The organism is Cytobacillus horneckiae (genome assembly GCF_002835735.1).
GTDB lineage: Bacteria > Bacillota > Bacilli > Bacillales > Cytobacillaceae > Cytobacillus > Cytobacillus horneckiae.
Map to the genome: position 1 here is coordinate 1 of NZ_PISD01000074.1, position 41153 is coordinate 41153.

At 39.6% G+C, this 41153-nt stretch carries 42 protein-coding genes; 37 read left to right on the forward strand and 5 right to left on the reverse strand.

Annotated elements, in window-relative coordinates; all coding sequences use genetic code 11:
- From CWS20_RS24805 to CWS20_RS24840, 8 genes are all read left to right on the forward strand, one after another.
- The coding region (locus CWS20_RS24805; protein WP_142385420.1) for an aldehyde dehydrogenase family protein at positions 1 to 214 on the forward strand (214 nt) is incomplete at its 5' end.
- A 296-nt stretch (positions 215 to 510) separates the two neighbouring features.
- Entirely contained in the window at positions 511 to 1140 is a 630-nt protein-coding gene (locus tag CWS20_RS24810) for a M15 family metallopeptidase (RefSeq protein WP_158237037.1), read from the forward strand.
- Positions 1141 to 1143: 3 nt separating this feature from the next.
- Positions 1144 to 2730: an ABC transporter substrate-binding protein gene (locus CWS20_RS24815; protein ID WP_066193479.1), complete on the forward strand. Its 1587-nt coding sequence runs from the start codon at positions 1144 to 1146 to the stop codon at positions 2728 to 2730.
- 15 nt (positions 2731 to 2745) lie between these two features.
- Positions 2746 to 3750, forward strand: coding sequence for an ABC transporter permease (locus CWS20_RS24820; protein ID WP_101226424.1), 1005 nt, complete (start codon positions 2746 to 2748; stop codon positions 3748 to 3750).
- A gap of 19 nt (positions 3751 to 3769) precedes the next feature.
- The gene (locus CWS20_RS24825) at positions 3770 to 4648 is read left to right on the forward strand and encodes an ABC transporter permease (protein WP_066193482.1); all 879 of its coding nucleotides are present in this window, start codon (positions 3770 to 3772) and stop codon (positions 4646 to 4648) included.
- 12 nt (positions 4649 to 4660) lie between these two features.
- Positions 4661 to 5617, forward strand: coding sequence for an ABC transporter ATP-binding protein (locus CWS20_RS24830; protein WP_066193484.1), 957 nt, complete (start codon positions 4661 to 4663; stop codon positions 5615 to 5617).
- Positions 5618 to 5621: 4 nt separating this feature from the next.
- The gene (locus CWS20_RS24835) at positions 5622 to 6554 is read left to right on the forward strand and encodes an ABC transporter ATP-binding protein (protein ID WP_066193486.1); all 933 of its coding nucleotides are present in this window, start codon (positions 5622 to 5624) and stop codon (positions 6552 to 6554) included.
- A gap of 15 nt (positions 6555 to 6569) precedes the next feature.
- Positions 6570 to 7103, forward strand: coding sequence for a helix-turn-helix domain-containing protein (locus CWS20_RS24840; RefSeq protein WP_066193488.1), 534 nt, complete (start codon positions 6570 to 6572; stop codon positions 7101 to 7103).
- A gap of 77 nt (positions 7104 to 7180) precedes the next feature.
- Here CWS20_RS24840 and CWS20_RS24845 read toward each other — a convergent pair whose 3' ends face one another.
- On the reverse strand, positions 7181 to 7558 hold the full coding sequence (locus CWS20_RS24845) for a helix-turn-helix domain-containing protein (protein WP_066193490.1): 378 nt from the start codon (positions 7556 to 7558) through the stop codon (positions 7181 to 7183).
- A 144-nt stretch (positions 7559 to 7702) separates the two neighbouring features.
- Here CWS20_RS24845 and CWS20_RS24850 point away from each other — a divergent pair, with 144 nt between their 5' ends.
- Positions 7703 to 7948 carry a helix-turn-helix transcriptional regulator gene (locus CWS20_RS24850; protein WP_326135472.1) on the forward strand — a complete coding sequence of 82 codons (246 nt, stop codon included), beginning with the start codon at positions 7703 to 7705 and terminating at the stop codon, positions 7946 to 7948.
- 76 nt (positions 7949 to 8024) lie between these two features.
- On the forward strand, positions 8025 to 8414 hold the full coding sequence (locus CWS20_RS24855) for a hypothetical protein (RefSeq protein ID WP_066193492.1): 390 nt from the start codon (positions 8025 to 8027) through the stop codon (positions 8412 to 8414).
- Between the two features lie 436 nt (positions 8415 to 8850).
- Here the strand turns inward: CWS20_RS24855 and CWS20_RS24860 are convergent, their stop codons facing one another.
- From CWS20_RS24860 to CWS20_RS24870, 3 genes are read right to left on the reverse strand one after another with little or no spacing between them, the layout of a single operon-like run.
- Entirely contained in the window at positions 8851 to 10197 is a 1347-nt protein-coding gene (locus CWS20_RS24860) for a GntP family permease (RefSeq protein WP_066193494.1), read from the reverse strand.
- 16 nt (positions 10198 to 10213) lie between these two features.
- The gene (gene gntK / locus CWS20_RS24865; protein WP_066193496.1) at positions 10214 to 11761 is read right to left on the reverse strand and encodes a gluconokinase; all 1548 of its coding nucleotides are present in this window, start codon (positions 11759 to 11761) and stop codon (positions 10214 to 10216) included.
- The gene (locus CWS20_RS24870; protein ID WP_066193498.1) at positions 11754 to 12485 is read right to left on the reverse strand and encodes a GntR family transcriptional regulator; all 732 of its coding nucleotides are present in this window, start codon (positions 12483 to 12485) and stop codon (positions 11754 to 11756) included. The genes gntK and CWS20_RS24870 overlap by 8 nt, the downstream gene beginning before the upstream one ends.
- Before the next feature lie 512 nt (positions 12486 to 12997).
- Between CWS20_RS24870 and CWS20_RS24875 the strand changes: the two genes are divergently transcribed.
- The 24 genes from CWS20_RS24875 (at position 12998) to CWS20_RS24990 (ending at position 36307) form a co-directional block, all read left to right on the forward strand.
- Positions 12998 to 14086, forward strand: coding sequence for an iron-containing alcohol dehydrogenase family protein (locus CWS20_RS24875; RefSeq protein ID WP_241504263.1), 1089 nt, complete (start codon positions 12998 to 13000; stop codon positions 14084 to 14086).
- Between the two features lie 25 nt (positions 14087 to 14111).
- Positions 14112 to 15101: an ABC transporter substrate-binding protein gene (locus CWS20_RS24880; RefSeq protein ID WP_066193502.1), complete on the forward strand. Its 990-nt coding sequence runs from the start codon at positions 14112 to 14114 to the stop codon at positions 15099 to 15101.
- A gap of 137 nt (positions 15102 to 15238) precedes the next feature.
- Positions 15239 to 16036: an ABC transporter permease gene (locus tag CWS20_RS24885; protein WP_066193504.1), complete on the forward strand. Its 798-nt coding sequence runs from the start codon at positions 15239 to 15241 to the stop codon at positions 16034 to 16036.
- A gap of 1 nt (position 16037) precedes the next feature.
- On the forward strand, positions 16038 to 16814 hold the full coding sequence (locus CWS20_RS24890; protein ID WP_066193505.1) for an ABC transporter ATP-binding protein: 777 nt from the start codon (positions 16038 to 16040) through the stop codon (positions 16812 to 16814).
- Between the two features lie 24 nt (positions 16815 to 16838).
- On the forward strand, positions 16839 to 18035 hold the full coding sequence (locus tag CWS20_RS24895) for an aminotransferase-like domain-containing protein (RefSeq protein ID WP_066193506.1): 1197 nt from the start codon (positions 16839 to 16841) through the stop codon (positions 18033 to 18035).
- A 246-nt stretch (positions 18036 to 18281) separates the two neighbouring features.
- A complete protein-coding gene (locus CWS20_RS24900; protein WP_066193507.1) occupies positions 18282 to 18506 on the forward strand; it encodes a hypothetical protein in 225 nt (74 codons plus the stop codon).
- A gap of 172 nt (positions 18507 to 18678) precedes the next feature.
- The gene (locus CWS20_RS24905; protein WP_066194295.1) at positions 18679 to 19761 is read left to right on the forward strand and encodes an ABC transporter ATP-binding protein; all 1083 of its coding nucleotides are present in this window, start codon (positions 18679 to 18681) and stop codon (positions 19759 to 19761) included.
- Between the two features lie 26 nt (positions 19762 to 19787).
- The gene (locus CWS20_RS24910; protein ID WP_066194299.1) at positions 19788 to 20693 is read left to right on the forward strand and encodes a carbohydrate ABC transporter permease; all 906 of its coding nucleotides are present in this window, start codon (positions 19788 to 19790) and stop codon (positions 20691 to 20693) included.
- Positions 20690 to 21502: a carbohydrate ABC transporter permease gene (locus CWS20_RS24915; RefSeq protein ID WP_066193509.1), complete on the forward strand. Its 813-nt coding sequence runs from the start codon at positions 20690 to 20692 to the stop codon at positions 21500 to 21502. The genes CWS20_RS24910 and CWS20_RS24915 overlap by 4 nt, the downstream gene beginning before the upstream one ends.
- Before the next feature lie 16 nt (positions 21503 to 21518).
- The gene (locus CWS20_RS24920) at positions 21519 to 22856 is read left to right on the forward strand and encodes an ABC transporter substrate-binding protein (RefSeq protein WP_066193511.1); all 1338 of its coding nucleotides are present in this window, start codon (positions 21519 to 21521) and stop codon (positions 22854 to 22856) included.
- A 31-nt stretch (positions 22857 to 22887) separates the two neighbouring features.
- Positions 22888 to 23610 (forward strand): glycerophosphodiester phosphodiesterase, encoded by a 723-nt coding sequence (locus tag CWS20_RS24925; protein ID WP_066193513.1) that lies wholly within the window; start codon positions 22888 to 22890, stop codon positions 23608 to 23610.
- 338 nt (positions 23611 to 23948) lie between these two features.
- Complete coding sequence (locus CWS20_RS24930) at positions 23949 to 24476, forward strand: TRAP transporter small permease (RefSeq protein WP_066193515.1); 528 nt, start codon at positions 23949 to 23951, stop codon at positions 24474 to 24476.
- A gap of 24 nt (positions 24477 to 24500) precedes the next feature.
- Positions 24501 to 25778, forward strand: a complete 1278-nt coding sequence (locus CWS20_RS24935; RefSeq protein WP_066193517.1) for a TRAP transporter large permease — start codon at positions 24501 to 24503, stop codon at positions 25776 to 25778.
- 16 nt (positions 25779 to 25794) lie between these two features.
- Positions 25795 to 26847 carry a TRAP transporter substrate-binding protein DctP gene (dctP, locus tag CWS20_RS24940; protein ID WP_066193518.1) on the forward strand — a complete coding sequence of 351 codons (1053 nt, stop codon included), beginning with the start codon at positions 25795 to 25797 and terminating at the stop codon, positions 26845 to 26847.
- Positions 26848 to 26925: 78 nt separating this feature from the next.
- Positions 26926 to 27876 carry a phosphotransferase gene (locus CWS20_RS24945; RefSeq protein ID WP_066193519.1) on the forward strand — a complete coding sequence of 317 codons (951 nt, stop codon included), beginning with the start codon at positions 26926 to 26928 and terminating at the stop codon, positions 27874 to 27876.
- Between the two features lie 191 nt (positions 27877 to 28067).
- Positions 28068 to 29333, forward strand: a complete 1266-nt coding sequence (locus tag CWS20_RS24950) for a dicarboxylate/amino acid:cation symporter (RefSeq protein ID WP_066193520.1) — start codon at positions 28068 to 28070, stop codon at positions 29331 to 29333.
- A gap of 148 nt (positions 29334 to 29481) precedes the next feature.
- The gene (locus CWS20_RS24955; protein WP_066193522.1) at positions 29482 to 30303 is read left to right on the forward strand and encodes an STAS domain-containing protein; all 822 of its coding nucleotides are present in this window, start codon (positions 29482 to 29484) and stop codon (positions 30301 to 30303) included.
- Positions 30304 to 30419: 116 nt separating this feature from the next.
- Positions 30420 to 30977 carry a class D sortase, LPxTATN-specific gene (locus CWS20_RS24960; protein ID WP_066193524.1) on the forward strand — a complete coding sequence of 186 codons (558 nt, stop codon included), beginning with the start codon at positions 30420 to 30422 and terminating at the stop codon, positions 30975 to 30977.
- A gap of 204 nt (positions 30978 to 31181) precedes the next feature.
- The gene (locus CWS20_RS24965; protein WP_066193526.1) at positions 31182 to 32105 is read left to right on the forward strand and encodes a ketopantoate reductase family protein; all 924 of its coding nucleotides are present in this window, start codon (positions 31182 to 31184) and stop codon (positions 32103 to 32105) included.
- A gap of 57 nt (positions 32106 to 32162) precedes the next feature.
- Positions 32163 to 33623 (forward strand): PAS domain S-box protein, encoded by a 1461-nt coding sequence (locus CWS20_RS24970; protein WP_066193528.1) that lies wholly within the window; start codon positions 32163 to 32165, stop codon positions 33621 to 33623.
- Positions 33624 to 34027: 404 nt separating this feature from the next.
- Positions 34028 to 34684, forward strand: coding sequence for a 5-bromo-4-chloroindolyl phosphate hydrolysis family protein (locus CWS20_RS24975; protein ID WP_066193530.1), 657 nt, complete (start codon positions 34028 to 34030; stop codon positions 34682 to 34684).
- Complete coding sequence (locus CWS20_RS24980) at positions 34681 to 35856, forward strand: toxic anion resistance protein (RefSeq protein ID WP_066193532.1); 1176 nt, start codon at positions 34681 to 34683, stop codon at positions 35854 to 35856. The genes CWS20_RS24975 and CWS20_RS24980 overlap by 4 nt, the downstream gene beginning before the upstream one ends.
- 38 nt (positions 35857 to 35894) lie before the next feature.
- Entirely contained in the window at positions 35895 to 36017 is a 123-nt protein-coding gene (locus CWS20_RS24985; RefSeq protein WP_241198669.1) for a replication domain protein, read from the forward strand.
- 86 nt (positions 36018 to 36103) lie between these two features.
- On the forward strand, positions 36104 to 36307 hold the full coding sequence (locus CWS20_RS24990; RefSeq protein WP_066193534.1) for a hypothetical protein: 204 nt from the start codon (positions 36104 to 36106) through the stop codon (positions 36305 to 36307).
- 219 nt (positions 36308 to 36526) lie between these two features.
- On the opposite strand, the gene CWS20_RS24995 is transcribed toward CWS20_RS24990, so the two are convergent.
- Positions 36527 to 38158 carry a PAS domain-containing sensor histidine kinase gene (locus CWS20_RS24995; protein WP_066193536.1) on the reverse strand — a complete coding sequence of 544 codons (1632 nt, stop codon included), beginning with the start codon at positions 38156 to 38158 and terminating at the stop codon, positions 36527 to 36529.
- A gap of 399 nt (positions 38159 to 38557) precedes the next feature.
- Between CWS20_RS24995 and CWS20_RS25000 the strand changes: the two genes are divergently transcribed.
- From CWS20_RS25000 to CWS20_RS25010, 3 genes are all read left to right on the forward strand, one after another.
- A complete protein-coding gene (locus tag CWS20_RS25000; protein WP_066193537.1) occupies positions 38558 to 38788 on the forward strand; it encodes an excisionase family DNA-binding protein in 231 nt (76 codons plus the stop codon).
- A gap of 71 nt (positions 38789 to 38859) precedes the next feature.
- The gene (locus tag CWS20_RS25005; protein ID WP_066193538.1) at positions 38860 to 39423 is read left to right on the forward strand and encodes an FAD-dependent oxidoreductase; all 564 of its coding nucleotides are present in this window, start codon (positions 38860 to 38862) and stop codon (positions 39421 to 39423) included.
- Positions 39424 to 39629: 206 nt separating this feature from the next.
- The gene (locus tag CWS20_RS25010; protein ID WP_066193540.1) at positions 39630 to 41027 is read left to right on the forward strand and encodes a M28 family peptidase; all 1398 of its coding nucleotides are present in this window, start codon (positions 39630 to 39632) and stop codon (positions 41025 to 41027) included.
- Positions 41028 to 41153 lie beyond the last annotated feature (126 nt).

Genomic DNA, 41153 nt, shown 5'->3' on the forward strand with positions numbered 1-41153 from the left:
TGGCGCTGTTATCACAAACAACCGTGAAAACATCCAAAAAGCACGTGAAGATTTCCATGTAGGAAACCTTTACTTCAACCGCGGATGTACGGGAGCAATCGTTGGCTACCAGCCATTCGGCGGCTTCAATATGTCAGGTACAGACTCAAAAGCAGGCGGTCCTGACTACATCATGCTTCATATGCAAGCAAAAACAACTTCTGAAATGTATTGAGAGAAGCCCCTGAAACTTTGTTTCGGGGGTTTATTTACATTGCCATCAAGCTAAGAAAATAAATGCCCCAAAAATGAAAATTTTAGTTACTAGCTAAACAAAGCTCAGATTTTCACTTTAGGAGATAAAAATTTTAACTTGATGGGCAAATGGTTTATTCACTAAAAAAAGATTCCCTCACAAACTTTTTCAATTTTTGTCGAATCGTGTCTAGTATAATATTTATAATATGATATAATATTTAAAAAATTAAAATTAATTTTAATATAATGAATATAGGAGGTGTACCTTTAGAAGTGCTCGTACCAATTTCTGGAGTAGTTAAGAAAATACAAATCTATCCTTACTATTATCACATGGGGCATCCAGGTGCTGATGATGAGTGTTATTTGCGGAAGGCTGTGCTGCAAAAGCTTGTAGATGCATCACGACTACTGCCGGATGACGTTTATTTTGTTGTACTTGATGGCTGGCGTTCTTATGAAACACAGTTATCGATTTATGAACAAACGAAGATTGCGTTACAGGAGGAGGGCTTCGAGGGAGAGGCTTTAACAGAAGAATTATTCAAATATGTAGCTACTCCTTCCGAGGATATTTCAAAGCCGTCCCCGCATTTGACTGGGGGAGCGATTGATTTGACATTGGCTCATGCAAATAGTTGGCTCCCAATGGGCAGCGATTTTGATGAATTTAATGCAAAGTCACAGCCGGATTGGTTTGAAAAGAAGACTGATTTAACAGAAGAAGAGACTGAATTTTTAAATAATAGAAACTTACTCAGAAAGGCCATGCTTGCTGTTGGCTTTATTCCGAACCCGGACGAATGGTGGCATTTTGAATATGGCACGAAGGATTGGGCAAAGCAAAACAGACTTCAAAATTATTATCAAGGAATTTTAAACCGAGAAAAAAGTGAGGGATAACTAATGAAAAAAATGCTCTTTTTAATCACAATGGTCTTTTTAGTTTTAGCAGGCTGTGTGCAAAATTCGAACGCGCCGGCAGAAGAGGGCGGAGAACCGCAATCTGGGGATGAAACCAGCGCGAGCGCTCAAACTTTGACTGTAGCAATGACGGCAGATCAAGGGACATTGGATCCTGCTGTAACAATGGATAATTCAGCTTGGAAAATTACATATCCTGCTTATGAGAGATTAGTAGAGTATGATGGAGCGTCTACTGAAGTGAAACCAGGTATTGCAAAGGATTGGAATGTCAGTGAAGACGGGAAAACGTGGACATTTACATTAAATGAAGATCATAAATTTGCTGATGGTTCAGCAGTGAATGCAGAGGCAGTCAAGTTTACCTTTGATCGCACATTGAAAATCGGCAATGGCCCAGCAGAGGTGTATAGTGTAATCTCTGAAATTAAAGTTGATTCAGATTATGTGGTGTCTTTTGAATTAGAAGAGAATTTTCCTCCATTTCTTTCAACATTAGCTGCGAACTATGGCGGCATAGTCAATCCGAAAGTGATGGATCACGAGAAAGATGGCGATTTAGGACAAAACTATTTAGCTGCGAATACAATGGGCAGCGGTTCATATGAGCTGGCTGAATGGAAGCAGGGCGAATATATTAAGCTTTCTGCTAATAAGGAAGCAAAAGTACAGCCGGGTATTTCTGAAGTCTACTTCCGAATTGTAGGCGATGGTGCGACTCAACGAATGCAATTGGAAAAAGGAGAGATTGATATTGCAGAAGGCATCCCGACTGAACAAATTGAGTCTGTCCAATCTATGGATAATGTAGAGCTATTGCAAAAGCCGAGTTTGCTTGTTGATTATGTTTATGTGAACTCCAGCAAAGGTAACGAAGCGCTTCAGGATTCAAAAGTTAGGCAGGCGCTAAGCTATGGCATCGACTATGAATCAATGATTGATGTGGTCCATCAAGGATATGCCACACCGATGAGAGGACCGGTGCCTGATGGCTTATGGGGGCATAATCCAGAGGCTTTCCAATATGAACTGAATGTGGAAAAAGCGAAGAAATTGCTTTCTGAAGCGGGAGCAGAAGATTTAACTCTTAAATTGTTGTACTCCGATAATAAGACTTGGTGGGAAACAGAAGCATTAACCATTCAGGCAAACTTAAAGGAAATTGGCGTGAATGTGGAATTAAACAAAGTGGCGTATGCAACTTCACGTGAAATGATGGAAAAAGGTGATTTTGATTTAGCCCTTGGTGTATGGAGTCCTGACTTTGGAGATCCGTATATGTTCATGAACTATTGGTATGACTCTGTTAACTTTGGATTAGCAGGAAATCGCGCATTCTATAAAAATGAAGAAGTCGATGGATTATTAAAGCAGGCAGCTACATCAAATGATCAGGCTGAAAGGGAAGCTTTGTATCATGACGTTCAGGACATTGTTATTGAAGAAGCGCCTTATATTCTCCTTTTCCAGAAGGATTTTGTATTACCAGTAAGCAAGTCAGTCGAAGGTTTTGTCTACAACCCGATGCTGGAAGGAATTTATAATTTAGCTGAAATGACAAAGCAATAAGACCGGGGGATTTATATGATTAAGACAATATTTAAAAGACTATTGCTGCTTGTCTTCGTTGTGTTTGGAGTGACTTTAATTACATTTATCCTATCAAATATTATTCCTGGAGACCCTGCCAGCATGATGGCAGGTCAGCGCGCAAATGAAGAGACGCTGGAACAAGTAAGGGAGCAATTGGGTCTGGACCAGCCGGTTTTGACCCAATATGCAAATTATATGCAAGGCTTGCTGACGGGTGATTTAGGCACCTCGATCCGTACGCAAAAGCCAGTGCTGGATGATCTGCTCATCTTTTTCCCAGCGACTTTGGAATTGGCGGTGCTGGCTTTTCTCATCGCCATCGTTATCGGGATACCGCTTGGTATATTAGCTGCTGTGAAAAAAAATACATTTCGGGATCATGCGAGCCGAATTTTTACAATTAGCGGGATATCCACACCGGTATTCTGGAGCGGCCTGCTTGTTATCTTTATTTTCTATGGAGTATTAGGGTGGTTTCCGTCGAATGGACGGATAGATATGGCGATTAATCCGCCAACTCATGTTACCGGTTTTTATTTGCTGGACAGCCTGTTAAGCGGCGATTTGGTGGCTTTCCAAAGCAGCCTTCGCCACATCATTTTGCCGGCAATTGTGCTATCGTTCGCCCAATTGGCTATTATTACCAGACAGGTCAGGGCGAGCATGCTCGAAGTGCTGGAAAAAGAGTATTTCAGAACAGCTATTGCCAACGGAATCCATGGTCCATATTTGCTAATCAAATATGGATTAAGAAATGCTTTAATTCCAACCATAACTGTGATCGGCGTTTCATTTGGGGCATTGCTTGGCGGTGCGGTCGTAACTGAAACGGTCTTTGGCTGGCCGGGGATGGGGAAATATGTTGTTGATTCCATTGCCTATTTAGATTTCCCGGCTATGATGGGCTTTACCGTATTTATTTCGATTGGCTATGTACTCATCAACTTAGTTGTCGATCTCTCTTATTACGTGCTTAATCCGCAAATCAAAGAATGATAGAGAGGAGGAAGAAGATATGGAACTCCAACCGCAAGCAGAGAGCGTACAGGCCCAGCCTGTGAAAAAAAGCGCTCTTCTCTATAAGCTGAAGAAAAATAAACTAACAATGGTAGGTGCCGTTATTTTAGGTGTGATTATTTTGGCAGCTGTTTTTGCACCTGTATTAACACCATATAATCCGAATATGATTGACGCAGCGAATAAATTTCAAGGGCCGTCATGGTCGCATTGGTTCGGCACGGATGAAGTGGGCAGAGATATTTTTACAAGAATATTATACGGAGCAAGATTATCTCTTGGATTAGGGATTGTGGCCATCCTTATTGCTGCAGGTATCGGCTTAGTTATTGGAACGATTTCCGGCTATTTTGGCGGGATGATTGATCAGGCGATTATGAGAACGATGGATATGGTGCTTGCCTTTCCTACATTAATTCTTGCTATGGCATTAGCTGCCGCCTTAGGACCGAGCATTCAAAACGCAATGATAGCCATTGCACTTGTTAAAATACCCGTCTATGTCCGATTGGCAAGGAGTGAAACATTAAGCTTGAGAGAGTCGCTGTTTGTTAAATCTGCACAAACCTTTGGTATTCGGCCATTTCGCATCATCCGCAAGCATATCATGCCGAATTCCGTTTCACCTGTCATTATTCAAGGAACGCTTGATGTGGGCGATGCGATTCTGTTAATTGCTACACTAGGCTTCCTAGGCCTTGGTGCTCAGCCTCCTGCACCTGAATGGGGAGCGATGATTAGTATCGGATGGAAGTATTTGCTCGATTTCTGGTGGTATCCGACATTCCCATGTTTATTCCTATTTTTATCAGCTGGCGCTTTAAATTTAATCGGAGACGGAGTAAGGGATGTATTAGATCCAAGATCGAGTAGATAGGAGTGTGATGACATGTTAGAAGTGAAGGATTTACATGTGAATTTTCAAACCTTTAGAGGGACAATTGAAGCATTAAAAAATATCAACTTTTCAATCGCAGAAAAAGAAGTAGTTGGCATTGTCGGCGAATCCGGGTCAGGAAAATCGATAACTGCCCTTACGATTCTCGGTTTATTAGAAAAGAACGCTGACATTGCCTCCGGAGAAATAACCTATCGCGGAGACAACCTCTTGGCACTGTCAAAAAAAGAAATTCAGACCATTCGAGGCAAAAAAATTGCCATGGTTTTTCAGGAGCCAATGACCGCTCTCCATCCAACGATGAAGGTTGGAGAGCAATTGTCTGAAGTTATTCGCCGTCATCGCAATGTTTCAAGGAAGGAAGCAAAACGCCTTATGCTGGTTGCATTAAACGATGTACATATTCATCAGCCTGAGTATGTTGCAAAACAATACCCTTTTGAATTAAGCGGGGGCATGCGTCAGCGTATTGTTATCGCTTTAGCCATGGCTGCACCGCCTGATTTATTAATTGCAGATGAACCAACGACAGCATTAGACGTTACTATCCAGCATGAAATTCTGCAGTTAATGAAGGAGTTGAATGAGAAAAAGGGAACCTCGATTCTATTTATTACCCATGACTTAGGTGTCGTCTCGCAAATATGCAACCGGACGATTGTCATGTATGCAGGGGAAGTGATTGAATCTGGGGAAACGAAGGATGTCCTCTATACACCGCAACACCCTTATACGAAAGCATTAATTGAAGCATTGCCGGACGGGAAAAATGCAAATGTCCCATTAAAAGCAATACAGGGAGAGGTACCGAACTTGATGGAGCGGCCTATTGGGTGTGCGTTTGCATCCCGCTGCAGTCATGTTATGGAAACGTGCAAGACGAATCCCCCGGCATTAGCACATTGGCAAAATCAGCATGATGTCGCATGCTGGCTGGAAAGGGGTTGATTTTATGACCGCTATTATTGAAATGGATCAAGTCCAAAAGCATTATACAAAAGGAAAATTAACAATTAAGGCGCTTGATGATACAACCATTTCTATTGCTGAAGGGGATGTACTAGGGCTTGTTGGAGAATCAGGATCTGGGAAAAGTACGTTCGGAAAGCTTCTGATTGGGTTGGAACCGCCAACAGGGGGAGAAATTCGCTATCAAGGGGCTCCTTTATGGAAGAAAAATAAATATGTACGCCGAAAACCGGGAGAGCTGCAAACAGTCTTCCAAGATCCGCAATCATCTCTCGATCCGAGAATGACCATTAAGGAGATTATTATCGAGCCGCTGTATGCACTAAGCAAAAATGAAAGAAAACAGAAAGAATCCTATGACAATCTTTTAAAGCTAATAAAAAGAGTTGGACTGAAGGAAGAGCATCTTGAGCGCTATCCTCATGAATTCAGCGGCGGGCAGCGACAGCGCATCGCAATTGCGCGTGCACTGATAACAGAGCCTTCCTTCATTATATTGGATGAGCCGACCTCTGCTCTTGATGTGTCCGTTCAGGCGCAAGTGCTGAATTTATTAAAAGAGTTAAAAGAAGAGCGGGGATTAACCTATCTATTTATCTCGCATAATATGTCGGTCATTAAATATATGTGCAGCAAAGTTGCGGTGCTCTATAAAGGTAATATTGTAGAAATTGGCAGTACTGAGCAGCTGTTTAACAATCCGCAGCACCCTTATACAGAAATACTGTTATCATCCTTGCCGAGCTTGTTTGAAAACAAAGAGAAAGCGATAGAAGGATTTGCCGAAACGGCGCAGCCAAAAGGGGAAAATAGCTGCATTTTCTATGAGAAGTGTCCAAGACGGACGGATCAATGCATGACAAGTCCCGCGCTGGAATCAAGAGGAAAAGACCATTTTGCGGTATGTCATTATTAAGGGGAGCTTGAATAGATGATCAGAGAAAACAAGATCCGTGAAATTCGCAAAAAACAAGGATTAACCCTCGCTGATTTATCAGGTAAAACAGGGCTTAGCCAAGGCTTGCTTTCACAAATTGAGCGCGGGCTTGTTGACCCGACTGTCAGCAATTTCTGGAAAATCTGCACCGCTCTAAACACACCGATGAATTACTTCTTCGAAGGGCAAAAAGAAGATAGAATTGTCATTCGCAAGGGAGAACACCGTTTACTCCAGCTATCCAACGACAAAGTACTCTATCATGAGCTCATCCCGAGCCATGTGGGAGATGACCAAATCCTCTTGGTTGAAATCCTCCCAGGAGAACAAAGCGAAATGGAACTGATAAGCCATCCGGGAGTGGAATTTGGCTTTGTTGTTCAAGGTGAAATGAAAATCGTATTGGGGCAGGAAGAAATCTTATTGGGAGAAGGCGACAGCGTCCACTTTCAAAGTACGACGCCGCATAGGTATATGAATGTTGGCGAGGAGAAGGCGGTTTCGATATGGGTGATGAAGGGGGAGTAATGAATAATAGCAGACAATCAATATGACCATTTTCACTAGGAGTACTCAGCGGAGAGGCTCCTTTTTTTAAGGAAATTTTAATAATCGTCATCTTCAAGTAAAAGCTTTTTCGCTTTTTCAAGGATAATGATTTCTTTTATCTTCTTCTCCGGATTTGCTTTTATATCATTAAACAACATCGGATACTTTTTAAATTCCTCAAATACTTTAATCTCTTCAGGTGAAAGGCTAATATTGGTGCTGTTATTATAATTCTCATTATCAGAAATTCCCAATAAATAATCGACAGATGTATTGAGAATCTGCGCCAAATCTACCAGCATTTCATTCGATGGTGTACTGTAACCTGTTTCATAGTTAGAGATGGTTGTTTTCTTCGTGTTTACTTTTTGTGCTAAAGCTTCCTGCGTTAGTCCGCGCTGCTTGCGAATTTCTTTCAATCTTTGTGATATCATCCAAAATCACTCTTTCTTTAATATGAAAGTACAAATATATTGTACATGAATTTGAGAATCATTGATATATTATCCAAAAAATTCATACAAAATCATTGACATACAAGAAAATTGGATTTAAAATAGGAATACAAGATACTTGGAGTGAAAGGGGGGATTACTATAAAAAATTATAATCTTATTAGGGCGAGGAAAAACAAAGGATATACTCAAGTGGAGCTCTCAAACATCCTTAAATGCAATAAGTCTACAATTAGTAACTGGGAGAATGGTGTGTCGAGTCCAACATTAAGAATGGCCTTTGCTTTATCAGCGATACTGGAGTCTGATATTAATGTTCTATTTCAAGATTATAAAGTCCAAGAATTTCAATCAATGAATACAGCATAGAGGCAAACGGTTTATGTCTTTCTATATCGGTAATAGCTTCAGCATGTTTATTGAAGCTATAGGGGAGTGATGAAATTTGAATAGAGAAGAAGTGGTGTCAAAGATAAGAAAAAATGTAGCGGACAAAGATAAAGAGTTAATTATTAAGTGCTTCGAAGATTTACGTTATAGTTCGATTTATTTTTATCATCTGGAATTAGATCTGAAAGCGAAATACGATGATCTTGAATTTAAAAACGAAATTTATCATTTTTTCTCTCTTAGACTGAAAGAAAATATATTAAGAGTCACTGTGGACCAAGAATTTAAAAGAATTTATGTAAATAAAGCAAGCAATAGCGGTGTTGAGCGAATAGATGAAATTGCTGTGATAAATGGGAAATTAATTTGCGATAAAGGAGAATTTTCTCTTAATCAAGTAAATGAATATTTATCGGACTGCTATGCAATGCTATTTACTTCATGATGTCTTTTTAAGGCATGAACATAGCTTATCAAAAAATAAAAAATACGAAGTCTTAAAAGAACGACGAGCGGTTGAGCATCGGAATTGTTGTTTCCAAACAAATCGTACAAAGCAGTGCCCGAAAAGAGGAGAAAGTGCGCCCGTAGGGAACAACTAATATATGGTGTACTATTTATAAAAATTATATTTTTAAACACCGTAACAGCGCAAAAAGGTTAATCTTTTCAAAACCAGAAATATTCGAAGCAGAAATAACGTCTAATTAGACTGTACAAATACCTCTATCATTCCTTCTGTGGAAGTAAACAACAGGCCCACCTAAGGAAAGAACGGCAGCTTATTTGCCACATGGGAGAGATCCTTGATAGCAGAAAAGATTCAGAACAAAAAAGTCTTCTCAAAGCGAGAAGACTTTCATTTCCCATAAAGGGTTTACTTATACGATTAAACTCAATAACAGCGTAAAGCCTAATCCAGCGACAGAAATAATCGTTTCAAGCAATGTCCAGGTTGCAAATGTTTCTTTCATGCTTAAACCGAAATATTCTTTAAACATCCAGAAGCCGGCATCGTTGACGTGGGAAGCGATTAAGCTTCCTGCACCTGTTGCAAGTACAACTAGTGCAAGGTTTACATCCGTTTGTCCAAGCAGTGGTATGACTAAGCCCGCAGTAGTCAAGGCTGCCACTGTGGCAGATCCTAAAGATATACGCAAGATTGCCGCAATCGTCCAAGCAAGTAAAATGGGTGATAAAGTTGTGCCTTGGAATAGCTCAGCTACATAGTCGCCGACACCGCCGTCGATTAATACTTGCTTGAAGGCACCGCCGCCACCGATGATTAAAAGCATCATCCCGATTTGAGTAATTGCAGTCGTACAGGATTGCATAACTGTTTTAATCGGAATGTTTCTGCCTAAGCCCATCGTATAAACAGCAACTAAGAGAGCTATCAGGATGGCAACTGATGCGTCGCCAATGAAACGGATAATTGCCAGTGCCTGATTATCGGCAAATCCCATCGTATCTTGGAGGAGGGTAATAATTGTAGCGATGGACATAAGAATGACTGGTAGCATCGCTGTAAATACACTGATTCCAAAGCCAGGTGTATCTTCAAGCTTAAACTGCTTTTGTTCGCCTAAAGAAGCAATATTTCCTGTTTTATTAAAAGAGTTTGGAACGATTTTTTTTGCAATCTTAGTAAAAACCGGTCCTGCTAGGATGACTGTTGGAATGGCAATAATAAATCCGTAAAGCAATACTTCGCCTATGTTTGCTCCATATTCTCCGGCAATAACAGTTGGACCCGGATGAGGCGGTAAAAATCCGTGAGTGACAGATAAAGCCGCTGCCATTGGGATCCCAAGATATAAAATAGAAACCTTTAATTCTCTAGATATAGCAAAGACAATTGGAATTAATAGGACTAAACCTACTTCGAAAAACAAGGCAATCCCAATAATAAAAGAAGAAACGACGACTGCCCATTGGATGTTTTTTTCTCCAAATTTGTTTACGAGCGTCATAGCAATTCGCTGCGCGCCGCCAGCATCGGCGATTAATTTGCCCAGCATAGCTCCAAGCCCAAAGATTAAGGCGATGTGGCCAAGTGTTCCGCCTAGTCCGCCTTCAATCGTTTTAACAATATCCGTCATTGGCATGCCTAATGCTAACGCAACACCAAATGATACGATAATTAATGAGATAAAAGTATTTAGCTTTAATCCCATGATTAGTAGCAGTAATGCTAAAATCCCAATTGCTACAATAACTAATGGCATTTTAATCCCCCCAGTTTTATTTATTCGTGTTTATTAAACCTCTTTGGTAATCTGCAATCCGTGAATACTCTTCCGTTAATACTCTGGATAAAGTAATAAAGGTCGGCAATAGTTGCCTATACTCCTTAGCTGCTTCTTCATTCGGCGTGTGCTTGTAAGTGCTGCCGATCATTTCAGAGGAAGCTGCTTCAAACGATTCAATCTTTCCAGTGGCATATAGTCCTAAAATACATGCACCAAGACAGGAGCTTTCGTAACTTTCTGGAACGACAACCTCAGAATCAAAAATGTCTGACATCATTTGCCGCCAAACTTCTGATCTTGCGAACCCACCTGTTGCCTGGATTCGTGTTACCGGGCCATCCATACATTCCATTAATGCTAAAAATACAGTGTATAAATTGTAAATAACTCCTTCAAGGGCAGCTCGAATCATATGCTCTTTCTTGTGTGAAAGCGTTAGCCCGAAGAATGAGCCGCGAACGTCTGGATTCCATACAGGTGCACGTTCGCCTGCTAAAAATGGATGGAACAATAAACCATCTGCTCCAGGCCTTACGCGTTCGGCAATTTTCGTTAATACTTCGTATGGGTCCATCCCAAGCCTTTTGGCGGTTTCCACTTCAGAGGAAGCAAATTCATCCCGAACCCAGCGAAGAACGATTCCGCCGTTATTTACAGGACCGCCAATGACCCAATGCTTTTCTGTTAAGGCATAGCAAAAAATGCGTCCTTTTTCGTCAGTTTGCGGTTCATCAATAATCGTACGGATGGCCCCGCTTGTTCCAATTGTAACCGCAATCTCACCTTTTCTAATGGCATTTACGCCTAGATTAGAGAGCACGCCGTCACTCGCCCCTATTACGAATGGAGTTTGTGAATCAATCCCCATTTTCTTCGCTAAATGAGGATGGCAATTGGTAAAAATCTTAGTAGTTGGCACGAGTTCTGATAGTTGATCCCGCGAAACGCCAGCTACTTTTAATGCGTCTTCATCCCAATCCAAGTTTTTAAGATTCATCATGCCCATTGCTGAGGCAAGTGAATAATCGACAACATATTGATCAAATAACTTCTTAAAGATGTATTCTTTAATTCCGATATATTTTTTCGCCTTATTGGCAGTTTCGGGACGATCATTCGTTATCCAGGCCATTTTGCTTAAAGGTGACATAGGATGAATCGGTGTTCCTGTCCGTTTGTATATTTCATGCCCATTTAATTCATTCTTTATTTTATGTGCCCAAGCTTCACTACGATTATCCGCCCAAGTAATACATGGCGTCAGCGGCTGGTTATTTTCATCCATCGCAATGAGGCTGTGCATCGCACTGCTGAATGAAATAAATGAAAGTGGTTTTTCGGAATGTTTTTCCATAATATTTGCAATTGATTTTATTACAGCTTGGAAAATTTCTTCAGGGTCTTGTTCAGCTGTCGACATATCTGGTGTGTAAAGAGGGTATCCAATGTTTTCCTGTTGGATCACTTGTCCTTTTTCACTAAATAAAACAGCTTTCGTACTTGTCGTACCAATATCTACACCTAACATATAGTTAGTCATTTTCTTGTTCGACTCCTTTTGAAAGCATTTGTTGCGATTTCCACATGTCTTCTACTTTGCCTTGCACATCATCGAAATTTTGATGCAAGGCTTTGATCATGAGGTTTCTGTCTTTTGTTTTTATCGCTTCAATATAAAGCTCATGATTAATCACGATTCTTGTAAAGTCATCGTAGTTTTCCTTGAACCGTTTCCGCATTGAAAGAAGGATTAGGCTTTCCATAACAGGCTTTAAATTATTCCAAATCATCAAAATATATGAATGGTCAATTGCACGAATAATGGTTTCGTGGAAAATGAGATCTTGATATGAAAACTCATCTGCATCTTGATATTTTATTGAGATTCTCATCATTTCAAGGATTTTACTAAGTTCCTTTATTAACTCATTAACGTTGATTCTAACAAGCCGTTCATAGACAAACGTTTCAATAAGTATGCGGACATCATAAATTTCTTCTATCTTTTTATCTGTTAAACCGATTACAACAGCGCCCATTCTCTCTGGTCGAATGATATTTTCAGATGCAAGTATTTTTAATGCTTCACGTACAGGTGAACGACTCACAGCAAAATCTGAAGCTAGTTTATTTTCAGAAATAATGGCACCGCTTTCAATCTTGCCAGAAATAATCTGCATTCTAAGCTCGCATGTTACTCGATCACCAGCAGAAGCTTTTAAGAGCCATTTTGCGGGATATAAAAGTTCTGTTGATTCGGTCATACATTCACCTTCTTATATTTAAGTATACTTGTATACAAGTATTATAACTTGTTTTTTTGATTATTCAAGCGCTTTTAATTTGTGAGTTTCAGCGATTAGCTTGTATTTATAAAAGAAAAATTGATAAAAAATGAAAGAATAAGGCTTTGAAATAGCTAGGTGAAGAAACGAATGACAGGTTTCAAAAAAGAAACAAAATTTGTTATATATAAATGAAATTAAAAAGTAAAAAAATATTTGTAATATCTGTTTGCTTACTATTTCCTAAATGGATATGAATCATTAGATATACTACCGTTTAATTTTACTAATATAACAATATCTTTAAGGTCAACTTAATTATTTCCAATTGAAAAAATATGTATAAATTTACCTGTCTCTTAAATAGAATATTTTATACTCTTAATCTAAAAAGATATATTGACATACAATTTTCAAACATTTATATTAATAAAATAGAACTAATAAATATACAAAGATATGCAGAAAAGAAAGGACGACCTGTTTTGAAAGTGACTGTAGGACCAGCTCAGTATGTACGGAAATCTGGATTATTATCTGAAATTGGTTTATATATAGAAAAATTCGGCAAAAAAGCTGTATTAATTGGCGGAAATATTAGCAGAGAAATAGTAGAAACAAAATTAAGAGAAGGTATGGCAAACATGGGGATAACGCTTGAACAATCGCTTTGGTACGGCGGTGAAGCGTCACGCACAAATGTTAACGACCTCGTAGAGAAGTTAAACAGGGTTGACTATGATGTCATTATCGCAGCTGGTGGAGGAAAAGCGCTTGACACGGTTAAAGCAGTAGCTCATCACGTCAACAAGCCGCTTGCAGCCATTCCGACGATTGCAGCTACTTGTGCAGCGACAACACCAATTTGGATTACATATAGCGACGAAGGAGAGTTTACGGATATTAGCCGCGATTCAAAAGTGCCGGATATTGTATTAGTAGATGCTGATGTGATTCTTCAATCACCGGTGCGCTATTTAATCGCTGGAATCGGAGACACGCTTGCCAAGTGGTTTGAAACAAAAACCTCTGTGAAAAAAGCGGCGCCAAATGCGCGCAACCAAACAGCGATTGCGATTGCTGGTCAGCTTTATGAAACGATGCTGAACATTGGCAAACAGTCGGTAGTTTCTATGGAAGAGAAAAGAATGACGAGTGAACTTGAAGATATGATTGATGCAGTCATTCTCATTAGCGGAAGCGTGAGCGGTTACGGAGGCGATGATTGCCGTACTGCTGGAGCGCATGCGATTTATTCTGGCTTGACGATTTTTCCAGAGGTTCATGAGACCTATCATGGGGAGATTGTAGCTTTCGGCATTTTGGCGATGCTTTGCATGGAAGGCGAGGAAGAGAAGGAAATCGAAGACTTGATTTCTTATTACCAAGAAGTCAATCTTCCATATACCTTGCAGCAAATGAATGTGACTAAACTTTCTGAAGCACAGTGGAAAGAGCTTGGAGAAGTGTCAGTAACGATAGAAGATATGGCAAACATGCCGTTTGATGTCACACCGGATATGGTTGTAGCAGCGGTGAAACAAGCAGATTCAATAGGGAAGAAAATGCTAGTTAAATAGAATAAAATCTTTGGGGGAAAATTCGATGAAAAAGTGGATTGTTATGCTTTGCACATTTGCATTAGTTATAACGCTGGCAGCTTGCGGTGGAGAGCAGTCATCCGGAAGCGGATCAGGTAAAAAGAAAGAACCATTAAAGGTCACTCTGCCAACATGGACAGGATATGGCCCGTTATTTTTAGCAAAGGAAAAAGGATTTTTTGAGGAAAATGGCATCGATGTAGAGCTATCAATCGTTGAAGGGTTAGGTGAGCGTAAACAAGCGCTGGCAAGCGGAAATATTGATGGCATGGCAACTGCGCTAGATGTGCAAGTATCACTTGCAGCTTCTGATATTCCGTTGAATGTTGTTTGGATTTTGGATGATTCTTACGGCGGAGACGGCATTCTTGTGAAGGAAGATATCGCAGGAGTAGAAGATTTAAAAGGAAAAACAATGGCGTTTGAAGTAGGGTCCACAAGCCATATGCTTGCGTTAACTGCATTGAACAATGGCGGTTTAACAGAGAAGGATGTAGAGGTTGTACCAATGTCTGCAGGCGATGCAGGTGCAGCATTTGCAGCAGGAAAAGTAGATGCAGCTGTTACTTGGGAGCCATGGTTATCAAATGGAACTGAAGGAGATGGCAAAGTGCTATTAACAACGAAAGATCTTCCAGGAATCATTGTTGATACTGTAAGCTTTAGAGAAGATGTGATTAAAGAGCGCCCGGATGATATTGAAGCATTTGTAAAAGCAATGGGTCAGGCAATGGATTTTTGGATGGAAAATGAAGATGAAGCAAATGAAATTATGGCAAAAGGCCTGAAAATTGATACAGAAGAATTTGTTGCAACAGCTGAAGGCTTAAAGTTCTTCACAAGTGATGAAAATAAAGAAGCCTTTGGAACAGAAGACAGCAAAGGCGCGATTTATCAATCTACCGAAGAGGCGATTAAGTTCTATTTAGAGCAGGAAATCATTGATAAAGAACCAAAAGCAGAGGATATTATCAACGCGAGCTTCTTAAAATAAAACTTAGCTTAAAAAGCCTATCCTATGAGATATTTCTGTTCTCATTCGTTAGGCTTTTTCTAGATTAAGAGAACATTTAAAACAGCAAGGATAGGCATCTGGATATGAAAAAAGAAAAATAGGATCGGGTGAATAAAATGGTAAGAAAAATATTTACACCTAAAAAAGATATATCAAAAAAGCTTTATACTTCGGTCGGAATTTTTACATTTATCACAGCTCTTGCGATTTGGTCAATTTTAACATATGGTGGATTGGTAAATCCGCTTTTCCTGCCAACGCCATCAGCAGTTGTGACAACAGGAATTGACTTATTTGCAAATGGCCATTTGCTTTCAGATATCGGCATTAGTTTTTCAAGAGTATTAGTTGGTTTTCTTGTGGCAGCAGCGATTGGTGTACCGCTTGGAATCTTAATGGGATCGTTGAAGATTATGCAGGGTGCCTTTGAGCCGATTATTGGGTTTATTCGCTATATGCCTGCTTCTGCTTTTATTCCGCTATTGATTCTTTGGATCGGACTTGGAGAAACACAAAAAATGAGTGTGATTTTTCTAGGAACATTCTTTCAATTGACACTGATGATTATGGATGTAACGAAGAATGTGCACAACGATTTAATTGATGTGTCCTATACGTTGGGCGCTTCAAAGATTCAGGTATTTACAAGAGTCATCCTGCCAGCGTCATTACCGGGAATTGTTGATACACTCCGCATTACATTTGGCTGGGCATGGACGTATTTGGTTGTTGCAGAAATCGTTGGTGCGTCCAGCGGAATTGGCTACATGATTATGCAAGCCTCAAGGTTCCTGCAGCCTGATAAAATTATCGTTGGTATTTTAATTATTGGTTTACTTGGCTTGTTGACAGATATGTTGTTTAAGATCATTTACCGCAGGTCATTTTCATGGATGAGAAAGGATGGTATGTAAAATGGCGACACCAAAGCTTGAGATACAGGATGTTGGCAAAATCTTTAAAACGAAGAGCGGTGAGACAACCGCTTTGGAAAGAACCTCCTTTACAATTGAAGATGGCGAGTTCGTCACAATCCTAGGACCATCCGGTTGCGGAAAATCAACGGTATTGCGCATTGTAGCAGGACTTGAAGAAGCAACTTCAGGAAAAGTGCTTCTGGATGGACAGCCGGTTGAAGGACCAGGTCCTGACCGCGGAATGGTATTCCAGTCATATACACTTTATCCATGGCTAACAGTAAAGGAAAATATTACGTTTGGGTTAAAATTAAAAGGAGCATCACAGAAGGAACGGAACGATTTGGCTCGCCACTATTTGCAGCTGATTGGTCTTGAAGGGTTTGAAAATCATTATCCGGTCCAGCTTTCAGGAGGAATGAAGCAGCGTGTGGCGATTGCGCGCGCGCTTGCAAATGATCCGAAAGTGCTGCTGATGGACGAGCCGTTCGGGGCATTAGATGCGCAGACGCGGAATATTATGCAGGAAGTGCTCTTAAAAGCATGGGAAGAGTCAAAGAAAACGATTCTCTTTATTACACATGATGTGGACGAATCTATTTTTCTAGCAGATTCAGTATACGTAATGACAGCGAGACCCGGCCGTTTAAAGAAAAAGGTGCCAATCGATTTGGCCCGTCCGCGAGATTTCAGTGTAAAAGGAACACCGGAATTTGCTACGTATAAAGAAGAGTTACTGGGATTAATCCGAGAAGAAAGTTTAAAATCGATTTAAATGAGAGAAAGGTGCATGGTCTAATTGAACATAGAATCCTTTTTTCCGAAAGACATAAGAAAAGCATTGAGCAAAGAACCACCCGGCTCATGGATGACCGCAGTGCCAAATGGATGCATTCGGCTGAACTCCGGTTATCCTGCGAAAGAGCTGGTTCCTTCAAAAGAGATAAAAGAAGCAGTAAGCAGACTGCTGTATGAGGAGCAGGACCTGCCGCTTCATTATTTAGGCAGCCCAAGAATGGATAACTTAAAGGGGCAAATTCAAGAAAGACTGGCAAGCCGCGGAATGAATATCTCCGAAGAAGAATTGCTCATTACAGCAGGCGCCTGCCAGGCAATCGATTTGATTGCTCGAATTTTGCTCGACGAAACAGCTGTAGTATTCGTTGAAGCACCAACATATATGGAAGCGCTAGAAGTATTTCAAAATTATACTAACCAAATTATAACTATTCCAATAGATAAAGATGGAATGCAAACAGCGGAGTTAGAAAAGATGTTAATGGAAAGAAAGAACGAAGGATTGCCAAATCCCCGTCTCCTATACACCATTCCGACTTTCCAAAACCCAACTGGTACAACGCTATCTCAGCAACGAAGAGAGCATATCATGCAGCTTGCGAAAGAATATGATTTTTTAATTCTTGAAGACGATGCATACGGCGAATTAGCATTCAGAGAGAGCCCACAGACATTAAAGTCGTTAGATACAGAAAGTCGAGTCCTTCACGTAGGCTCGCTATCTAAAGTTGTCGCTCCCGGCATGCGCATCGGTTGGGTTGCCGCAGCTTGCCAATTCATAACTTCACTTTACTGGTTCAAAAAGGATTTAGATCATCCATTCAGCCAGTCAATCATGTCTGCTTATTTGGAGCTTGTCAACTTTGACCAGCGCACAGCAGTCCTGGCAGAAAAGTACGAGAAAAAAGCGACTGCTTTATTAAATGCACTGACAAAGCACTTTCCGGATTCGGCAAGCTGGTATCATGCAGCTGGAGGCTACTTTGTGTGGGTGAAGGTTCCTGGTGTGAATACATCGGAAATGCTTAATCAAGCTTTAAAAGCTGGAGTAGCTTATGTGCCTGGCCAGTATTTTTTCTTAAATCAAGAGGATGGCACGGAATATTTGCGATTGTCGTTTAGTTATGCAGATGTTGGTGAAATTGAGCGCGGTGTGGAAATTTTAGGAGAAGTAATACAATCTTATTTACGAAAATAATAAAAGGGATTCCGTAAAATCAGCAGAGCTGAAATTTACGGAATCCCTTTTCGCTTATATAACAGCTGTTTTGACTTTCCTGCAGTATAACTATATCGGAACTAGAACTAAAGTAGTTAATAGCTTGTTAAAATAATTGATCCCCCTTTTATACCTCACCTCGTCTATACCATACCTCCAATTAATAAACTGAACTTAAACCTTGGAAACAATAGGTCTACACTGAAATAAAAGGTGCTTTTCTACATGAAGCACGGAAAAAAATTTACAGAGATAAGAGGGATATATCTCCGTCAAGCCCCTGAAAAAAGCTGCTTTCACAGAGATAAAAGCGTTTTATGTAAGAAAGCACTAATAAAAATTACTCTACATATAGAGAAATTCCCTTATTACCCACTTTATAGAAAATTAACCGAAGATTTACATGAAAATACCAAACGTTTATATTCCCTTCATATTCCAAAAGTATGATGAATATATAACAAGTGGATAGACTTGCTATTGATGAGAGGGGGCCATGTACACGACGAGTAAATGGAGTGATTTACATTCATCGGTATATGGCCCTATTTTGTAAGGCTAATGGCGAACCGTTATTGAAGCGAAGGGAATTTTGAAATAGGAAGTGAAAGGGGTGCAGCAATTGAAGGCTTTGCAGCTGAATCAAATTAGAAAGTCCTATCAGCAGGGAGCGGAAGTCCTCAAGGGGATTGATGTTGCGATTCAACCTGGAGAGTTCTTTGTTCTTGTTGGTCCGTCTGGCTGTGGTAAAAGCACGTTGCTTCGGCTTTTGGCAGGGCTTGAGGATGTATCTTCGGGTGAGATTTATATTGGAAATGAATTTGCGAATCGTTTAAAGCCGAGTGAGAGAGAGCTTTCGATGGTTTTCCAAAACTATGCATTGTTCCCGCATATGACTGTGGAACAGAATATTATGTTTGGTTTGCATGTGAAAAAAATCGCCAAGGAAGAACAGAGGAAAAGATGTGAGGAAGCGGCAGAAATGCTTGGCCTTATCCCGTATTTGAAAAGAAAGCCTAAGGAGCTTTCGGGCGGACAAAGACAAAGGGTAGCGCTTGCGCGCGCAATCGTGAGCCATGATCCTATTTGTTTGATGGATGAACCATTATCGAATTTAGATGCGAAGCTGAGAGCGAAGATGCGATCGGAAATTCGCCAGCTCCAGCGCAAGCTTGGAATCACGATGATTTATGTTACCCATGATCAAACTGAGGCGATGACGATGGCTGACAGGATGATGATATTAAATCAGGGAGTCATACAACAGATAGGCAAGCCGCTAGATATTTATAATCATCCACAAAATGCATTTGTTGCCTCATTCATTGGCGCTCCACCAATGAATATGATACCAGCGAATGTTGCCGATAGCGTACTACATATAACTGAAAACTGGAGCATGGATGTTGATATCGATTGGCAGGGTGATGTGATAGCGGGTGTTAGACCGGAGCATATTCAGCAGGCGAAGAGCGGAACCCCTTCCTTTACAGCAGAGGTTGTTAATGTTGAAATGCTTGGCACAGAAACGCTGATTAGCTTTGAGATTCAAAGCGGACTGCAGTGGACAGCCAAATGGCAAGGGCAGCACCAATTGAATCCCGGTGACATTGTTTCTCTGTTCATCGACCAAAATCAAATGGTGTTTTTTGATGAAAAGGAAAAGGTGAACATCGAATATCAAAGTTTGGGGGCAGTCCAATGAACATCCCCAACGTGGAAAAACAATCGATGAAACTACAGACGAAAGGACATAAAAGGCACAGAAGACGCTTCAGCTTTTTAGAAGGCTGGCTATATTTGCTGCCATCACTTTTTTTATTCACCGCCTTTTTATTTTATCCGATGGTCAGAACTGTTTATTTAAGTCTGTTCTACACGGATACACAAGGCAAGCCAATGGCATTTGCAGGAATGGAAAACTTCACGGCATTGCTCAGTTCTTCCTCTTTTTTATTGAGTGTCAAATCGACTTTTTTATTTGTTCTCTATACTGTGCCAGTTGGGGTGCTATTGGCCCTTGGTCTAGCCTTATTAGCAAATCAGAAGCTGGCAGGGATCGGCTTTTTTCGCACCATTTTTTCATCAACGATGGGAATGAGTGTGGCCGCTTCTTCAGTTATTTGGATGTTTATCTATAATCCGTCAATCGGGTTTGCTAATCGCCTGTTGACTTGGTTTGGTTTGCCTGAGATGCAATTTCTTTTAGATCCGAGCACAGCCTTAATTGCGGTAGCAGTGGCGACCATTTGGATGAATACAGGTTTTACATTCCTTATCCTTTTGGGCGGCTTGCAAAACATTGATTCACAGCTATATGAAAGTGCAAAAATTGCTGGTGTCAGCACGATTTATTCGTTAAGAAAAATAACGCTGCCGATGCTGTCGCCAACATTATTTTTTGTCATCACGGTTTCGATGATTAATTCATTTCAAACTTTTGGACAGATTGATATTTTAACAAAGGGCGGGCCGATTGATTCGACCAATGTCATTGTTTATTCGATTTATAAAGATGCATTTATTAACTATAATATCGGGTCGGCGAGTGCACAGGCTGTCATTCTTTTCTTATGTGTCTTCCTTGTAACTATCATTCAATTTAAGCTCGGCGAGAGGAAGGTACATTATCAATGAGCATAGGAAGAAAAATCATTCTTTATACGCTGCTGACTATCGCTGGAATAATCATGTTTTTCCCGGTTGTTTACGCTTTCATGATCAGCTTTATGCAAGGCGGGGAAGTACTCCAAGGGAAACTCTGGCCGGATAGCTTCTCTTTCGAAAATTATATAAATGCATTTGAAAAAGTGCCGCTTCTCAAATATTTGCTGAATAGCATCATCGTATCAACGGTGATTACTGCAGGGCAATTAATCCTGTGTAGCCTGGCTGCTTTTGCCTTTGTTTTTACACAATTTAAAGGAAAGAACCTGCTATTCATGCTGTTTATTTCAACCATGATGATTCCGTGGGAAGCGACAATGGTGCCAAATTTCCAAACAATTCAATCGCTAGGCTGGCTGAACAGCTTTTATGGATTGACGATTCCGTTTTTTGCAATGGCTTTTGGAACCTTTCTACTGAGACAGCAGTTCAAAACGATACCAATCGAGTTATATGAAGCTTCGCAAGTGTCTGGCATCAGTCGTTTTAAGTTTTTCTTAACCGTCGTTTTGCCTTTGTCAAAAACAAGCCTAATCACGCTTGGAATTTATTGTTTTTTAACAGCTTGGAATATGTATTTATGGCCGTTGCTTGTGACCAATGATGAAAAAGTAAGAACCGTTCAAATTGGATTGAAGCAAATGCAAACGCAAGAGATAGCATCGGAATGGGGGGTGGTGATGGCAGGGGTCATGCTAGTAATCCTGCCGACTTTATTATTAATTTTCCTCGGACAAAAACGTTTGCAGGAAGGTCTGACCAAGGGCGCAATCAAATAAAAAAGGGGAGAGTTGAATGAAGAAGAAAAGCTTGTTTGCCATTTTTTTAATGATGGTTATGCTGTTTGCTGTAGCATGCTCAAATAATGAAACGACTGGATCTGAGTCAGAAGGTAATCAAAGTGAAGGTCCTGTTGAAGTTGTTTTCTGGCATTCAATGAGCGGTGAGCTGGAAGGTGTAGTGAAAGAGGTTGTTGACGGCTTTAATGCTTCTCAAGATGAAATTAAAGTCACGCCAATTTTCCAAGGTACTTATGAGGAAGCCATTACAAAGTTTAATACAGTGGCAGGAACAAAGGATGCCCCAACAATTATGCAAACATTTGAAGTGGGTACGAAATATATGATTGATTCTGGGAAAATTCAGCCTGTGCAAAAATTCATAGATGAAGAAGGCTATGATATGTCACAGTGGGAAAAGAATATTACAAACTATTACTCTGTTGAAGATACGCAATATTCGATGCCGTTTAACTCGTCCACACCTGTTTTAATTTACAATAAGGATGCTTTTAAAGAAGCGGGGCTGGACCCAGAGAAGGCACCTGAAACGTATAGCGAGCTGAAGGATGCAGCGAAAAAACTGACTACAGGGGACCAAGTTGGATTTTCAATTTTGAATTATGGCTGGTTTTTTGAGGAGTTAGTAGCTGTGCAGGGCGGGCTTTTTGTGGACCAGGATAATGGGCGTACCGGTGACGCAGCAAAGGCTGTATTCAATGGCGAAGAGGGTCAAAATGTCTTTAATCTGATCAGCGAAATGTATAATGACGGCACATTTTATAATACCGGGCAAAACTGGGATGATATTCGCGCTGCCTTCCAATCTGGAAAAATTGCGATGTATCTTGATTCATCAGCGGGGATAAGAGCAACGGTCGATAATGCACCATTTGAGGTAGGCACAGGCTATTTGCCGATTCCTGATGGTGTGGAAAGACAAGGTGTGATTATTGGCGGTGCTTCTTTATGGATGGCTAGTGATATTGATGAAGAAAAGCAAAAGGCGGCATGGGAATTTATGAAATATGTAACGACACCTGAAGTACAGGGAGATTGGCATTTAAAGTCAGGCTATTTCTCTATTAATCCGGCAGCCTATGATTTGCCTGTCGTCCAAGAAGAATGGGAGAAATATCCGCAGTTGAAAGTGACGGTTGATCAGTTGAAGAATACGATTCCTTCCGAAGCTACACAAGGCGCACTGATCTCCGTTTTCCCAGAAGCAAGGCAAAAGGTAGTGAGTGCGATGGAAAGCTTATATCAAGGAGCGGACCCGAAGGAAGCCCTTGATCGTGCGGCTGAAGAAATAGATAGGTCACTGGAGGCGGCGAATAAAAAATCTGGGAGTTAATCTAGAGACAGGTGGAGAGGAGGAACAAGAAATGGTCAGTCATGCCTCTATTTTTGCCCATCGCGGATTAAGCGGTCATTATCCGGAAAATACGATGGCTGCCTTTCAGGCGGCAATGGATTCCGGTGCAGATGGAATTGAGCTTGATGTGCAAATGACGAAGGACGGTCAATTGGTGATTATACATGATGAGCGGATTGATCGGACAACGGATGGAAATGGGTATGTAAAGGATTTCACTTATGAAGAATTGAACGAGCTTGATGCGGGCGGCTGGTTTGCTTCCTCCTTTACAGGTGAAAGCCTGCCGACACTTGAGAACGTGTTCCAATGGCTTGTAAAAGAGAGCAATCGATTAACACTCAACATTGAATTGAAAAACGATATTATCCATTATGAAGGAATGGAAGAAAAGGTACTTAATCTCATTGATGACTATCAGCTGGAAGAGAGAATCATCCTTTCTTCGTTTAATGCCCAAAGCTTGAAAAAGGTAAGAGAACTCCATCCAACCATATCTATCGGATACTTAATAGCAGGAATCCGCACAGATGCCCTAGCTGTGGCAGAGGATATAGGGGCAGATGCGATACATTGTCAGGAGGACTTTGCGCTTTCTAATTACGGCAAGAAAGCGCTGGAAGCAGGGTTTCCGCTGCGGGTTTATACTGTGAATCGATATGAGGCAAAGGCTGATTTAGTGGCAGCAGGAGTAGAAGTGATCATGACGGATTATCCAGAACAATTTAAGTGAATTCAATTTCGAAAAGGGACCAAGTCATAGAAAAGACTGATTTGGCTCTTTTTTATATGTTAATTAAATATTTAAAATTATTAGATTTTTCATTGACGAAAATATTTTTTCTATGTAAAATCAAATAATAACCTCTGAGATATCAACTTTATGTCCCCAAAAATGTTTCCTCGTAAGATACAAAATTGAAAGCGCTTCATGAATAACATGGATCTTCCTGAGATTAATGTATTAGTCAATTAACGTATTAAACTAGTGCTTATTCTTAACTGAAATTCACTATGCTGCTGTTCCTAGTGGGGTAGTCAATAAACATTCTTAAAAGGGAGGGAGTCTATTTGAAAAAATTTAAAGCGGGATTTGAGTTTGTAGAAAAGATCATCTTTAATGCGGGAGCAGTTGTTCTTTGCATCATGATGATCTGGATTTTCCTTGATGTATTATTCAGGTTCACAATGAATAAGCCGATTCCGGGTACAGTTGAGCTAACTGGGGAATATTTAATGGTTTTAATTGTTTACTTAGGACTTAGTTATACGTTAAAGCATGATGGTCATGTCAAAGTTGTTTTCTTATATGACAAGTTTAATGATCAATGGAAAATGAGAACAACGTTCATTACTAATCTACTCGCGACCATTTCTTTACTCTTTATCGCGGCATTAAACTTTAATGAGTTTTTTGTTTATCTGCAATATGATTTAAGGTCTGTCGGAATATTAAGCTATCCGCTCGCACCTGCCTTGCTGATTATTTGCTTAGGTTCACTGTTACTTTCAGTTAGATTGATTATTAATATGATTGACATTGTTACAGAAAAAAAAGCACCGGTTCATTCCTCGATATCTGAAGGGGAATCGATGTAGGCATAAAAGAAAAGGGGGGAGAATATGACTACAGCATTTATCATTGTATTACTTCTCGTATTGTTGTTTATTGGCATGCCGATTGGCTTTGCTTTAATTTTTGTAGGCTCTCTAGGTATTTTACTTGTTGGCGGCATTGATGCCTTTTTTGGGATTCTATCATCCACAGCCTACCGCAGCGTCAATAGCTTCACATTAACAACGATACCTTTATTTATTTTAATGGCTAATTTCATTTCTAAAAGTAATATCGCCAAGGATTTATATGACTGTATTTTAAAGTGGATTGGTCATATTCCCGGCGGTGTAGGGGTTTCAACAGTATTCGCCAGCGCTGGCTTTGGTACATTATCCGGCTCAAGCATTGCAGCAACCTCGATTATGTCAAAAATCTGTATTCCGGAGATGGTAAGGTCTAATTATAAACCGAGCTTTTCAGCCGGTCTGGTTGCTTCATCAACAGGTACACTTGCAGTGCTCATTCCGCCAAGTGTTCCTTTAATACTATATGCTGTACAGACTGAAACATCGATAGGCCAGCTCTTAATTGCCGGAGTCATTCCAGGTGTTGTTCTTGCCATTCTTTTAGTCGTATTTATAGTTTTTAGCTCTTTAAATAAAAACACAGTGATTGAGAAGGCGACATGGGCAGAGCGCTTCCAATCATTAAAGTTCATTTGGCCGATGGTTGTTCTTGTGATCGTTGTTTTAGTCATCATCTATTTTGGGATTGCGACATCGACTGAAGCGGCCGCCTTTGGTGCTCTTGGCGCTTTAATTATTGGCATGCTATTAAAGAGATTGAATGTAGGGTCAGTTGTAGATGCTTTTAAGGACGCATTACAACAGACGGCAATGATATTTACGATTGTCATTGGCGGCTACATATTTGCTTATTTCTTTACTTTATCAGGTGTAGGCCAAAGTATGATTGCGGCTATTTCTGATAGCGGTCTTTCAAAATGGACCATACTGTTCTTAATTATATTATTCTATTTAATATTAGGTTTATTTATGGATTTAATCGGATCGATGATTTTAACATTGCCGCTCGTATTCCCGATTATTGTCAGCCTTGGCTTTGATCCGGTTTGGTTCGGGGTTTTGGTCGTTTTATTATTGGAAATCGGCCTTGTGACACCGCCAGTAGGAATCAATTTATTCATTACGAGCAAGTATTCTAAAATACCAGTTGAAAAAGTCTTTTATGGATCGGTTCCGTTTATTTTCATACTATTATTCTTAGTTTTATTAATCGTTGTTTTTCCAGATCTGGCGTTATATTTGCCAAATAATATGTAGGAAGAGGTGAAAGTCCATGAAAAGAAAAAAGCGTAAAGGATTATTCCTTTCATTATTTCTGACGTTCATCATCATAAGTGGATGCAGCTCTTCTTCCACTGTTATTAATGAAGAGGAAGTGAGAGTCCGATTTGCGACCTATGTTCCCGTGACTTCCCCCGTCTATAAACATTTGGCCGAGCCATGGATGGAAAGAGTCGTTGAGCTGACGGATGGGAAGGTAGAGTTCAATACTTATCCTGGAGAGCAATTAGGAAAAGCACATGATATGCTGAAGTTAACGAGGGATGGAGTGATTGACATCGGTCTTTTTCCGGCAAATTACTTTCCTGAATATATGCCAATTACGAGTGCGCTGACCGGATTTCCGAGCTTGAACACATCATCTTATCAAGGAACGGTAGCATATAATGAGCTGTTGAAAATAGATAATGAGATGATTCAGAGGGATTTTAATAATAATCGAATTGTTCCTATAATGGGGCATGTATCACCGACATATGATATTTGGACAATTGAAAAGGAAGTAAGAGTTCCAGCAGATTTGAAAGGGATAAAAATAAGGACAGCCGGGGGAATTACAAATGAATATTTCAGTCACTTTGCTGCTGTGCCGGTGACAATTTCCCACACAGAAACTTATGAAGCGTTGGAAAAAGGAATTATTGATGCAGCTAATTATTCAAGTGTGGGGGTGGACGCATCAGGTACGAAGGACTTATTAGGGCATGCCACCTTCCCGCACATTGGAACAGCCATTCATGCGCTTGTAGTAAACGAAAGAATCTGGAATCGCATCCCGGAAGATGTTCAAGAAGCGATGCTTCAGGCCGCTGACGAAATCATTGAAGACTCGGGCAGGATCTATGATGAGGAGACGGAGGTATTTAATCAGCTATTTGCTGATGAGGGCGGGAAAATTATTGAATTGTCAGAGGAAGAGGAGCAACAGTGGGATGAAGCGGCTGCAGAATTTATAAAAACATGGATCAGCAATAATGATGATAAGGGCATACCTTATCAAGAAGTATTGGACCAATATAGGCAGCTTTTAGAAAAAGTAGAATAAAGAATGAAATGACTCTGCTTTTATAGCGGGTCATTTTTTTGAAGAGGTTGAAGATAGAAGGCATAAGGGATACACTATATGACAGTTAAAAGTATCTGGAGAGGGGGGAGCAAGATAGCAAATTTATGGGATAGTGAATTTGAAATATCCGCTCAGCTTGCAAAGAAAGTCATTGAAGAGCAGTTTCCCTTCCTAAAACCAGCTGCAGTCCATCGAGTCGGCTCTGGGTGGGACAATACCATCTTTCTCGCCAATGACTGCTATATGTTCAGGTTTCCAAGGAGGAAAGCTGCAGTGCCGCTCATTGTTGCAGAAAACCATGTTCTGCCGCAAATCTCTGCATATATTGAAGGTGAGGTTGCCATCTCTTTACCGATTTACAAAGGCATGCCATCTGAAGTATTTCCTTATCCATTCTCTGGATATGTAGCAATTGTAGGACAAACAACGGCTGAACTGGCAATAACAGAGAAGCAGCGAATCGCGATTGCACAGCCGATGGCAACATTTTTAAAAAAACTGCATGAGATCCCTTTTGAACGATTGAATGGTGTAGGACCAGATACGATAGGCAGATTGGACTTAACAGTGCGAGCGCCTAAGCTAGAAAAAGAATTAGCAATCCTTGAGGACAAAAAGCTTATTGCTGAAAAAGCATCTTATATAAAAATCATTGAACAGGCCAAGAAGGCAGAAAAGACAAAGGAGGCCTTTGTCCATGGTGATCTGTACTTTCGGAATTTTTTAGTTGCTGAAAAAGGAAATGACCTTGCAGGTATTATTGACTGGGGAGACCTCCATATAGGAAATCCTGCTGTCGATCTGGCAGTAGCCTTTAGTTTTTTTCCTCTTGAAGGAAGAAAGCTGTTTTTTGAAACTTATGGAACCGTGGATGGAGATACATATTGCCTGGCTCGATTTAGAGGGTTATATGTAATGTCTTATTTAGTGTTTTACGGAATGGATATTCAAAATCAGCAGATAATAGATGAGGCTTTATTATCACTCAAGTATATTATTGATGAATAATAATTTGCCAGTAGATTCAATTCATAAAATAAGCTACAATACTTAAGGCGGCCAAGGACCATCTCGGCCGCTTTGTTAGCTTTAATGTACTATATTATTCCTTATAAGTGGTTTATAAGCAAAACTGTCGGATTCGACGCAATCCATCGTTTTACTTATGAAGACCTACAGAATTGGAAGGAGCTATGAATATGGGAAAAATATTCTCAACCTATAAATCGACGATTCTGTTATTAGGAGCGATTATTATCGGCGGTATTGCCGGCGTTATATTTGGTCCTAGTACAGCAGTTGTAAAGCCATTTGGCGATTTATTTTTAAATTTAATGTTTATGATTATTGTTCCTCTTGTGTTCTTTAGTATTGCATCAAGCATTGCAAATATTAGCGGAATGAACAGATTAGGAAAGATTATGGGCAGTACCTTTCTAGTCTTTTTCTTAACTGCTGTCGTTTCAGCCGTGCTTGGATTTGTAGGTACAACAGCCGTTGATCCGTTGAAAAATACAGATACAACAACGATTACGAATATGATGGCAAATGCAGAGGTTGAGACGAAAACAGAAGAGATTTCTTTATTGGCAAAGCTTGTAGAGACTGTAACGGTTACGGATTTCTCAATGTTATTTTCAAAAAGTAATATGCTACAATTAATTGTTTTTGCAATATTATTTGGCTTGGCAACTGCGTTAGTCGGAGAAAAAGGCAAACCGATGGCGAATTTCCTGCTTTCAGGAACTGAGGTCATGATGAAGATTGTTAAAATTGTAATGTATTATGCACCTATTGGCCTTGGTTGTTATTTTGCAACGATTATAGGAGAACTTGGTCCACAAATTTTAGGCGGATATGTTCGTGTGTTTTTGTTATATTTGGGAATTACACTTGTGTATTACTTTGGTTTCTTTACGTTGTACGCGTATATTGCTGGCGGCAAGCAGGGAATTAAAGTGTTTTGGAAAAATGCAGTTCCGCCATCTGTCACAGCAATTGCTACTTGTTCAAGTGCTGCAAGCATTCCAGTTAATTTGGATGCAACAAGAAAGATGGGTGTGCCAAAAGATATCGCTGAAACGGTAATCCCGCTAGGTGCGAATACACATAAAGACGGTTCTGTATTCGGCGGAGTCATTAAAATTGTCTTTTTATTTAGTTTGTTTGGCCATGAAATGATGAGCTTTACGACGATTTTAAGCATTATTGCCGTATCATTTCTCGTTGGCGCTGTTATGGGTGCAATCCCAAGCGGCGGTTTAATCGGAGAAATGCTCATTTTAAGTGTCTTTGGTTTTCCTCCAGAAGTATTGCCGATTATTGCAGTCATTAGCACGATTATTGATGCGCCAGCTACTTTGCTTAATTCAACTGGAAATACAGTTTGTGCAATGCTAGTCAGCAGGCTAGTGGAAGGGAAAAACTGGCTGAAAAATGCATTTCAAACCCGTCCAGCTCAGTAAAAAAATTTTCATAAAAGGTTTACTATCGATATAAAAAGGGTATTAAAGATTTGGATGTTTTTCGTGTATGATTAATACTAAATGTTGCAATGTTTATAAATTTATAGAATGATATAAATAGACTATTATCGATTAGGAGAAAACAAGGATGAAGACTTTTTATGAGTTTTTTAAAGAGAAAACCTGGGACTTGACGGAGCAATGGTATGCATCATTAGACAAAAGCCTTGACGGAGTTTACGGTTCTACTGACCAGGTGCAAATTGAAAATCTTAAAAAACAAAATTACTACTTTCATGAGATTTTTTGCGAGCTGTTTAATGAACAAGCAGAAGCTGTTGATGAAAAGTTTGATCAGTGGCTAGATGCTACGGCAAAGGATCCAGCCCATTTAAATACTCCACTGGACCAAATAATCGGCGAATTTCTAAGTGTACAAGAGAAATATTATGAACTTGTACAGGACTACATTGCTTACCTTGGTGATAAATTAAGCCATAAAGAAGTAAACACAATAAATCGTCAAATTAGTACATCATTTAACAAGTTGATTCGTGAATTCAGCAGAAGAAATATTGAAGAATCAGACAGAATGCTTAAAGCACAGCAGGAAATGATTACTGAATTAAGTTCGCCTGTAATTAAGATTAAGCATGATGTAGCTATTCTACCATTAGTAGGAGATATTGATACGCATCGTGCACAAGTGATTTTTGATAAAACGCTTCAGCAATGCAATGACATTCAAATTGAAGAGCTAGTAATAGACTTATCAGGTGTAGCCATTATAGATACGATGGTCGCTGCTCAGATTTTCCAAGTGATTGATGGGCTGAAGTTAATTGGTACTGTGGCAAGTTTATCTGGAATCCGTCCGGAAATTGCTCAAACGGCCGTCCAGCTTGGCATTAATTTCCGAGAGGTGAAGATTTATACTTCACTTGGACAAGCATTACAGCACACAAAGTAAAAAGCAGAGGGGATTGTCTCCTTTGCTTTTTTTATACTGTAGCATGCATTAATCGCAGACATAATCTCCTGAATATGGTAAATTAACATATATGTCGTTTATTATGTGAGGGAAAAATGAAAAAGATTGCATTGTTATTAATGGTAGTAGGTTTCTCTGTAATTGGCTATGGTTTATGGTCAATTATAGGCAGCAACTTGAAAGAAAAGGATTCACTTCAAACTGCAAAAGCGATTGTTAATGAAGAAACGAGCAAGGAAGGGCTATTTCAACCAGAGATAGGAGAGGTTGTCGGCGTACTTGCCATTCCTAAACTAGAGGCAGAGTTGCCAATTATTGAGGGAGCAGACCCTGATGAATTAGAGAAGGGTGTCGGCCACTATAGAGGCAGCTTTTATCCTGATGAAAATGGACAAATTGTTTTATCAGGACATCGTGATACTGTTTTTCGAGGGGTTGGCGAATTAGCTATTGGAGATATTCTTGAGGTTCAAGTACCCTATGGAACGTATCAATACAAGATTACGCATACAAAAATAGTTGATAAAGATGATACGAGTATTATCACTTTACAAGATTCAGAAGAGGAATTGATCGTGACAACCTGCTATCCATTCAGCTTTATAGGCGATGCGCCCGAGCGCTACATTATGTATGGAGAACGTGTAGAATGAACCTTGATATTGCTTCGAAAGCCTGTTGATTGCCAGTAATAGGCTTTTATTTTTGTCTGTTGATGCTCGTTATTGATCATTCAGCTTGCTACAGGGTGATGATAAAAAATAAACTTCTTTCCGCAATCCCCCACCTTTGCCTCTAAAACTTTTTGGAATTTTGTGATAAAATCTTGTTTAACAAGTAAGAAAGGACTTAGGTGAATGGGTATTCAGTCAGTTTCAATTATTGGTCTTGGTGCATTAGGAGTGTTGTTCGGAAATCAATTATCAAAAACGATGCCAGTCAGTTCATTACGTATTATTGCAGATAGATTAAGGATTACTAAATATGAAAGAGAGGGGGTATATTCAAATGGAGAGCGATGCCATTTCTCTTACTTTGCACCTGAAGAGAAGGTGGTGCCGGCAGATTTATTAATTTTTGCCGTTAAATATGATGGTCTAGCCGAAGCAATGGTGGCTGCTAGGAATCATGTTGGTGAAAATACGATAATTATGTCTTTATTAAATGGTATTTCGAGTGAAGAAATGATTGGAAGAGCATTTGGTCAGGAGAAAGTGCTTTATACTGTGGCGCAAGGAATGGATGCAGTGAAAGTAGGAAACCAATTAACGTATCATCATAGAGGAAAGCTCTGTTTTGGCGATGGTGAGCAAGGAATGATCTCATCAAAAGTAAGGGCAGTTGCGGAATTATTTGAAAAAACGGGTGTTCCTTTTGAAATTGATACCGATATGAAAAAGAGACAGTGGGGAAAATTTATGCTTAATGTTGGTGTCAATCAGACAGTAGCAGTTTATAAGGGAAGCTACGGGTGCATTCAACAGGAAGGTGAAGCGAGAGATACGATGATCTCGGCAATGAGAGAGGTTATTGAGCTTTCCAAGCATGAAGGTGTCACGTTAACTGAAGAAGATTTAGCTTATTGGCTTAATGTATTGGCTGGATTAAGTCCGCTTGGCAAACCATCCATGGCTCAGGATATAGAGGCGGGGAGACGGAGTGAAGTGGAGATGTTTTCCGGAACAGTCATTAGGTTGTGTGAAAAGCACAAATGCCCAATTCCACCGACAAATACATGGTTGTATGAAAACATAAAAGAAATAGAAACTCAATTTGTCTAAAGTTTTTTTAAGGGTATGCAAGAAAAAATTAAAAAGCTGAGATGTTTGGAGGTTTCTATGTCAAAGAATTACCCGATTTTTTATGACCATAGTGAATCAAAAAATTTATATCCAGATGTATTGATGAATATATTTGTGAACAGCACAACAAATGGTTTTGCTATATTAGATATGAATGACTGCTACACGAAAGTGAATAAAAAGTATACAGAATTATTTGGTTATTACATTGAAGAAATAATAGGACAAAAATGCACGATTTTTGTGGAAGGAGATTGTCTAAAGGAACATATAGATAAATCTAAATCAGGCTATACAATTTCTAATGTAATCAGCAAAGGATGTCATAAAGATGGGAAAGTATTGGATCTCGAAGTTTCCTGTTTGCCCATACGCAATCCTATTGAAGAAGTTGTTGGTGTAATACTTATATTAAAAGATATTTCAGAAAGGAAGGAAATGGAAAGGGAATTGAAGAGAACCCGTGAATTATATCAGTTAATCACAGAAAACACCTCAGATATGATTTTAGTGTATGATAAAAATAAGCGTATTATTTACGCTTCCCCTGCCCATGAAGCAATTTTTGGCAAGTCAGTAGAAAGCTTAATAGGGCAAAGTTTATTCCACGATATGAATAAGGAAGAAAGAGAATATTGCGAGTTAGTTTTTAAGAAAATAGAGGACACAGGTGAGCCGCAAATCGTTCAATCACGCATGAAAAATAAAGAAGGAGAAACGGTCTATATTGAATCAAATATCTCTCCTATATTTAATGAATACAATGAGATAGATTCATATGTCTCTGTTGGTAGAAATGTGACTGACCGTGTGAAAAATGATGATGCGCTGCGAAACCTGGACCGCTTATCTATTATAGGGCAGCTGGCAGCAAGCGTTGCTCATGAAATTAGAAATCCGCTTACTTCTCTGAAAGGCTTTTCAAAACTTCTTAACCATATTGATGAAAAGGATAAGCAAAAAGAATATTTATCGATTATTTCTCATGAATTAGAAAGAATTGACGGAATTGTTAATGAGTTTATGTCCTTGGCTAAACCGCAGGCAGTTGATTATGATTATTATAATTTAAACTCGATTTTGGAAAGCACAATCAATTTTCTTCACCCGCAAGCTGTGATGAGCAATGTGCAAATCTTATTAACAAAGCCGATTGAGCCGATTGAGCTGTTATGCAATTTAAATCAATTAAAGCAAGTATTTGTCAACTTCCTTCAAAACTCTATTGAGTCAATGCCTAACGGAGGAAGGGTCCAAATTGTAGTGGAAACTTTGGAAAATAAAAGGGTTCTTATCCAGTTTAAAGATGAAGGGACTGGAATCAGCTCAGAAGTGCTTCATTATCTCGGAACTCCGTTCTATACAACCAAGGATAAGGGAATCGGTCTAGGCTTAACTGTAAGCAATAAAATCATCCAGGAACATAACGGATCCATGAAAATCGACAGCAAATACGGCATCGGAACAAAAGTATCCGTAGAACTAGGCTACAACTAATGAAACTGCCAACCCGCCTAACAAAGAAAATACATAACACAAAATGCACCTGTTCCCCCAACAAGTGCATTTTTACTTGCCCACCACCCCATGTCGAATCTTGTGGGTGACAGGTACCGCTTTTGTCGAAATGTGTAGGTGACAGGTACCAACAAACGTATCGGTCTTAAGGCTGAGGGGGATTTACGATTGTGGTCCATGGAAATTTGGTGGGGATTTGGTGTATTCTTAGAGGGAAGGAAAGTGATTGAGTTTATTTTGAGTTCAGGGGCCAAATTGCAGAAGGAAAACGAAGGTGTTTGCTGAAAAATATTGGCAAGTGGCATAGTTTTTCTTATTAATGAAACTTTGACTGGCTTTCTTTCGTATATTGATAAAGGCGTTTATGTCAGGAGTCGATACCATTGAATCCGTTTTTTATGTTTTTTATACGTACGCTTATTGCCGTGCCATTGTCTGTTACAGTTTGGTTATTAAACTATTTTGCATTTGACATGAATTTTTGGATGTCAGGCTTAAATGGTACTTTAGCAGGTGTTCTTGCTTATTGGATAACAGGAGCTGTGATGCGGCATCGGTTTATCAAGAGCCATGGGTTGAAGCGTAAGGAATATCTTTATATAAAGAAAAATCTAGATGAAGCAAAAGGGAAGCTGAACCGCTTGCAGCGATCGTTAATGTCCATTCGCCATCTGCCATCGACAAGGCAGCGTAGGGATTTTATTAAAGTCGCGAAGCGAATCTACAAGCTGACTAAAAAAGAGCCGAGAAGATTCTACCAAGCGGAGCAGTTTTATTATTCTCATCTTGATTCAGCAGTAGAATTAGCTGAAAAATATGTTTTTCTCTCTTCACAGCCGAGAAAAACAAAAGAATTGGAAATTTCATTAAATGAGACAAGAAAAACATTGCATGAGCTAACAGTCAACGTTGAAAAAGATTTGCATGATGTTCTGGCCAATGATATTGATCAGCTGCATTTTGAAATGGATGTTGCAAAGCATTCTATTAAAAAAATCAAAGATTCAAGAATCAACGATGAAAGCAGGCGATTAAAATGACAGAAAAGGATCTTTCTATGTCTAAGCAGCCAACCGAAGCCAATCTGCTCGATGATTTACTCTCTGAACCATTTGGAGAAGCACAAACGATGAAAAAAGACGACATTTCATCAGATAAACCTGTCAAACTGATTGATGTGATCCCAGAAGAAAACCGCGCAAAGGCTTATCAATTAGCAGATCAAATTGACCCGAAAAATCACCAGGCGATGATTTCGTACGGTACGCCTGCACAATCAAAACTATTGAATTTTTCTCACTCCATGCTTGAACATGTACAGAAAAAAGATGTAGGTGAGATTGGCGGCATTCTTGGTGAACTCATGCATAAATTTAATGAAGTGAACCCGGATGATTTGAAGCCTGAAAAGCAAGGATTTTTCTCAAAAATATTCGGTCGGATTTCAGGCTCAGTTCAAGAAGTTTTATCTCAATATCAGAAGGTTGGCGCTCAAATCGACCGGATCAGCGTAAAGCTTGAACGCAGCAAAAACCTGCTGCTGACTGATATTGTGATGCTTGATAAGCTTTACGACAGCAATAAAGAATACTTTCATGCCCTTAATGTATATATTGCAGCGGGCGAGTTAAAGCTGGAGCAGCTGCAGGAGCAAACCATTCCTGAACTTAAAGCATCAGCTAAAGCGTCCAATGACCAAATGAAGTTTCAAGAAGTCAATGATATGATTCAATTTGCCGACCGCCTTGATAAACGGCTTTATGACTTAAAACTCAGTCGTGAAATTACGATTCAAAGTGCACCGCAAATTCGTCTCATTCAAAACACGAATCAGGCACTTGTGGAAAAAATTCAATCTTCCATTATGACGGCCATTCCTTTATGGAAAAACCAAGTAGCAATTGCTTTAACACTTATTAGACAGAGACATGCAGTCGAGGCTCAGAAGCAAGTATCGAAAACGACCAATGATTTGCTGTTGAAAAATGCGGAAATGCTGAAAATGAACACAATAGAAACTGCACGTGAAAATGAGCGCGGCCTAGTTGATATTGAAACATTAAAGAAAACTCAGGAAAACTTAATCTCTACTCTTGAGGAAACATTGCGCATTCAGGAAGAAGGAAGAAACAAGCGAAGACAAGCTGAAAATGAACTGGCCAATATGGAAAATGATTTGCGAATGAAGCTTCTGGAAGTAAAAGATAAGTAGGCTTGTACCGAAAACGGCTCATTTCTAATAGAGGTCTGTTGAATGAAATTCATAAGGAAGTGAATTTGGATAATGTCGAAGATGGGGATTTGGTGCATGTAAATGATGAGGAAAAAGAAGCTTCCGAAATCGCTTACAGCATCGTCGCCTATTGGAACTAGGAGCGTGAGAATTATTTTATCAAAGAGTAGTTCTACAAACGGGCCATTTAATTAAATGATTTTTCTTGAAAAAGGGGGAGAATGTGATGTCCAAAGGATTGAAAATCATTTTGTTTTGGTCACTTGTAATACCCGCTATTATTACCATTCTTCGTATTATTACAGATTCCTTTTTAGGTCGTGGCATTGAATTATTCTCATATTCAGCAGTTTTCCTAGGTATTGCTGCTGCAGGATTAATCTTTGCTGGGCCTCTCAATTACTTCATATCAAAATCCCAACAAGAATAACTTATCTTTAATAAACGGGCGCGATTAGGAAGAGTGGCGATCGCCACTCTTTTTCTTTTGGCTCTGCGGTCAGAGGGCGGTCATCCCGAGTAAGCCTAATGAGCGGAGCGGCATCGCCAAACCGACTGCACCAGAACCCAGAAAAATCATTTCAGAAAATAAAAAACCTCTTAATGAGCAAAAGTAAATGAGCCCATTAAGAGGTTTTAATCATTTAAGTTACTTTTCCTTCTTAATTGGCAGCTTTACCGTAACCACTGTTCCTTTCTCCACTTCACTTGAAAAATGAATCGTTCCGCCATGAGCCTGTACAATTTTATAACTTACCGTTAAACCGAGCCCAGTGCCTTTTTCCTTGGATGAATAAAATGGTTCACCAAGCCGTTCCAGCAATTCGTCAGATATTCCAGAACCATTGTCAGTTACTACAATGACAGCTTCTTCATTTTCTTTTGTCAAATTAACAGTAATGGCTCCATCTCCATCAGCTGAGGCTTCTATTGCATTTTTCACGAGATTAATAAACAGCTGTTTTAATTGATTAGGCTCACAAAGGATGGAAAGGTTCTTTGGAGAGGCAGTAAAGTCAATTGTAATATTATGCAACGAGGCCTCCGTTTTTAATAAGGAAATCACATTAAATAAAATATTATGCAAGTCTGATTCGATAAATTTAATTTCCTGTGGCTTTGCTAAAAGTAAAAGCTCGCTGACAATATGATTAATTCGGTCCAGCTCTTCCTCCATGATTTGATAATAAAACTGATGCTTCGAATCATCCGATTCCAGCACTTGTACAAACCCCTTAAGCGAGGTAAGCGGATTGCGAATTTCATGGGCGACACTTGCCGATAATTCACCGACTACAGAAAGCTTTTCCGCTCTCCTAAGCTGCTCCTCAGCAAGCCTTAGTTTTGTCACATCTTTTCCATAGCAAATAATGCCTGCGGGCTGATGATTAATGATCATAGGAACAGCAGTACATTCTACAATAAGCGTGTGACCGTCTTTATGGATCAATTCCATTTCACAATTTTTATGTGATTGATATTGACGAATTTCAGCTAAATCGCTCATGATTTCTTCCTTAAAATCTTCAGGAAAAATATCAGTAATGTTTTTATTTATTACTTCTTTTTCGTCATATCCAGTAACGGTCTTAAACTGTGGATTCACATTTGTAATACCGCCGTTTAAATCCATCATCAAAATCATATCCTGACTAAATAAAAAAAGAGATTTATATTGCTGTTGACTTTCCTTCAGCAGCCGGTCGACCTCCTTCTTCTCTGTAATGTCTCTGCCGATAATGACGAGGCCTTTGCGTTCGCCGTCTTCATAGAATAAAGGAACTTTGATCGTATCAAACGTTTTGACCGTCCCATCCTTTATTGGGATAAACTCCTCCACGCGAGAAATTTGGCCGCTTTTCCAGGTTTCTTCGTCAGAAGCCATGCAATATGCAAAAGCACTTTTATAAAACTCCCGATTCTCTCCAAGCTGAATATCTGTTTTTCCCCGAAAATTATCTCTATTAAGGTCAAATAATGACAGTGCAACATCATTGGCTTCTATCCATCTGCCTTTTCCATCTTTAAAGTTGATAAAATCAACCATAGAATTAATTAAAGTAGATAAACGCTCCTTATCCTCTTGAGAAGAATTAAGTATCTCTATTTTTCTTATAAAATAGTAGAAAATAAGAGTGGTTAAACCAATATAAATGATTTCTTTAAATCGCAGCAAGAGGGAAACGTAGGGGAATGTGATGAATTCCTCTATTAAATAATTGGTGCTATATATCCAAATGATACTACTGATAAAATAAAACAATAAAAATTTTGTCTTCATCCAGAAAACCCCTGTCCTATAAAGTGAAACTGCAACAGTGGAGGGGTTCCTTCATTCCCCTCTGTTGGTTTGTCCCGTTCTATTGTCGCTAAATATTTCGCCTACGCTTCGATCAATCGCCAGTACGAACCCAGATTGAGTTGGACTTACCTTTGAAAGAGCGCAAAGGTAAGTCTAATGTATATCTCACCAATCGGGCTTTTACGGTGCAATATAATCCCCCGAAAGTCTTGAAGCGGGGAGCTCACTACGTTAATGCGGGATAAATCAATCAATAATGATGTATAATGAAACCATTGATGGGTGTAAAATTATTACAACTATTATTTAATAGTAAATGATTCTGTCCAATCGCGCCATATTGCATTTGTAATAATTAATAAATAAGGATGATCAAATATGTATATGACATTAAAAGAAACCGCAGAGCTTTTATCTAGCTCAGAGCAGGCAGTTAAAAAACTAATCCAAGAAAGGCGCATACGTGCTTTGTTTGATGGTGAACAATATTTAATTAATAAAGAGCAATTTAATACTCATTTAAAGCAAATGGAAAAATATAAAGCACTAGTTGAAGAAATTTTGAACGAACCGATTCCAGAAGATCGCGATATTAAAGATGAGGACTAAAGTCTAATTATTTTACAATTAAAATAATTTTGGCTATTGTTATAGTGATGAAACAATGAGGAGGAGAAGCTATGTACGATATCGTTATTGTTGGGGCAGGGCCATCAGGTGCCAGTGCAGCTATTTTTGCGGCAAAAGCCGGAAAAAACGTATTAGTATTGGATAATGATAAAGGGGTAACAAAAAGAGCATGGGTTGAAAATCATTATGGCGTAACGGAAGTGGCCGGGCCAGATTTAGTAGCAACAGGCAAAAAGCAAGCAGCAAAATTTGGCGCTGAAATTGTAAATGCGACTGTAGAAGGATTAGAAAAAACAGATGTAGGCTTTAAAATTGTAGCGGACCAAGGCGAATATGAAGGTCAGCATATTATTCTGGCCACTGGCTTTATGACCGATTTAGCAGAAAAAATCGGTGTGAAAACTAAGCCTGGCACTGAACCTCGCGTGAAAACAATCATCGATGTTGATGCCAATGGAAAATCTAATGTTGAAGGCATTTGGGCAGCCGGCACAACAGCAGGTGTAAGCGTACATACAATCATTACCGCTGGAGATGGCGCTAAAGTGGCTATCAATGTGATTAGTGAAATGAACGGCGAGCGTTATGTTGACCACGATGTATTAAAATCATAGATTTATAGCAAAGATTCTAAAGCAGATAATTTTAATAGAGATTATCTGCTTTTTTTCGTTCTTTCGGCTAGTGATGTTTGGTCTATAAATGGATAAATGGTAGATAAATAGAAAATAGTCCCTATTAAATATAGTGAATAGTCCTCTTATGTATAATAACTAAATATTTTAAACTTTAAAAAAGTTATTGTTGTAGGGGGACGAATATGAAAAAAACAATTATTTCTGTTGCTTTAGCTGCATCACTGATCTTCGGTGCAATAGGCACACAAGCTGTATTCGCAAAGCCATCCGAAGGAGCACAAAACCAAATTACGCACAATTTTGATCACAAAGTGATTAAAAAGCTAAATGTAGAAAAAATGTATAATAACATTGACTATTTATCTCAAACACCGCGAGTGGCGGGAACGGAGTCAGAAGAAAATGCAGTGAAGTTTATCAAGCAGCAATTTAAATCTTATGGATATCAAGTAGAGGTTCAGCCATTTACTTTCTACGGATATACTGCACCACATACCATTGAGTTAGACGTGGAAGGCTATAATGGGACGTTCAAACCGGCTTCATTTACATATTCAGTAAGCGGCAATGTATCGGGTGAGCTTGTATACGGTGGATTAGGGACACCAGATGAATTGTCATCATTAGATTTGAATGGAAAAATTGCATTAATTAAACGCGGGGATATCAGCTTTGGTGAAAAAGTGTTAAATGCAGCTGCAGAAGGCGCGGCGGGCGTCATTATCTTTAATAATGCTCCAGGCGCAATGAATGGTACATTAGGTGAGGCGAGTGATGATTATGTGCCTGCTGTTGCCATTACGAAAGCAGAAGGCGATGCGCTGTTGGCAGCATTGGAAGCGGGAGCGCTAACAGCTTCTTTAAACATTGAAGGGGCAAGAACAGGAGAAAATGTATCTCACAATGTAATTGCTACGAAAAAGCCAACTAATAAAAAGAAAAACACAAAAGAAATCATCGTAGTGGGAGCGCATCATGATTCAGTAGCCGGAGCACCTGGAGCAAATGATGATGCATCAGGTACAGCGATGACTTTGGAGCTTGCACGAGTATTTAAAAACTTGCCAACGGATACAGAAATTCGATTTATTACGTTTGGCGCAGAGGAATTAGGTTTAATCGGTTCTACACACTATGTAGGCACGCTGACTGATGATGAGATTAGTAGAACAGTGGCAAACTTTAACCTTGACATGGTTGGCAGCAGAGATGCCGGTGATTTAGTCCTTACAACATTGGATGGTCAGCCAAATCTTGTAACAGACCTCGCCAGAGCAGCCAGTACAAGGCTGAATGGAGAACCGTCTCCTATTGCACAAGGAGGACGCAGTGACCACGTTCCATTTGCAGAAGTGGGAATTCCTGCTGCACTATTTATTCACAGTCCTACTGAGCCATGGTATCATACGCCGGAAGACACTATCGATAAAATCAGCAAGGAAAAGCTCCAAGATGTAGCTGAGATTGTTGGATCAGCTGTCTACGAGCGAGCTCAATTCGATAACAAGGGGCCAAAGCCTAAGAAAGTGGAAAATGTAAAAGCAGACAAACAGCAAAAACATGAACAAAATATTAAATAAAACTGCAGCCTTTACCAATTGATTTGGTAGAGGCTGTTTTTTAGTCTGCAAGCGTCTAATCGAGAGTTTTCATTGCTATTTTTTGCCTCAGCATTAGCGACATTTGCGTCACCATTTAAATATTTG

Bases quoted from the DNA above. Each gene is read 5' to 3' on its own strand.
- CWS20_RS24815 (WP_066193479.1), top strand. From the start codon at position 1,144: ATGAAAAAAATGCTCTTTTTAATCACAATGGTCTTTTTAGTTTTAGCA.
- CWS20_RS24820 (WP_101226424.1), top strand. From the start codon at position 2,746: ATGATTAAGACAATATTTAAAAGACTATTGCTGCTTGTCTTCGTTGTG.
- CWS20_RS24825 (WP_066193482.1), top strand. From the start codon at position 3,770: ATGGAACTCCAACCGCAAGCAGAGAGCGTACAGGCCCAGCCTGTGAAA.
- CWS20_RS24830 (WP_066193484.1), top strand. From the start codon at position 4,661: ATGTTAGAAGTGAAGGATTTACATGTGAATTTTCAAACCTTTAGAGGG.
- CWS20_RS24835 (WP_066193486.1), top strand. From the start codon at position 5,622: ATGACCGCTATTATTGAAATGGATCAAGTCCAAAAGCATTATACAAAA.
- CWS20_RS24840 (WP_066193488.1), top strand. From the start codon at position 6,570: ATGATCAGAGAAAACAAGATCCGTGAAATTCGCAAAAAACAAGGATTA.
- CWS20_RS24845 (WP_066193490.1), bottom strand. From the start codon at position 7,558: ATGATATCACAAAGATTGAAAGAAATTCGCAAGCAGCGCGGACTAACG.
- CWS20_RS24860 (WP_066193494.1), bottom strand. From the start codon at position 10,197: ATGCCATTAGTTATTGTAGCAATTGGGATTTTAGCATTACTGCTACTA.
- gntK (WP_066193496.1), bottom strand. From the start codon at position 11,761: ATGACTAACTATATGTTAGGTGTAGATATTGGTACGACAAGTACGAAA.
- CWS20_RS24870 (WP_066193498.1), bottom strand. From the start codon at position 12,485: ATGACCGAATCAACAGAACTTTTATATCCCGCAAAATGGCTCTTAAAA.
- CWS20_RS24880 (WP_066193502.1), top strand. From the start codon at position 14,112: ATGAAAAAGTGGATTGTTATGCTTTGCACATTTGCATTAGTTATAACG.
- CWS20_RS24885 (WP_066193504.1), top strand. From the start codon at position 15,239: ATGGTAAGAAAAATATTTACACCTAAAAAAGATATATCAAAAAAGCTT.
- CWS20_RS24890 (WP_066193505.1), top strand. From the start codon at position 16,038: ATGGCGACACCAAAGCTTGAGATACAGGATGTTGGCAAAATCTTTAAA.
- CWS20_RS24900 (WP_066193507.1), top strand. From the start codon at position 18,282: ATGAAGCACGGAAAAAAATTTACAGAGATAAGAGGGATATATCTCCGT.
- CWS20_RS24910 (WP_066194299.1), top strand. From the start codon at position 19,788: ATGAAACTACAGACGAAAGGACATAAAAGGCACAGAAGACGCTTCAGC.
- CWS20_RS24915 (WP_066193509.1), top strand. From the start codon at position 20,690: ATGAGCATAGGAAGAAAAATCATTCTTTATACGCTGCTGACTATCGCT.
- CWS20_RS24920 (WP_066193511.1), top strand. From the start codon at position 21,519: ATGAAGAAGAAAAGCTTGTTTGCCATTTTTTTAATGATGGTTATGCTG.
- CWS20_RS24925 (WP_066193513.1), top strand. From the start codon at position 22,888: ATGGTCAGTCATGCCTCTATTTTTGCCCATCGCGGATTAAGCGGTCAT.
- CWS20_RS24935 (WP_066193517.1), top strand. From the start codon at position 24,501: ATGACTACAGCATTTATCATTGTATTACTTCTCGTATTGTTGTTTATT.
- dctP (WP_066193518.1), top strand. From the start codon at position 25,795: ATGAAAAGAAAAAAGCGTAAAGGATTATTCCTTTCATTATTTCTGACG.
- CWS20_RS24945 (WP_066193519.1), top strand. From the start codon at position 26,926: ATGACAGTTAAAAGTATCTGGAGAGGGGGGAGCAAGATAGCAAATTTA.
- CWS20_RS24950 (WP_066193520.1), top strand. From the start codon at position 28,068: ATGGGAAAAATATTCTCAACCTATAAATCGACGATTCTGTTATTAGGA.
- CWS20_RS24955 (WP_066193522.1), top strand. From the start codon at position 29,482: ATGAAGACTTTTTATGAGTTTTTTAAAGAGAAAACCTGGGACTTGACG.
- CWS20_RS24960 (WP_066193524.1), top strand. From the start codon at position 30,420: ATGAAAAAGATTGCATTGTTATTAATGGTAGTAGGTTTCTCTGTAATT.
- CWS20_RS24965 (WP_066193526.1), top strand. From the start codon at position 31,182: ATGGGTATTCAGTCAGTTTCAATTATTGGTCTTGGTGCATTAGGAGTG.
- CWS20_RS24970 (WP_066193528.1), top strand. From the start codon at position 32,163: ATGTCAAAGAATTACCCGATTTTTTATGACCATAGTGAATCAAAAAAT.
- CWS20_RS24980 (WP_066193532.1), top strand. From the start codon at position 34,681: ATGACAGAAAAGGATCTTTCTATGTCTAAGCAGCCAACCGAAGCCAAT.
- CWS20_RS24990 (WP_066193534.1), top strand. From the start codon at position 36,104: ATGTCCAAAGGATTGAAAATCATTTTGTTTTGGTCACTTGTAATACCC.
- CWS20_RS24995 (WP_066193536.1), bottom strand. From the start codon at position 38,158: ATGAAGACAAAATTTTTATTGTTTTATTTTATCAGTAGTATCATTTGG.
- CWS20_RS25000 (WP_066193537.1), top strand. From the start codon at position 38,558: ATGTATATGACATTAAAAGAAACCGCAGAGCTTTTATCTAGCTCAGAG.
- CWS20_RS25005 (WP_066193538.1), top strand. From the start codon at position 38,860: ATGTACGATATCGTTATTGTTGGGGCAGGGCCATCAGGTGCCAGTGCA.
- CWS20_RS25010 (WP_066193540.1), top strand. From the start codon at position 39,630: ATGAAAAAAACAATTATTTCTGTTGCTTTAGCTGCATCACTGATCTTC.